This window comes from Candidatus Delongbacteria bacterium, assembly GCA_041675285.1.
Lineage (GTDB): Bacteria > CAIWAD01 > CAIWAD01 > CAIWAD01 > CAIWAD01 > CAIWAD01.
On sequence record JBAYTZ010000001.1, the window covers coordinates 57,672 to 115,342 of the forward strand.

Below are 57,671 nucleotides of genomic sequence, written 5' to 3' on the forward strand. Positions count from 1 at the left end.
TCCGGCCAATTGGGCACCTTGTTCGTCGACAACGTGTTGTTCCACCGGTAGCGGAGAGGGGAGCGGATGGGTTTGATCACCGACGACCGGTTCGGCATCACGCCGAGCGCGCCCAACGGCGGCAGTCCGGGCTCAGCCGCCTCCGCGGCGCGCCCGCTGGCGGCGCCGCTGCTCAAGCTGATCTGGGAGCAGCGGCGGATCTCGCGCGCGGACATCGCCCGGATGACCGGTCTCTCCCGCTCCACGGTGACGGAGGCGGTCAAGGACCTGCTGCGCACCGGGCTGGTCCACGAGACCGGCACCGGCGAGACCAGCGGCGGACGCCGCCCCATCATGCTCGAGTTCCAGGATGACGCCTGCGGCATCCTGGGCGTGGACATCGGCGCCACCCACGTGGGCGTGGCGCTCACCAACCTGCGCGGCCAGGTGGTGGAGTGGCGCATCCAGGGGCATCCCGTCCGCGAGGATCCCAAGGGCACGCGCGCGCTGGCCCTGCGCCTGTGCCGGGAGTGCCGCGCCGCCTGGGCGGACGGCCGCCAGCTGCTGGGCATCGGCGTGGGCATGCCCTGTCCCATCGATCCGCGCCAGCCCTTCCTGGTCTCCGAAGTGGTGATGCCGCGCTGGAAGGGCCGCAACGGACTGGAGGAGTTGCGCGACAAGCTGGGCCTGCCGCTCTTGGTGGACAACGACGCCAATCTGGGCGCCCTGGCCGAGCACTGGTGGGGGGCCGGGCGCGGCGTGGACGACTTCGCCTACATCAAGGTCGCCACGGGCATCGGCCTGGGGCACATCCTGGGCGGACAGATCTACCGCGGCTCCGCCGGCGTGGCCGGCGAGATCGGCCACCTGGCCATCGACCCGCACGGCCGCCCCTGCGTCTGCGGTCTCAAGGGCTGCCTGGCCACCTACGCAGGCACCGCCGCCCTGCTGGACGAAGCCGTTCGGCTGCTGCCCGAGTATCCGGCGAGTGCGCTGCACGGCGGCACGCCGGACCTGGCCCGCATCGCGGACGCGGCCGTGGCGGGCGATCCCCTCGCCCGGCGCGTGGTGCGCGAGGCGGCCGAGTACCTGGGGATTACCGTCGCCGGGCTGCTGAACCTCAACAATCCCAGCGTGGTGGTGCTGGGCGGCGGCCTGACGCGGGTGGAGGAGGTGCTGCTGGAGCCCCTACGCGAGACCGTGCGGCGCCGCACGCTCGTGAGTTCGATCTCCGCCACGCGGATCATCACCAGCCAGCTGGGACCGCGTGCCGTGGCCATCGGCGCCTCCACGCTGATGCTGGACGCCGTCTTCGCCGACCCGACCCTGTTCCACAAGTGGCCGGCCGGGAGGAGCGCATGACCATCACCCGACGCCGGCGATCCGGCCCGCGCCCGGCCCTGGGCGCGCTGGCGCTGCTGGCCACGCTGGCGGGCTGCTCGCGCGAGCACGACCCACCCGCCGTCCTGGACTACCAGCTGGTCTGGCAGGACGAGTTCGAAGGCCCGGTGGGCGAGGCCCCCGACCCGGCCCGCTGGGTCCACGACGTGGGCACCAACTGGGGCAACTCCCAGCTGGAGTACGACACGGAGCGCGTGGAGAACGCCGCCCTGGACGGCGCGGGCCACCTGGCCATCACGGCCCGCCGGGAGAGCTGGCTGGGATCGGACTACACCTCGGCGCGGCTGACCACCCGCGGGCTCTTCGAACCCCGCTACGGACGTTTCGAGGCGCGGCTGCGCCTGCCCTCCGGGCGTGGTCTCTGGCCCGCCTTCTGGCTGCTGGGAGCGAACATCGGCGAGGTGTCCTGGCCGCACTGCGGTGAGATCGACATCATGGAGGCCCGCGGCCAGCTGCCCTCCATCAACCACACCAGCCTGCACGGGCCGGGCTACTCCGGCGGCGGCGCGGTCACCTCCTCCCAGAACCTGTTCCCCCTGCGGCTGGACGAGGACTTCCACGTCTACGCGCTGGAGTGGGAACGCTCCACGGTGCGCTGGCTGCTGGACGACGTCGTCACCTTCGAGGTGGACGCCGGCGACCTGCCCGGCGACTGGGTGTTCGACCACCCCTTCTTTTTGATTCTCAACGTCGCCGTGGGCGGCACCTTCGTCGGGCCTCCCGACGCCGGCACGGTCTTTCCCCAGACCCTGCTGGTGGACTGGGTCCGCGTGTACCAGCAACTTCCCTAAGGCCCGGCGGACCGGGCGCCGCGTTCGCGGACGACACCCGGCGCACCGCCCCCAATCCGGCAGGTGACCCATGCAGGACGCCCCGCACACGCGCACCGCGCCCGAGGATCGCATCAGCGTCCCCCAGCGCCTGATCTACGGTCTGGGCGCCTTCGTCAACAACCTGCTGGCCGCCTCCATCGGTGGCATGATGATCGTGCTCAACCTGGGGCTGGGCATGAACCCGGCCCTGGTGGGCCTGCTGGGGGCGCTGCCGCGGCTCTGGGACGCCTTCACCGATCCGGTGATGGGCTACGTCTCGGATCACACGAAGTCCCGCTGGGGCCGCCGCCGGCCCTACATCTTCCTGGGCGCCGTCGCCACGGGCCTGATCTTCGTTTTGCTCTGGCAGCTGCCGCGTGAGCAGAGCGAGAGCTTCCAGTTCGTCTGGTTCCTGCTGGGCTCCCTGCTCTTCTACACGGGCTACACGATTTTCGCGACCCCCTGGGTGGCCCTGGGCTACGAGCTGACCCCGGACTACCACGAGCGCACGCGCCTGATGGGCACGCAGAACTTCGTCGGCCAGCTGGCCTACGTGGTCTCGCCCTGGTTCCTCTGGATCATGTCCAACAAGCGACTCTTCCAGGACCAGATCAGCGGCGCGGCGGGCCTCTCGGTCATCATCGCCGTGGTGGTGATCGGCGTCGGCATCCTGCCCGCCCTCTTCCTGCGGGAGCGGCTGAAGGACATCGCCCAAAGCGAATTGCAGCAGGGCCAGGCCCCGGGCTTCCGCGGCATCATGCTGGACTTCTTCCGCGGCTTCGGCATCACGCTGCGCTCCAACCCCTTCCGCCGGCTCTGCGTGGCCTCCTTCCTCGTGTTCAACGGCTTCATCCTCATCTCGGCCTTCTCGTCCTACGTGATCATCTACTACGTCTTCGGCGGCGACCAGGAGCTGGGCGCCAAGTACCTGGGCTACGCGGGCTCGCTGGGGGCCGTCTCCACCTTCGTGGTGATCGCCCTGGTGACCTGGCTGGCCACGCGCATCGGCAAGCGCAAAGCCTTCTTCGTGGCCACGGGCATCTCCATGCTGGGCTACGCGCTCAAGTGGCCGTGTTACAATCCGGACCTGCCCTGGCTGATCCTGCTCCCCGCGCCCCTGATGGCCTTCGGCCTGGGCGGGCTCTTCACCCTGATGCCCTCGATGATCCCCGACGTGGTGGACGCCGACGAGCTGGAGACCCACCAGCGCCGCGAGGGCATGTACGGCTCCATCTTCTGGTGGGTGATCAAGCTCGGCATGGCGGCCGCGCTGGCGGGCGGCGGGTTCCTGCTCAACGCCACGGGCTTCGACGTGGCCCTCGGCGGGGCGCAGACGGCCCGGGCCATCACGCTCATGCGGCTTTTCGACGCGCTGATTCCGACCCTCGCCTCGGGCGTGGCCATCTGGCTGATCATCGGCTACCCGATCACGGAGGAGAAGGCCCGCCAGGTGCGCGCGGAGCTGGAGCGGCGGCGGGGCAAGGCGGGCGTGCCGGCGGGGACCGCGGCCTGAGCGTGCGGCCGGCCCGAACAGGCCGGATGGTGTGTCACGCAAACTGGGATGGTGCGGTCGGGCGGCCCGCGCCGGCTCAGGCGAGCTCGAACTCCGCCTCCAGGCCGCCCACGGAGCTACCGCCCACCCAGAGTCGGAAGGCGCCGGGCTCCAGCACCCAGTTCAGCGAGCGGTCCACGAAGGCCAGCTCCCGGGCGGGCAGGACGAAGCGCACTGTGCGGCACTCCCCGGGCGCCAGGACCTCGCGCCGGAAGGCCTTCAACTCGCGCACGGGGCGGGTCACGCTTCCCACCAGATCCCGCACGTAGAGCTGCACGACCTCCGCGCCGGCCCGGCTTCCCGTGTTCCGCAACTCCAGCGTGATCCCCAGGGCGCCGTCGCGGGCCAACCGCGCCGTGTCCAGGCGCAGCCCGGAGTACTCGAAGCTCGTGTAGCTCAGACCGTGGCCGAAGGGGAAGAGCGGCGTGTAGCCCGCGTCCAGGTGGTGGGACGTGTTGCCCACGGAGTGCTGGGTGGCCCCCCGGGGAATCTGGTCGAGGGACAGGAAGGTGGCCGGGTCGGCGGGCCGGCCCGTGTTCTTCTGCGAGTAGTAGATGGGGATCTGGCCGCCCAGTCGTGGGAAGGTGGCGGGCAGGCGGCCTGAGGGCGATTCCAGGCCGAAGAGCAGGTCGCGCAGGGCCGGCCCCGCCAGCGAGCCCGGGTGCCAGGCGCAGAGGATGGCCCCGGGGTGGTCCACCACCTCCTGGAGGGCCAGCGGGCGGCCCGCCAGCAGCACCAGGACGGTGGGCGTGCCCGTGGCCGCCACCTGGCGCACCAGTTCCTCCTGGGCGCCGGGTAGCCGGATGTCCGCCCGGCAGTGGGCCTCGCCGCTCAGGATGGCCTCCTCGCCCAGGAAGAGCAGCGCCACGTCGGCCCGCCGCGCGGCGCGCACGGCCTCGGCCATCCCCGCCCCGCCGCGCTCGCGGCTGGTCTCCAGGCCGCGCGCGTAGTGGACGGTGAAGGACTCCGACTCCCACTGGCGCAGGGCCTGCAGCGGCGTCACGGAGCGCGCCGGATCGCCGTCGAAGACCCAGGTGCCCAGTTGTTCGGCGGGCTCGTCGGCCAGCGGGCCGATCACGGCCAGCCGGCGCACGGCCCCGCGGTGGAGCGGCAGCGTTCCATTGTCGTTCTTGAGCAGCACCGTGCCCTGCACGGCCGCCCGGTAGGCGCAGTCCAGCGCAGCCGGGTCGCTGGCGACGGCAGCCGGTACGGCGTCCCGGCCGTCCAGCAGGCCCAGCCGCAGTTTCACGCCCAGGACGGCGGCCACCATCTCGTCCAGGCGCTCCAAACTCAGCTCACCGGCCTCCAACAGCGCGGCCCCGTGCTCGCGGAGAGTCGTGCTCGCCATCTCCATGTCCAGGCCGGCACCGGCCGCCGCCCGGGCCGCCCCGCGCCCGTCGGCCACCAGACCGTGGACGACGAGCTGGCCGACGGATTCCCAATCGCTCACCACGAAGCCCTCGAAACCCCACTCCCGGCGCAGCACCTGGCGCAGCAGGAATTCGTTGGCGCTGGCGGGCACGCCGTTGAGGTCGCTGAAGGAGGCCATCAGCGTGGCCACGCCCGCCTGGAGGGCCTGCTGGAAGGGCGGGAAGTGCGTGGCGCGCAGCTCGATCTCGGGAATGGAGCAGCTGTTGTAGTCCCGCCCGCTTTCGCTGGCGCCGTAGCCGGCGAAGTGCTTGGCGCAGGCCGCCAGCCGCTCCGGCGCGGCCAGGTCCGCGCCCTGGAAGCCGCGCACCATCGCCGCCCCCAGCGTGCCGGCCAGCAGGGGATCCTCGCCCAGGGTCTCGGCCACGCGCCCCCAGCGGGGATCGCGGCCGATGTCGACCATCGGGGCGAAGGTCCAGTTGACGCCGACGGCCGCCGCTTCGGCGGCGGAGTGACGCGCGCATTCCTCCACCAGCTCCGGATTCCAGCTGGCCGCCTGGCCCAGCGGGATGGGGAAGATCGTGCGGAAGCCGTGGATCACGTCGCGGCCCACCAGCAGCGGCAGGCCCAGCCGGCTCTCCTCCCGCGCGATGCGCTGCAGCTCGCGCACCGTGTCCGGATCCACCTCGTTGAGCACGGCCCCCACGCGGCCGTCCCGGATGTCCCGGCGCAGCTCCTCGGGCACGCGGCCCTCGCCGCCGTTGACCAGCGTCAGCTGGCCCAGCTTCTCGGCCAGGCTCATCGTGGCCAGCAGCGCCCGGATCCGCTCAGCCGGCGGGTGGATGTCCATGCTCGCGTGATCCCCCATCTCGCCCTAGAGGCTGAAGTGCAGGTAGCTCCGGATCTCCCACTCGCGGCCGTCCCGGGCGCCGGGCGTCAGCGGATCGCACACCGGCACCCCCAGCGGGTTGTCGGCCAGCGCCGGGCAGTAGCGCGGCGAGTACTGGTCCAGGCTGCGCCAGGTCAGGCGCAGGCCCAGCCGCGTCTGAGGCAGGTCCCACCAACCGGGCTCGCCCAGCACCAGCGACCCGTCCGCCGACAGCTGCAGCGGGTAGGTCAGGTTGAAGTCGCGATGGTAATCGTAGGGGCCCCAGTCGTTGCCCTTGGCTCCCAGCACGAGCTTGTACCCGTCCCGCAGGATCCGCGCGTCCGCGCCGTAGCGGTGGACCAGGCGCGGGTCGTTGCCGTTGGGCTCGCCGGTGCCCGCGAAGAAGGTGGCAATGATCCCGCGGCCGGGCGTGGCCTTGGAGATCACGCGGCCGTGCACCTCCCAAAGGTCCCGCGCGGGCGGCGCGCCGGGGAAGGCGAAGGTGGTGCGGCCGTCGGACAGGAAGCCGATGGCGGCGTCCTGGCTGGTGGGATGGTGCTTCACCACCAGGCCCACGCTGGCCGCCAGGCCCGCGTCCTCCTGCTCGTCGCTGTCCCAGGAGTACATCCAACTGCCGGGGGTGGGATCCCAGGTGAGCAGCAGCTCGCCGGCCACGGTCTCGCGGTTGGCGCGCACGGCGAAGGGGTCGTCCAGCACGTTGCGCGCGCGGGCCGGCGCCGGGGCGTCGGCGGGCATGGGACCTTCGATGGGCACCTGCCAGAGAAAGGTCGCCGCCAGTTGGGCGTTTCCCGCGTTCCAGGTGAAGCCCGAAATCAAGTTGGCCTGGTTGCCGCTGCCGCTGTCCTTGAGGTGCCAGCCCGTGAAGGTCTGGATCGCCGTGGGGCCGCCGTCGGCCACCAGGCCCAGCAGGGCGCCCTGGGCGTAGCCGTTGAAGCGCCCGCGGCTCCAGGTCACCCGCGCCTTGGCCCCCAGCGCGTCCAGGTCGCGGATCCGGTCCTGGAGCACGCGGTAGGAGCCCGCCTCGCCCTCCACGTACTGGAAGAGCTCGCCCACCTTGTTGGAGCCGGACCAGATCCCGCCCAGCTCGAGGCCCAGCGCGCCCCGGCTGGCCGCCAGATGCAGCGTGGCCTTGCGGGTGGGCGGCAGCGGGATGGCCATGGAGCTGACCGCCGAACCTTGGTCGTCCAGGTCCTCCTGGTAGATCAGCGTGGCCGTCACGGGGCCCGCCTGGCGCCGGAGCTTGAGCAGCACGGCGGGGTTGGCGCCCCACCAGAGCTGCGGCCCCACCGCCAGCTTGACGCCCTCCAGGCCGCGCTTGCCGGTCAGCTCCAGCCCCAGCGGGGCCTCGCCGTTGTAGGTGTCGATGTTGGGGCCGTAGTTCGCCTCGCGGTAGAGGCCGAAGAAGTCGCCCTCGTAGCCCCAGTGGTAGTGCCCGCTGCGGTAGAAGGCGTCCAGGTCGAAGACGTCGTGCGCCCACTGCGCCGAGGCGCTGTGCACCTGGACGCGCTGGAGGCCGGCCAGCTCCTGGGGCGGACCGTCGGCGGCGGGCACTGTGACGGTGCGGCCGCGGTTCTCGTAGAAGATCTCGTCGATGGGATTCTCGGGCACGTGGCCCAGAATGTTCAGCGAGAGCCGGCCCGTCACGTTGCCCGCCGGCCGGGCCTCCACGTCCACGTAGTAGGACTCCAGGTGGTCGTAACCGCGGAAGGTCGGGTAGCCCGTGGCGCCGCTCTCCGGCTGGTCCGGCGTGCTGATCCGCCGCCCGCCCGTGCTGATGCCCTCCAGCTGCAGGCGCAGGCCGCTGATCCGCGCGCGCTGGAGGGTCTGGGTCTGCAGGGCGGCCTGGTCGCCGCGGGCCTGGGTCAGTGCGGCCAGGGCCGGGATGCCCGCGAAGTGCCGGCGGATGGCCGCCAGGTCCGTGCCTGGCGCGTAGGGATCCAGGGCGTTGACGCGGCCCAGGGCGTAGTACGCGGCCCGCGGATAGAGCGTGTAGAGGCCGCGCTCGTCCGTGGGGCCCTTGGCGCAGATCCCCCACCACTCCTCGTTCATGTTGTTGCGACCCTCGCGGTAGTCCTTGGGGTAGCCGCCGTTGGACCAGGAAGCGTTGGTGTCGTGGACGTCCAGGTTGCTCGTCTGGCGGTACTTCCACCAGCCGTCGCTGAACTGGAAGGTCAGCCCGCCGATGGCGTTGCCCGCCCCGCCCTGGCCCGCGGTCTGCTCGTAGATCTCGCGCCACTGGCCCAGCAGGATCTGCGCCTGGGTCAGCTGGTCCTCCTGCAGGGTCACGGCGTCGAAGGCGTCGGAGCCGAACTCCGTGAACAGGATGGGCAGGCCCAGTTCGGCCTTCACCCGGGCGAAGGCGTCCCCGAAGGAGATGCCGCGGTACATGTTGGTGCCCAGCACGTCGAGGCCCTTCACCTCGGCCTTGATCAGGTCCAGGTACTGCAGGTCGCCGTTGGCCAGGGCCACGGGATGGGCCGGATCCAGCCGCTTGAGGGCCTGGACGCCCTCGCCCAGCAGCGAGTACATCACCCGGGCGCGGTAGCTGTCGCGCTCCTCGGCCGGGATGTCCTGGGTCTCCGCCGAGTTCCAGGCCAGACCGTAGTTGTTCTCGTTGCCCAGGAGCCACATCAACAGGCCGGGGACGCCCTGGAACTCCCGCGCCAGGGCCTCCAGCTCCGCCACCAGCGCGCTGCGCGCCCGGGGATCGGAGTAGTCGGTGGGGGAGACCCAGCTGCCCTCCAGCGTCATGCCGTAGCGGCCCATCGGGTGGTTGAGCACGGTGTAGATCCCGTAGCGCTCGTGGATGAAGCGCACCCAGCGGGGCGGGACGCCCGTGTACTGGCGGATGGTGTTCACGCCCATGGCCTGCAAGAGGGGCATCTCCTGCTCCAGGGCCGCCTCGATGACGGCGTCCGGCTGCGCCCACAGGCTGTAGTTGTAGTTGGTGCCGATGGGCGCGTAGTCCCAGTTGACGCCCTTGACCAGGAAGTCGCGGCCGTCCACCTGCAGGCGGAAGCCTCCCCCGTCGGAGACCACCTGCACGCCGCCGGCCCAGGCCAGCGCGTTCCGGCCGGGCAGGGCCGCGAGCAGGAGCGCCAGCGCGCCCGCCAGCTGGACCCAGAACAGGCGGGGGAGCGCGCGACGGGGGCGCGGCGACCGGTTGGTGCAAACTGCTGGCATGAGGTCCTCCAGGCGTCTGGCGCCGCGGGCGCCGCCGGCCGCTCCGCCGCTGCAGGATCAGGGCGGTGGAGACGGGAACGGGCACCGGCCGGCGGCGGTATCCACTCTTTGTTCGAACCGCGAACAAAGTAGCGTCCCGTCCCGGCCCCGGCAAGAACTTTGGTGTCGGGCCGACAATCCGCCGGCAGCGGCCCATTGGAATGAAAGCGGCCGGACCCGCGGGGGTCCGGCCTGTGACACATGGGCTTGGGCGGCGCTCAGCGCAGCAGCAGGATCCGCTGGGCGGCCACCTGGTCGGCGCAGGAGACCAGCACCAGATAAGGTCCGCTGGCCACCTCCCGGCCGGCCTCGTCCCGGCCGTCCCAGACCAGCTCGTAGACGCCGGCGCCCGTGGCCAGCACGGCCAGGGTGCGCACCAGCTGGCCGCGCAGGTTGTAGACGCGCAGCAGCAGCGGCCCGCGCGGCAGGCCCGCCGGGACCGTCACGCGCAGCGTCGTGGAGGGGTTGAAGGGGTTGGGGTGGTTCTCCACCAGCAACAGGCTGGCGGGCCGGGCGGCGGGGTCGTCCGGCGGGACGGCCACGTCGTCGTTGAAGCTCGTGAAGGGCGAGACCACGCCCCAGGTCAGGCTGAGGTCGATGATGTCCTGCTGCAGCTCCAGCGCGGCCGCGGACTCCGGATCCAACTGGGAGTACTGCACCATCAGGGACTCGATCCGGCACTTGGCCCAGACCTTGGGCAGGTAGACGCGGCCGGGATCATAGCTGGCGGACAGGTCCACGGGGTAGCTGTAGTCCACCTGGCGTCCGAAGGCCGTGCCGCTCAGGGTCAGGGTCAGCGGCTGGGCCTGGTTGTAGCGGGCGGCGACGATCAGCTGCTCGCCCAGGTAGAGGTTGGGCAGCGGGGTGGGCGCCAGCTCCAGCAGCTGGGCGGGCTCGGCGCTCACCAGCGGGCCCATCAGCACGGGATTGCGCACCCGCAGGTAGAAGGCGCTGATCCGCGCCTCCAGCTCGTCGTTCGCCAGAAACTCGGCGAAGCCGTTGTTGTGCACGGCCAGCTGCCCCAGCAGGGCGCTGTTCACGTCGTTGCCGATGCCGAAGCAGAAGAGGTTGATGGGCTGGGGCCGCGCATCGAACAGCGCGTCCACGTGCTGGACCAGCTGAGTCATGTTGGTGATGCCCGTGGTGGGCACGCCGTCCGTGAAGAAGAGGATGATGTTGGCCGTGGTGGAGTCCGCGCTGTCGAACTGGGGCACGGCCGTGTCGAAGGCCCCGGAGATGTTGGTGCTGCCGCTGGCCGTGAGGGTGGAGATCCAGCTGAGGGCCTGGCTGGCCGTGCTGGGCGTGTACTCCACGTGCTCCGACTGGAAGGCGGTCACGGCGCTGGCGAAGGAGATCAGGTTGAAGCGGTCGCCCTCGTTCAGGTGATTGACGATGAAGGCGGCGGCGTTGCGGGCCTGGATGATCTTGTTGCCCCCCATGCTGCCCGAGCGATCAATGATCAAGGTGAACACCTTGTCCATCACCTGGCTGGCGTCGTCGGGGTCCGGCTGGGCGCGGAACATCAGGAAGCCCGGCGCGCTGTCCTCGGGCATCAGGCTGTCGGGCAGCATGGTGCTGCTGGCGAAGAGCCCCAGCTCCTGCTGGCTGAGTTGGTAGACGGCGGTGAAATCCTCGTCGGGATAGGTGGCCAGATCCGACCAGGCGATGTGCCAACCGGCGTCGTCCTCGAAGACGCTCTCGCCCGTGTGGCCGCTGGTCAGCGCCAGGCTCTCCACCGTCTGGTCCGACACCAGGGTCAGGTCGTAGGCGGCGCGGATGATCTGCCCGGGCAGGATCGGGATCAGGTTGCCCGGATGGCGCAGGCTCACCTGTCCCCAGGAGTAGGGCAGCAGCTCCACGTAATCCAGTTCCACCACCAGGGTGGAATCCATCAGCAGGTTGTTCTCGAAGTGGAAGATCAGCGGGTTGGGGCCCATGTAGGCCTGCAGCAGGGGATGGATCTCGTCCCCCGGCAGGCCCGGATCCTGCGGCCCGACGCCGATGGGCACCTCGTGCCAGCTGCCGTTCAGGCGGTAGCGCAGGCGCGTGGCGCTGGCGTCCACACCCAGGGGAAAGACCCAGACCGGATCCAGGTTGTGGTTGAGGGGATTGATGAACTCGCTGTGGACGCGGGTGAGCGCCACCTGGTTCTCCACGTGGATCTCATAGGTGGAGGTGGCCGGGGGCAGCAGGCCCAGATTCTCGGCATCCAGCACCACCACTCCGAACCCGTGGGCCTGGCCGCAGAGCAGCAGCCCGAGACAAAGGAGCAGCGTTCGCATAAGGCCTCCTGTTGAAAGGTGCGTGGCAAGCAAGGGGGGGAGGACGCAGCGTGTACTGCAAAGGTGGTGCCAATTGTACAGAGCTTTTCCGGCCCGGGAAGTGGGGAGGAGAGGTCGCCGGGGGCGCCGCTGACCTGACAGGAGACAACTTTCCTGACAACCCGTCAACTCCGCGGGGCTGGTTCAGGCGGCCGGCGGCGCCGGGAAGGGCGGATCGCTCCAGCAGACGCGGGCCAGCTCGGCGGGTTGCCGCAGGTCGCCCGCGTCGATCCACTGCGCCACCCGCCGCGCCACGTGGGGCCAGCGGCGGCCGGCCGGGGCCGGCGACTCCAGCCAGCGCGCGATGATGTCCGCCGTCAGCTCCGGCCGGGCCCAACCCAGCCCCAGCCGCTCCAGGGCCAGGGCGTTGGCGCCCTGCTCCAACTGACCGTGCAGGGGCTTGACCAGCAGGCGCCGGCCCAGGTGGATCACTTCGCTGGGCAACTCGAAGCCCGCGCCGCAAATCACGCCCGCGCAGCGTCCCAGGTCCTCCAGGAAGCCGGCGCGCGAGAAGGGCCGCCAGTCCAGCTGCGCGGGACCGCGCTCCTGGGGCGGACCCGAGGGGTGGCCGTAGATCCGGCAGCGCAGGTGGGTCAGCGGCGCCAGGCAGGCACGGATGGAGTGCCGGGATTCGAAGGGCAGGTAGACCAGCAGCAGGTCGGGCTCGCCGGGTCCGGGCGGGGCGGAGAGCGCGGGCACGATGGGCGGCAGGATGGGCTGGCCGAAGTCGCTCCAGTGCAGGCCCAGCGGATGGTCGCAGGGGGCGAAGCGGCGCAGCACGAGCTTGCCTGCCTGGTTGCCGGCGGGCAGCGGCACGGCGGGGTGGACGAAGGCGTACTGGTGGCCCAGCCCGACGGAGGGCACGCCGCGCGTGCGCGCCCACCAGGCGCTGATGGGCTCGAAGTCCGTGATCACCAGCTCGGGCCGCGGCTGGAGGCGGTCCAGGGCCCGGATGTCCAGCCAGAGGCGGCGCGGGCTGAGCCGCAGGGCCGTGGCCAGCAATTGCACGCGGCCGGCCCGGGTCTGGAAGGTCAGGCCCTCGCGCAGCAGCGGCTGGACGCCAGGCCCCAGCTCCGGGGGCGCCCCGGAACTCCGCCCCGAGACCAGCACGCGCACGTCGTGGCCCAGCGCCAGCAGCTCGGCCAGCACCTCGCGCGAGCGGCTCAGGTGGCCGTTGCCTGTGCCCTGGATGCCGTAGAGAATTCTCATCCCAGCGCCAGGCCGGCCAGCAGCGCGCGCGCGGCCATGCCGCAGCCCAGGCCCATGGCCGCGCCGGCCAGCACGTCGCTGGGGAAGTGCACGCCCAGCACGATGCGGCTGGCGGCCACCAATCCGGCCCAGCCGAAGGCCAACGGCGCCCAGGCCGGCTCGCGCGCCGCCAGCAGGGCGGCGGCCAGGAAGGCGGAGGAGGTGTGGCCCGATGGAAAGGAGAAGGCGTCGCCGGGGATGATCACCTGCTGCAGGCCCCAGGGGCCCTGCACCGGACGCAGGCGCTTCACGCCGTGCTTGGCCGCCTTGAAGGCCGGCACCAGCAGGGCGAAGCCCAGAGCCAGCTCCAGCAGGAGGCGCAGCGCCGCCTGCGGCCCCTGGATCAGGAAGGCCAGCGGCAGCAGGGGATAGAACCAGCCGTCCGCCGAGAAACTGATCCAGCGGAAGCCGCGCATCACGCGCGCCCGGGCGTGCCAGCGGGCCGCCCGGCGGCAGCCGCGCAGGTCGAGGACGATCAGCGTGTCGAGCCAGGCTTGCATGGAGCCCTCCTTTCGCGACACAAGAAGCGGGCGGCGGATTGGGATGCGGTGAGGAACGGGTGAGCGCAGCGTGAGGAGGAGCGCCGGCGGGCCCTGGATAAGTCCGGGCCGCAGGACCTTCCTCACGCAACCATAACCGGAACCTGACACCATGGCGCGAAAACGGGGGACCCATGCGCGCCTTTCGCGCCCTGTTCCTGTCGGACCTGCACCTGGGCACGCGAGCCTGCCAGGCGGAGCGGCTGCTGGCCTTCCTGAAGACCCACAACGCCGACCGCATCTACCTGGTGGGGGACTTGATCGACCTGTGGCGCTTCCGCAGCGCCGGGCTCTGGTTTCCCCAGCAGCATGTGAACATCGTGCGCACCCTGCTGGGCAAGGCCAAGCACGGCAGCGAACTGATCTACATCCCGGGCAACCACGACGACCTGCTGCGCCAGTTCCTCGATCTGCAGGAGCCGCGGCTGGGGCGCATCCAGCTCCTCTCCGAGACCACCCACGACTGCCTGGACGGCCGCCGGCTCTGGGTGACCCACGGCGACCAGCATCACCACTACCTCAAGCTGTTGCAGAACCGGCCCCTGCACTGGCTGATCGACAAGGGCTACGGCCTGCTGACCCTGGCCAGCCTGGCCACCCGGCCGCTCTACGCCGAGGGCGAGAGCCTGAGTCGCAATCTGCGCTCTCGGCTCAAGCGCGTGGGCAGTTACTACGAGCGCTTCGCCGACGACATGCTGGAGCGGGCCGCGGCGGCGGGCTACGACGGCGTGGTCTGCGGACACATCCACCACCCGGAGCTGCGGGAACAGGCCGGCCGGCTCTATCTGAACTGCGGGGACTGGGTGGACAATTGCACGGCCGTGGCGGAGACCCGGGAGGGCCGCTTCCAGCTGCTCCGGACCGACCAGCCGGCGCTGCAGGACTGGCCCGCCGCTGCCGCGGCGCTGGCGGAAGCCGACGGGCGGGTGGCGGCATGAGGACCCTCTCGCCCCAGCGGCTGCGCGCCGCCTTCGGCTATTCCCGGCAGGGCCTGCGGGCCGCCTGGGCCAGCGAACCCTCCTTCCGCGACGAGGTCTGGCTGAGCTGCCTGCTGCTGCCCCTGGCCCTCGGGCTGGGCGAGGGCGGCGCGGAGCGCGCGCTGCTGGCGGGCAGCTGGCTGCTCGTGCCGCTCACCGAGCTGCTCAACACGGCGGTGGAGGTCCTGGTGGAGCGCATCGACCCCTGCCTGCATCCCCTCTCGGGCCGCGCCAAGGACCTGGGCAGCGCGGCCGTCTTCGCGGCCATGGCGCTGGCGGCCCTGGTCTGGCTGCTCGTGCTGCTGGACTAGCTTCCGCCGCCACCGCCCGCGCCCGGATCAGAATGATCGACCGGCCCGCCGTTCTGATGGAGCGTTGCCGCGCCGTGCCCACGAATTCGTCTCAAGTGGATGCTGGACAAGCACAAGGACTTGTGGCGCGATAACTGCTGTGAGTCGCGGCACTGACGGACGCCACACCCGCCCGCCTCACCCGTTCCCCGTGAACCCAACCCTGTCCCCGGACTCCGGGTCGGAGATCTCCGCCCGGCGGTGGACGCGCGGCCCGCGGGGACGGACACCGGCTCCGCCGGCCGGCGCGCGTGAGACACGTCCGCCGCCACATCCACAACCGAGGGGGAGCTCACCATGCTCTACAAGTTGAAGACCATCCGCGGCTACAAGCTGCACAGCCGGGACGGCGACATCGGCAGCGCGGAGGAGTTCTACTTCGACGACCACCACTGGACCGTCCGCTATCTGGTGGCCAACACCGGCGGCTGGCTGACGGGCCGCCAAGTGCTGATCTCGCCCTACGCCCTGATCTCCATCCATCCGGACGCCCAGACCATCGGCGTCAGCCTGACGCGCCGGCAGATCGAGAACAGCCCGGACCTCTCCACCGACAAGCCCATCTCGCGGCAGTTCGAGCTGACCTACTACGACTACTACGGCTGGCCCATGTACTGGAGCGGCCAGCACATGTGGGGCTACTCGCCGGCCTACCCCTTCCTCGAGCGCGACAAGGAGAAGTGGCCCCAGGTGGTGGGCGAGCAGGCCGGCTGGGATCCGCACCTGCGCAGCTCGCGCGACGTGACGGGCCACGTGATCATGGCCAGCGACGGCGAGATCGGCCACGTGGAGGACTTCATCTTGGACGACGAGAGCTGGGCCATCCGCTACCTGGTGGTGGACACGACCAACTGGTGGCCCGGCGGCCGCGTGCTGGTCTCGCCCCAGTGGATCGAGGAGGTGAGCTGGGAGGACCAGACCGTCCACGTGGCCCTGACCCGCGCGACCATCCGGCAGTCGCCGGAGTACAGCGAGCAGTCCCTGCTGAGCCGGGACTACGAGCACAAGCTGCACCACCACTACCAGAGCCGCGACTACTGGACCGACCAGCCGGGTTCCTGATGGACGCCGAGCTCCGGGCCGGTGGCAGACCTCCGCCGGCCGCCCGGGCGGGGCAGCGGCCCTGGCACGTCCTCTCCCTGGCCGAGCTCTGCGCGCGGCTGGAGTCCGCGCCGGAGGGGCTGGGCTCCGCCGAGGCGGCCCGGCGTCTGGCGCGGGACGGTCCCAACCGGCTGACCGCCGCCCGGCGCTTCCGCCCGCTGCGCAGCCTGCTGGGCCAGTTCAAGAGCCTGCTCGTCTGGATCCTGATCGCCGCCGGCCTGCTCTCCCTGCTGTTGGGCCAGGGCCTCGACGCCCTGGCCATCCTGCTCATCGTCGCGCTCAACGCCGCCAGCGGGTTCCGGCAGGAGTACAGCGCGGAGAAGTCCATCGCCGCGCTGGGCAAGCTCACCGCCCCGCTGGCCCGCGTGCAGCGCGACGGCGCGGTGTGCCCGCTGCCCGCCGCGGACGTGGTGGCGGGCGACCTGCTGCTGCTCGAGGCCGGCGACGTGGTGGCGGCGGACGCCCGGCTGCTGGCCAGCGCCTCGCTGCGCTGCGTGGAATCCACCCTGACCGGCGAGTCGGAGGCCGCGGAGAAGCGGCCCGAGCCGCTGGCTGAGCTGGAACTGCCGCTGGGCGAACGCGCCAACCTGGTCTTCATGGGCACGCACGTGGCCGCGGGCACGGGTCGGGCCCTGGTGGTGGGCACGGGCATGGACACCGAACTGGGGTGCATCGCCGGGCTGATCCAGGCGGCGGACGCGGAGCCGGTCAGCTCCCTGCAACGCAAGCTGGAGGTCTTCGGCCGCGTGCTGGTGAAGGTCGCGCTGGGGATCGTGGCCCTGCTCTTCGGGCTGGGCCTCTTGCGCCACGTGCCGCTGCTGGAGCTGGTGATGACCTCCGTCGGCCTGGCCGTGGCCGCAGTGCCCGAGGGCCTGCCGGCCGTGGTCACCGTGGCGCTCTCGCTGGGCGTGCTGCGCATGTCGCGGCGCCGCGCGCTGGTGCGCCGGCTGGCCGCCGTGGAGACGCTGGGCTCCACCAGCGTCATCTGCACGGACAAGACCGGCACGCTGACCCTGGGCGAGATGACCGTGCGCGCCCTCCACACCGTGGGTCAGGACTACGTGGTCACGGGCGCGGGCTACGGGCCGGCGGGCGCGGTCCAGCCGGTGGGGCCGGAGTCCGCGGCGGCCTGGCGGGCGGCGCTGGACGAGTTGGCCGCCGGGCTGGTGGGCGGCAACCAGGCGCAGGTGACGGAAACGGGCGGGGTCTGGAGCTGCGTGGGCGATCCCACCGAGGGCGCCCTCCTGGTGGCGGGCGGCAAGGCCGGCGCCGACCGGGCGCGGCTGGAGGCCCGCTGGCCCGCCGTGCTCGACTTCCCCTTCGATTCCGGCCGCAAGCGCAGCACCACGCTGCGCCGGCTGGAGGCGGGCGGCTTGCGCGCCTTCTGCAACGGGGCGCCGGATCCGCTGCTGGCCCTCTGCACCCACTGCCGCGCGGACGGCGTCGATCGACCCCTCGCCCCGGCGGACCGGGAGCAGATCCAGTCCCGCGTCTCGGAGCTGGCGCGGCAGGGGCTGCGCGTGCTGGGATGCGCCCGGCGCGACCTGGAGTCCGCCGCGCCCGCCGACCTGACGGTGGAGGAGGTGGAGCGCGACCTGGTCTTCCTGGGCCTGGCCGGCCTGCACGATCCTCCGCGCGCCGAGGCCCGGGACGCCCTGGCCGCCTGCCAGGCCGCGGGCATCCGCGTGGTGATGATCACGGGCGACCATCCGGACACGGCCCGGGCCATCGCGCGGGAACTCGGGCTGCCCGCCGCCGCCGGACAGGTCCTCAGCGGCCTGGAGCTGGACCGGCTTTCCGAGGAACAGCTGCAGAAAGCGGTCGCCGACGCCGCCGTCTACGCGCGGGTCAGCGCCGGACACAAGCTGCGGATCGTCCGCGCCCTGCAGGCGGATGGCGCCGTGGTGGCCATGACGGGGGACGGCGTGAACGACGCGCCCGCCCTCAAGGGCGCCGACATCGGCATCGCCATGGGCCGGAGCGGCACGGAGGTCACGCGCCAGGCGGCGGACCTGATCATCACGGACGACAACTTCGCCACCATCGTCCACGCCGTGGCCGAGGGCCGGGGCATCTACGCCAACATCCGCAAGACGCTGCAGTACCTGTTGGCGGGCAACACGGGCGAACTGCTCCTCATGACCGCCTGCATCGTGCCCGGGCTGCCCGTGCCCCTGCTGCCCATCCACCTGCTCTGGATCAACCTGGTCACCGATGGCCTGCCCGCGCTCTGCCTGGCCACCGATCCCGCGGATCCCGACCTGATGCGGAAGGCGCCGCGGCCGCCCGGCGAGCGCCTGGCCGACCGGGACTTCCTGCGCAGCATGCTGCTCACCGGCCTGCTCACGGCGGGCGTGGCCTTCGCCGTCTACCTGCAGACGCTGCGCACGGCCGGACCGGCCGCGGCCCGCAGCTCGGCCTTCGCCGTGCTGGTCTTCGCCGAACTCTGGCGCGCCTTCGGGGCCCGCAGCGCGACCCGCCCCGTCTGGCGTCTCCCGCTGGCGGGCAACCTCAATCTGGTGGGCGTGGTGGCGCTCTCCATCGGGCTCCAGTTCTGGAGCCAGCACAGCGTGCGGCTGGGCGCCTTCCTGCAGACCACGCCCCTGAGCTATCCCCAAGGCCTGCTCCTGCTGGCCCTGGGCACCCTTCCGCTGGCGGTTCTGGAACTGCTGAAAGTGCTGCGCCCGGGGCGCCCGCGCGCCCGCGGCAACCCGCCCGTCGACAGCGGCGGCGAACCCGGCGAACGCGGGCCGGAGACAAGGAAGAGCACGCCATGAACACCCGCACGACGACCTTTCCCGGCCCGGACGAAGGCCGGGACAAGCGGCGGCTGGGGCTGGGAAACCGCTTGCGCCGGCTCTTCCACGGCGCCGGCGAATCCCGCACCATCGGCTTCCCGGACCTGACGCGCTGGGCGGAGGGTCTGTACCGGGCCAGCTCCACCGAACCGCCGCTGCACGGGGCGGTGTTCGCCATCGAGCAGCTGGAGCTCCATGCGCGCGACCTGGCCGCCGGCCACGTGCTGGGCCGCTCCCATGGCGACGATCGCCTGCTGCGGCGGCTGTGGGATTCCGAGCGGGTCATCGAACGCTGCCACCTGCTGCTCTCCCGGGCCCACGCCGCCGGCCGGCGCATGGCGCTGGCCGCCGAGTGGCTGCTGGACAACCGCTGGCTGATCGAGGAGCAGGTCCACCTGGCGCGCCTGCATTTCCCCCGCGGCTACAGCCGCCAGTTGCCGCGTCTGGCGGGGGGCGCGTCCGGCGGCCGGCCGCGCATCTACGACATCATCCTGGAGTTCGTGGCCCACGTGGACGGGCGCGTGGACGAGGAGGCGCTCGCGCGCTACCTGACCGCCTACCAGTCCGTCACGCCCCTGACCCTGGGGGAGATCTGGTCGGTGGCCATCATGCTGCGACTGGCGCTGGTGGAGAGCCTGCGCCGGGTCACCGTCAACATGAGCTGGCAGCGTGCGCACCGGGACAGCGCCCTGGCCTGGGCCCAGCGCTTCGACGCCGTGCCGGACCGCCAGGACAGCGCTTTCCAGGTGCTGGCGGACCTGGTGCACGAGGGTCCGCCCCTCTCCACCACCTTCGTCGCCCAGTTCACCCAGGCCCTGCAGGGTCGCGGAGCCACCACCACGCTGGTGCTGGCCTGGCTGGAGCAGCGGCTGGCGGACCAGGGCCAGACCATCGAGGAGGCCATCCGCGCCGAGAGCCAGGGCCAGGCGGCGGCGCATTCCTCGGTGGCCAACACCATCTCCAGCCTGCGGCTGGTCAACGCGCTGGAGTGGCACGAGTTCGTCGAGTCCCACAGCCGCACGGAGCACATCCTGCGCGGCGAGGCGGCGGGCGTCTACCCGCGGATGGATTTCCCCACGCGCGACTCCTACCGGCACGTGGTGGAGGCCCTGGCCCGGCGCTTCCGGCTGGACGAGAACCAGGTGGCCCGGGCCGCCGTGGAGCTGGCCGACGCGGCGTGCGCCCGGGCTGTCGACGACGTGGCGGCCCACGTGGGCTGGCTGCTGGTGGACGAGGGCCGGCCGCAGCTGGAGCGCGTGCTGCGCGGGCTGCCGGCGCTGGCCGCCGTCCCGCCCTCCCGGCGGCGCGCGGGCAAGCTGATTGCCTACCTGGGGCTGGTGGTCCTGCTGGCCGTCCCGGCCCTGCTGCTGCTGGCCGCCGCCGCGGGCCAGGCGCCTCGCTGGGCCCTGCCGGTGTTGTGCATCGGCGCGGCGCTGGTGGCCTCCCAGTTCGCCCTCGCCGGCGTGAACTGGCTGGCCTCCCACCTGAACCGGCCCCAGGCCATGCCGCGGATGGACTTCGAACACGGCATCCCGGCCGAGTGCCGCACGCTGGTCGTGGTGCCCACCCTGCTGACGGGGCCGGGGCGGATCGCCGCCATGCTGCAGGGCCTGGAGCTGCGCTACCTGGCCAACCGCGACCCCAATCTGTGGTTCGCGCTGCTCACCGACTTCACCGACGCCGACCAGGCCGGGGTCGCGGGCGACGACGAGCTGCTGGACCAGGCCGGCGCGGGCATCGCGGAGCTGAACCTGCGCTACGGCGACGACGCACACGGGCGCTTCCTGCTCTTCCACCGGCCGCGGCTCCACAACCCGCAGGAGGGCTGCTGGATGGGCCGCGAGCGCAAGCGCGGCAAGCTCGAGGACTTCAACGCCCTGTTGTGCGGAAGCGACCGGGACGCCTTCTGCCGCATCGTGGGCGACGTCTCGCAACTGACCAGCATCCGCTACGTGATCACGCTGGACACGGACACGGATCTGCCCTGGGGCGCGGGCTGGCGCCTGGTGGGCGCCGCGGCCCATCCGCTCAACCGGCCGCTGTTGGACGCCGCGGGACGCCGCCTGCTGCGCGGCTACGCCATCCTCCAGCCGCGGGTCAGCATCTCCTGGCGCAGCGCCACCCAGAGCCGCTACGCGCGGCTGATGGCCGGCCAGGTGGGCTTCGACCCCTACACGCACCTGGTCTCGGACCTCTACCAGGACCTCTTCCAGGAGACCTCGTTCATCGGCAAGGGCCTCTACGACGTGGGAGCCTTCCGCCGGTTGCTGGACGGGCGCTTCCCGGACAACGCCGTGCTCAGCCACGACCTGCTGGAGTCCTGCTACGCGCGCTCGGGCCAGTGCAGCGACGTGGAGTTGCTGGAGGACTCGCCCGCGGGCTACCTGGCCGACCTGAGCCGGCGCCACCGCTGGATGCGCGGCGACTGGCAGATCGCGCCCTGGCTGGGCCTGCGGGTCGGGGACGCCGCCGGGCGGCGGATCCGGCCGGACATCGCCCTGCTGGGCTGGTGGAAGATCTTCGACAACCTGCGCCGCGCGCTGGTGGCGCCGGCCTACGCCGTGCTACTGGGGCTGGGCTGGTTCGTGCTGCCCACGCCCGGCGCCTGGACCCTGGCCGTGCTGGGCCTGCTCTTCCTGCCCGAGCTGCTTCCCGGCCTGGCCGAGCTGGTGCGCGTCCCGCCCCGCCTGCCCCTGGCCGTGCACGTGGCCACGGTGGCCCGCGCCGCCGCGCAACGGCTGGCCCGCACGGCGCTCTGGCTGGTCTTCCTGCCGCTGGAGGCGGGCGTCGCCCTGGACGCCGCCGCGCGTTCGCTCTGGCGTGTGGGCCTCAGCCGCCAGCACCTGCTCGAGTGGCAGACCGCCGCCGCAGTGGAGCGGCACGCCGGGACTGGCCTGGCGAGCGTGCTGGGACGGCTCTGGGCGGTTCCGCTGCTGGTGTTGGCGCTGGCCGCCGGGCTCGGATTCTCCGGATTCTCCGGATCCGCCCTCGCCGCAGCCGCCCCGCTCCTGCTGCTCTGGTTCGGCTCGCCGCTGCTGGCGTGGTGGATCAGCCGGCCGCTGCCCGCCGCCGCCGCGCGGCTGGGCGAGGCGGACCTGCGCTTCCTGAGCCGGGTGGCCCGCCTGACCTGGCGCTACTTCGAGGTCTTCGTCGGCCCGCAGGAGAACTGGCTGCCCCCGGACAACTTCCAGCAGGAGCCCGGCCCGCGGGTGGCCCACCGCACCAGCCCGACGGACATGGGTCTCTCGCTGCTCGCCAACCTCTGCGCCCACGACCTGGGCTACCTGAGCGCCGGGCAGCTGCTGGAGCGCACGGCCCGCACCCTGGACTCCATGGAGCAGCTCGAGCGCCACCGTGGCCACTTCTACAACTGGTACGACACCGTCACGCGCCGGGCCCTGCGGCCGCTCTACGTCTCCACCGTGGACAGCGGCAACCTGACGGGCCACGTCCGCGTGCTGCGCAGCGGGCTGCTGGAGCTGGCCGGCGCGCCCCTGCTCCCGGACGGCCTCCAGGCCGGACTGCGCGACACCCTGGAACCGCTGGCCGGACCGGCGGGGGCCGGCCCGCCGCTGGATGCGCTGCGGGACCGGCTGCGCGCCTGCCCACCGGGCCTGTCGTTCCGGCGGGAGTGGCTGGCCGGACTGGGCGCGGAGGCCGCCCGGCTGGTGGAATCCTGCGGGGTGGAGGCGGGCCCGGAGGCGGCCTGGTGGGCCACGGCCTTCGAGCGTCAGGTGCGCGCGTTGCGGGCCGACCTGAGCGAGCTGGCCCCCTGGCTGGAGTCCGGGGAGGCGCTGCCCGGGCGAGTGGCGCCCGAGCTCTGGGCCGCCCTCGAGCAGGCGGAGAACCTGGCCGGGCTGGCCGATCTGGCGCGCCAGGCGGCCGCTGGGCTGGCCCTGCCGCCCTTCGGCGAGCCGGAGCTGCGGCTGGCCCGGGCCTTCACGCTGGGCGCGGAGCGCATCGCCGCGCGTCTGGAGCAGATCGGAGCCCTGGCCGCGCGCTGCCTGGGCCTGGCCGGCGCCGAGTTCGCATTCCTCTACGATCCGCGCCGCAAGTTGCTGGCCATCGGCTATCAGGTGGCGGAGCGCCGGCTGGACACCAGCGTCTACGACCTGCTGGCCTCGGAGGCCCGCCTGGCCAGCTACGTGGCCATCGCCTCCGGCCAGCTGCCCTTCGACCACTGGTTCGCCCTCGGGCGGCGGCTGACCACGGCCCACGGCCGGCAGGTGCTGCTCAGCTGGAGCGGATCCATGTTCGAATACCTGATGCCGCGCCTGGTGATGCCGCACTTCGCGGGCACCCTGCTGGACCAGACCTGCACGGGCGCCGTGGCCCGCCAGATCGAGTACGGCCGGCAGCGCGGCGTGCCCTGGGGGATCTCGGAGTCCTGCTACAACGTCCAGGACGGCGAGGGCACCTGGCAGTACCGGGCCTTCGGGGTGCCGGGACTGGGCCTGCAGCGCGGGCTGGGCGACGAGGTGGTGGTGGCGCCCTATGCCACGCTGCTGGCCCTGCTGGTGGATCCCCGCCGCGCCGTGGCCAACCTGCGCCAGATGGCCGCGCGCTCCTGGCTGGGCGTCTACGGCTTCTTCGAGGCCGTCGACTTCACCCCCGCGCGCCTGGACGAGGGCGAGAGCGAGGTGCGGATCCAGTCCTTCTTCGCCCACCACCACGGGATGGGCCTGCTGGCCCTCGGGCAGGCCCTGCTGGGGCCGCTGATGCAGCGCCGCTTCCTCAGCATCCCCGAGTTCCACGCGGCGGCCCTGCTGCTGCTGGAGCGCGTGCCCCGCACCGGCGTGCTGATGTACCCGCACGCCCGGGAAGCCCGGGCCTCGGGGCGGGTCGCGCTCCCTGCGGCCCCGTCCGCGCTGCGCACCTTCACCAATCCCAACACGCCGCTGCCCGACGTGCAGCTGCTCTCCAACGGGCGCTACCACGTGATGGTCTCCGCCGCCGGCGCGGGCTACAGCCGCTTCGGCGAGCTGGCCGTCACCCGCTGGCGCGAGGATCCCACCGTCGAGGCGCACGGGGTCTTCGGTTACGTGCGCGACCTGCAGAGCGGGCACGGCTGGTCCACCACCTTTCAGCCCACGCTGCGCGCCGGCCAGAAGTACGAGGCCGTCTTCTCGCCGGGCCGGGCGGAGTTCCGCCGCCAGGACGACCAGGTGGAGACCCACACCGAGGTCGCCGTCTCCATCGAGGACGACCTGGAGATCCGCCGCATCCGGCTCACCAACCGCTCGCCGCACGAGCGCCGGCTCTCGCTGACCGTCTACGCCGAGATCGTGCTGGCCCCCGGCGCGGCGGACGAGCTGCACCGCGTCTTCAGCAACCTCTTCGTGCAGAGCGAGCTCTGCCCCGAGCTGGGCACCGTGCTCCTGACGCGCCGGCCGCGCTCGGCGGACGAGCGGCCGCCCTGGCTCTTCTGCCTGCTGCCCCTGGGCGGCGGGGATCCGGCGGCCTGCAGTTTCGAGACCGACCGGGCGCGCTTCATCGGCCGGGGCCGCAGCCTGCGCAATCCGCTGGCGCAGGAGTCGGACGGCCCGCTCTCCGGGACGGCGGGGGCCGTGCTGGATCCCTGCGCCGCGCTGCGCCGCGAGCTCGTCCTGGCGCCCGACGCCACCGCCCGCTTCGACCTGATCCTCGGGGTGGCTCCCACGCGCGAGGCCGCGCTGCGGCTCAGCGCCAAGTATCAGGACCACCGCACCGTGGACCGCGTGCTGGACGCCGCCCCCACCCACAGCCGGACCGCCCTGGCCCAACTGGGGGCCAGCGAGGCCGACGTCCAGCGCTACGCCGAGCTGGCCGCCGCGGTGATCTTCGCCCACCGCAGTTTCCGGGCGCCGGGCAGCATCCTGCGCCGCAACCGCAAGGGCCAGGCCGGACTCTGGCGCTTCGGCATCCCGGGCGACCTGCCCATCGTGCTGCTGCGCGTGGGGGAGGCCGACAAGCTCCAGCTGGTGCAGGATCTGCTCAAGGCCCACGCCTGGTGGCGCACGCGCGGGCTGGCCACCGATCTGGTGATCTGGAACGAGGACGCCTCGAGTTACCGGCGCGAGTTGGGCGACCAGCTGCTGGACCTCATCGCCGCCGGGCCCGAGGCCCACCTGCTGGACAAGCCGGGCGGCGTCTTCGTGCGGCAGATCGAGAGCTTCTCCGAAGAGGACCGCGTGCTGCTGCAGGCCGTGGCCCGGGTGGTGATCCGCGACGCCGACGGCTCGCTGGGCGGACAGCTGGAGCGCTGGCGGCGGACCCGGGAACCCGGGCGGGCGCTGATGCTTCCCCCCGTGCGCCGCGCCGCGCCCGGCCCGGCCCCCGCCCCCGCCGCCCCGCGGGACGACCTGCTGTTTTCCAACGGCACGGGCGGCTTCACGCGCGACGGGCGCGAGTACATCATCGACCTTCCGCCCGGCACGCACACGCCGGCGCCCTGGGTGAACGTCCTGGCCAACCCGCGGCTGGGCACCGTGGTCAGCGAGAGCGGCAGCGCCTACACCTGGTTCGGCAACGCCCAGCAGGGCCGCCTGACGCCGTGGAGCAACGATCCCGTCAGCGATCCCGCGGGCGAGGTGCTCTACCTGCGCGACGAGGAGAGCGGGCGCTTCCAGAGCCCCATGCCCTGGCCGCGGATGGGGGAGAGCGCCTACGCCTGCCGCCACGGCTTCGGCTACAGCGTGTTCGAGCACGCCGAGGACGGGCTGGTGACAGAACTCAAGACCTACGTGGCCGTGGACGCGCCGGTGAAGTTCCTGGCGCTGAAGATCCGCAACGCGGGCCGGCGCCCGCGCACGCTCAGCGTGTTCGGTTCCGTGGACTGGGTGCTGGGCGACCTGCGCAGCCGGCACGCGCCCCACGTGGTGACCGAGCGCGAGCCGCTCACCGGGGCGATCCTGGCGCGCAACGCCTACAGCGAGGAGTTCTCGGGCTTCGTGGCCTTCTTCGACTGCAGCGAGCCCCTGCGCAGCGTCAGCGGCGACCGCGCCGAGTGTCTGGGCCGCAACGGCGATCCGTCCGGCCCGGCGGCCGTCCGGCTGCGCGAGCTGAGCGGACGGCTGGGGGCGGGCCTGGACCCCTGCGCGGCCATCCTGACCCGCGTGGTGCTGGAGCCCGGCGCCGAGCGCGAGGTGGTCTTCATCCTCGGGGCCGGCAGCAGCAGCGCGGAAGCCACGGCCCTGGTCCAGCGCCACCGGGGCGTCGGGCCCGCGCACCTGGCGCTGGAGGAGGTCTGGCGCTTCTGGCGGAGCACCCTGGGCGTGCTCCAGGCCGAGACGCCGGACGCCGGTCTGAACGTGCTGTTCAACGGCTGGCTGCCCTACCAGGTCCTGGCCTGCCGCCTCTGGGGCCGCAGCGGCTTCAGCCAGTCGGGCGGAGCCTACGGCTTCCGCGACCAGCTCCAGGACTGCCTGGCCCTGCTCCACCAGCTGCCCGGGGTGACCCGCGAGCAGCTCCTGCGCTGCGCCGGCCGCCAGTTCGCGGAGGGCGACGTGCAGCACTGGTGGCACCCGCCCGGCGGGCGGGGCATCCGCACCCGCTGCTCGGACGACTTCCTCTGGCTGCCCTACGCCGTCGCGCGCTACGTGGCCTTCACCGGGGACACGGGCGTGCTGGACGAGGTCGTGCCCTACCTGGCCAGCCGGACGCTGGGCCCCGGCGAGGAGAGCTACTACGACCTGCCGGGCCGCTCCGACCAGGCCGGCCCCCTCTACGAGCACTGCGTGCGGGCCCTGCGCCACGGCCTGGCCCTGGGCGCGCACGGCCTGCCCCTGATGGGCGGCGGCGACTGGAACGACGGCATGAACCTGGTGGGCCAGGCGGGGCGCGGCGAGAGCGTCTGGCTGGGCTTCTTCCTGCATCAGGTGTTGAGCCGCTTCATCCCGCTGGCCGAAGCACGCGCCGACGCGGGGCTGGTCGACGAGTGCCGGACGGCGGCCGCCGGTCTGGCCCGCCAGCTGGATCTCGAAGCCTGGGACGGCCGGTGGTACAAGCGCGCCTGGTTCGACGACGGCCAGCCCCTGGGCTCGGCCGCCGGCGCGGAGTGCCGCATCGACCTGCTGCCCCAGGCCTGGGCGACCCTGGCCGGCGTGGGCGATCCCGGCCGGCGCCGGCTGGCCCTGGACGCGGTCTGGGAGCAGTTGGTGCGGCAGGATCTGCAGCTGGTCCAGCTGCTGGATCCGCCCTTCGACCAGGCCCCGCTGGAGCCGGGCTACATCAAGGCCTATCCGCCCGGCGTGCGCGAGAACGGCGGCCAGTACACGCACGCCGCCATCTGGGCGGCCCAGGCCTTCGCGCTGGCCGGCCGCGTGGAGCAGGCCGCGACGTTGGTCGCCCTGCTCAATCCCATCCAACACACGCTGGACCCGGCGGCCGTGGAGCGCTACCGGGTGGAGCCCTACGTGCTGGCGGCGGACGTCTACAGCCAGCCGCCGCACGCGGGCCGGGGTGGCTGGACCTGGTACACGGGGGCGGCGGGCTGGTACTACCAGCTGCTGCACGAGGTCGTGCTGGGGCTGGAGCGCCGGGTGGACACGCTGCACATCCAGCCCCGGGTGCCGGCCGGCTGGACGGCCTTCCGCGTGCACTACCGCTACTGCCGGACGCTCTACGTGCTCGAGTACGTCCAGGACCCGGCGCAGCAGGGGCCGGTGCGGCTGACCCTGGACGGCCGGCCGCTGGCCGGGGCGGGGCTGGACCTCCAGGACGATGCCCGCGAGCACCGAGTCGAGGTGCGCTTCGGACCCTGCGAAGGGCGCGCGTGAGCCTGATCCGCCCCGCGTCCGCCGGCGGGGTGGCATCCGGTCGAATTGATGGGCGGGCTCCCTCAAACTGATGGACTGAGGTCGGCGTCCGCCCATTTTCACTTTGAAACACGATGACAGACAATGTGTAACGAGTTGGCACGGATCCTGCAGTACTCATTCTGTCGCGCCGGGACCCCCGTGCCGACACGTGTGTGAGTCGTGGTCCCACCGCTTCCGGGCATGTCGGCCTGGAGACTCCGGAGGCGGTGGGGCACCACGCGCGCCACGACCCAAGCGGATCCGGCCCCCGTCTGACGCCCCAGACCGCGCCAGCTCCGTCATCCGCTCCCCACGAGTGCAGAACCACGTTCCCACAGGCCTGGGTCGGGAATGCCCGGCCCCGGCAGACGGCATGTCCATGCCACAATCAGAGAGGTCGATCATGAGACGTATCACAAGCATTCACCTGGCCCTGGCAGCCACGTGCGCCTTGGCCCTGCCCGGCCAGGCCATTTCCCTGCTGGACTACACCTTCCCCACCAGCACCACCCAGCAGGCCTACCTGAACGGCACCTTCAACGCGGTGGGCAACTCCAGCGACACCACCCAGGTGGGCTACAACGTGGGCGGCTCCGGCACCTACTGGCTGGCTCTGCGTTCCCTGCCCTTCAGCTACAACATCTCCGGGGCGGCCAGCGCCAGCAACAGCCGCGGCACGGCGGACGGCGCAGAGACGGAGAACTCCTTCGACGTCAACGCCGCCACCAACCTGGACAAGTACCTGAGCAACGCGGTCAAGGTCTTCGTCTACGGCGGCGCCAGCGTGGACTACCGCAAGTTGGCCTTCCAGGACAGCGCGGACGATCCCCGCGTGGACGTGGAGGCCGGCATGGGCTACGGGCGCACCATCAACGCCACCGTGCTCAAGCAGGCCGTGCGGATGGACGAGGACTTCCAGAAGTACGGCGTGACCACGGCCGGGCTGTCCGACGACGCCCTGCTGCAGCTGGCCGCCATCATCGACCGCGAGTCCGAGTTCCGCAGCACCTACGGCAACGTGGAATACCGCAAGTACTGGTACGGCGAGATGGAGAAGGTCCTGGCCGCCGGCGGCGTGCTGGCCCGTGAGACGCTGGGCGCCATGGGCGTGCTGCGCATCCAGGAGGTGATCGACGAGCCCACGGCCCAGCGCTGGCACGGCTGGTCGGCCCGCGTGGGCGTGGGCGCCCGGCTGTCCGACTACAACGGCGAGAGCGGCGATCCCAACCTGGTGGCGCGGCTGGAGAACCACCTGCCCATCGGCATGGTGCTGCAGCTCAGCAACCGGCTCTCGCTCTCCACGGTCTTCGCCGACGACATGGTCTACAACCTGCAGGAGAACCTGCGCGTGGACTATGAGATCTCCAACCGCGTGGACTGGTACAACGGCCTGACGGTCAACTACGACATGGTCACCGCCACCGGCGCGGAGGACCTGATGGGCGCGATCTTCAACAGCACGTTCATCTACTACCTGGAAAACCGCCTCTCCTTCAGCCCCGAGCTGCAGGTCAGGTACACGGACAACAACGTCGTCGATCCCGAGTGGGATTGGGCGATCCTGGGCGGCATCAGCTACCGGTTGAAATAGCGGCAGAGCCGGTGGCCGACGCGTCGCGGTTTCCCTGTGGGAGCCGCGGCGCAGCCGGCCCGGCTGACAAGCGGAAATGCTCCCCATGCTGAACCCCGGAACCCGGCGCCGCGGCGCACCCATCGTGGACGACCGCCGCCTGAGCGGCAGCGTGCAGACGCCCGTGCTGATCGCCGCGACGATCCTGGGCCTCTGGATCTGCTGGCAGCTGACCCTGCCCTTCCTCTCGGTGCTGGTCTGGGCCCTGACCCTGGCCGTGCTGTTCGCGCCCCTCCAGCTCTGGCTGGAGGCCCGGCTGGGACGTCCCGGACTGGCCGCCGCCCTCTGCGTGCTGGTCGTGGCGCTGCTGGTGGCCCTGCCCGTGGTCTTCGTGGGCCAGCGGCTGATCCAGGAGTCCATCCTGGGGGCCGAGCTGGTGCGGGGCAAGGTGGAATCCGGCGAGTGGCTGCGCGCCCTCGAGGCCCGGCCGCGGCTGGCGCCCGTGGCCCAGTGGGTCCGGCAGAGCATCGACCTGCCGGGCACCATCCAGGCCTTCGTGGGCTGGATGAGCGCGGCGGCGGGCTCCGTCCTGCGCGGCTCCGCGATCCAGTTGGCGGCGGTGGGGCTGACCTTCTACCTGTTCTATTACCTGCTGCGCGACCGCGTCGCGGCGCTGCAGGTCCTGCGCTCCGCCTCGCCCCTGTCCCGCGTGGACATGGACCGGCTGCTGGAGCGCCTGGGGGACACCATCTCCGCCACGGTCTACGGCACCCTGGCGGTGGCCCTGATCCAGGGCCTGCTGGGCGGCCTGATGTTCTGGTGGCTGGGGCTGCCCGCCCCGCTCTTCTGGGGCGTGGTGATGGCCCTGCTCTCGGTGATCCCCGTGCTGGGCGCTTTTATCATCTGGGTGCCCGCCGCGCTCTTCCTGCTGCTGGCGGGCCAGTGGGGCCGCGCCCTGATCCTGGCCCTCTGGGGCGGGATCGTGGTGGGCGGCGTGGACAACCTGCTGCGGCCGATGCTGGTGGGCCGGCGTCTGCACCAGCACACCCTGGTGGCCTTCATCTCGGTGGTGGGCGGCCTGCTGCTCTTCGGCGCCTCCGGCCTGATCCTGGGGCCGCTGACCTTCACCCTGACGGCCGTCCTGCTGGAGAGCTGGCGCAAGCCGCCGGAGGATCCGCCGCGCCTGTCGCCGGATGGCCCCTGGCCACCCAAATCGGATCGCTGAGGAGACTCATCCGTCAAGAAGTGGACCACAGGTGCCGTCGCGAGTGGGTGCATGCTCTCGGGCTCTCGCCCCCATCCCGGCCTTCCCCCGCCTTGCGGGGGAAGGGGTCGCGCAGGTCGTGTTTCCTGGCACCGATGGGCGGTCCGGCTGGAATCGGGGGGTCGACACCTTCCCCCGCAAGGCGGGGGAAGGCCGGGATGGGGGTGTCTCCCGCGTCGAGCGTAGACAAGAGGACGTCCGCAAAAAGAGTGGTGACCCGGATCCCCTGGCGCATTCACTCGCTTGAGGTTGACGGATCCGCTCCATCCTGGAGTCTGAAAGCGCAGATCATGTTCACCGAGTTCGTCGTCAAGGCGCTGATCAACGTTGCGTTTGAAAGGTTCGGCAAGATGCTGAAGCTGGAAATCGACTCCCAAGCCAAGACCATTCTGCTGGACCTATTGCCCGCCGGCGAGACGACGCCGATCCAGGTACGCATCGGCCACTACGAGGTGCTGAGTGGTCCGCCGGCGGGCATCCGCCTGAGCCAGATCGAGACCTCGCGCGAGTGGCTGAGCGTGTTGATCCGCGAATTCTACCCGGAACCCGTGCTGACCGGTGGTCCGGTCCAGCTGTGGAAGTTGCTGTTGTAGGAGACTGTGGGGGGGACTGTGGGGCAATGGTTCGCACCGAGGGCACCCGTCGGCCTGGCCGGCAGCCGCCGGCCACGTCGCCAGGTCCGCCGTCCGCGGGATTCCGACGTGAACCGCGGAGAGTGGCGCCCCGGGACGAACCATTGAGCCCCGGGCGTGAGTGTCGGGACCTGCGTTGGGTGCTGTGTCCACCCGGCCGCAAGGCGCGCATCATCCCGCTGCTTTCAGTGGACGGGTCCATGACCGGTCCGCCCGTCGCGCCACCGGATTGCGGTGGCGCGGCGGAACCCGGGGCGGGTGCCGTGTTCCTCCAGGTGAGGGGATCGGGTGGAGCCCGTCGGCTTGAACGACGGATCGGCTGAGCGCGGCGGACCGCTCGCGGGCAGCGGTCCACTAACCAGGAGATGACTCATGGATGAATTTGATGGGCAGAAGGACCCCGTCCGCGAGCGCAAACTGCTGCTGACGGTGGGTCCCGTGACGGTGGCCGTGGCGGGAGCCAGCGCGCTGGTGGTCTCCACCGCCAGCCTGCTGATGGCGGCGGGCGTGGCGGTGGCCGTGATCTCCACCGGCTACGGCGCCTACAAGTGGCTGGCGGCCCGGACTCCGGGAAGCCGACACCACGTGTCCAAAGACTGAGACCCCGAATCAAAGCCGGGAGACGGATCCTGGCGGCGGCCGCTCCCGGAACACCCGAGACCGACCGCCCCACTTGCGCTGACGCGTAGGTTCAGACGGCCCGCGGATCCGGGCCCAGATCGAGCAGCAGGATCTCCGACTCCAGCCGGGCGGTGAACGAGACCGCGGCTTCCGCCGTGACCCCCACCCCGTCGCCGCTGGTGAGCACCAGGTCGCCGATGGCGATCTCCCCCTCCACCACGTGCAGCCAGGCCATCCGGCCCGGCGGCAGCTGGTGGACCAGGTGCTGGCCCAGATCCATCAACGTCGAGTAGAGCTGAACGTCCGGGTGCACGAGCAGCGAGCCCAGCCGACCGTTCGGCGAGGCCACCACGCAGAGCCAGCCCCGGCGGTCCGCGCTGGGAAAGTGCTTTTGCTCGCAGGTCGGGGTGCGGCCGGCGCGCGACGGCCGCAGGGTCAGGCGGAAGGCGTGGGCCCAGCGGGAGGCGGAGGCGTTGCGCTCGCGCAGCCGGCTGCCGCGCCGGTGCACGCGGCACTGGAATTCGCCGGCCAGCAGCAAGCCTGTCTTTCCCGAGGACTCGTCCTGGGCCAGCACGCCCTCCCGCACGTAGGTCAGGATCTCCATGTCGAGCACCGGCCGGGCCCCCACCAGGGCGCCGGGGGGCAGGCGGTTCTCTTCCAGCGACGAGAGGAATCCGAATCCCCCCGCCGAGGGATCGGCGGGATCCGGCGGACGGAAGGATTGCCACAGATCCTGGCCCTGGCGCCCGTCGTGGTGGCGTGCCGTGGCGCGACTGAGGGACATCATGGCGCTCCTTTGCGAACCGTGCGGCGGGCGCTGCTGCGCCGACCTGTCCACGGGATTGGGTTCACCTGACCGGACACGCGGATGGCCCGGCGGGCGCCGGGCCTCTCCCCACATCCCCACAATTCCGATCGGTCGGGCCGGACGGGATGCGCCGGCCCTGACCTCGATTCCACTATGGTTCGATCTTGTCGGCCAGCCACTGGCGCATGGTCTCGATGGAGCGCTTCAGCTCCCCGTGGGACTTCCGGAAGCCGCTCTGCATCCGGTCCCAGTCCGCCTCCTGGGCGTCCTCGGCCTGCTCCAGCTCGCTCTTGGCCGTCTTCCACTGGGCGCGCACGGCGACCAGCTGTCTCTCGGCCTCGGCCTTGCCCGCGCCGCTGGAGCGCTCGATCTTGCCGGAGAGCCGGTCCACTTCGTCCTGGAGCAGGGCCAGGTCCTCTTTCATGCTCTTGATGAACTCGGACTTGTGGGCATAGGTGTAGTCCACCCCTTTCAAATCACGCGGCGGCCCTGGATGACCCGCACGAGGACGACCACGATGGCCAGCACGAGCAGGATGTGGATCAGCCCGCCCATGGTGTACGAGGTCACCAGTCCCAGGGCCCACAGCACGACGAGGATGACGGCGATGGTGAACAGCATGTCTCGACCCTTCCCTTCCAGCGGCGCAGGCGCGCCGCCCCTTATGAGGTGTGCATCAGTTTGAGAATCAGCAGGACGAGCAGCACGGCAACCAGAATGGTCAACATGGTGGGTCTCCCTTCGGCTGGACGTGGGGACGCCGCGCCGCTGGCGCCGCGTCCCGCGCCGGTTAGTGTTTGCGGGCCTTGTCGAGCTTGGCTTTGATGGTCTCCCGATCGTCGCCAAACTTCTCCTGGATGACTCCGAACAGCTTGTCCGCGGAGCCCTCCGCCTTCGTGAAATCGTCGTCGGTGAGTTCGCCCCAGGCCATCTTGGCCCGACCCTTGAGCTGTTCCCACTTGCCGGCCGCTTGATCCAGGTTCATCTCGCTCTCCTTCGCCTGTGGCTCCGGGCCGGGCCCGGAGCCGGTCTGTCCGGCCGGTCTACTGCGTGGACGTGCGCTGGCTCTGCTCGATGATGATCTCCACGCGCCGGTTGTTGGCCCGGCCTTCGGCGTTGGCGTTGTCCGCCACGGGCCGCACCTCGCCGATCCCGTTGGACTGGATGCGGCTGGCCTGATAGCCCTTGCCCACCAGGAAGTCGCGGATCTGGTCCGCCCGGGCCTGGGAGAGCGTCAGGTTGTGGCTGTTGGTGCCCTGGGAGTCCGTGTGGCCCTCGATGATCAGGTTGCGGCCGTCCTCGGCCAGCAGGGCCTTGGCCACCTGATCCAGGCGCTCCCGCGCCGAGGGCAGCAGGACGGACTGGTTGGAGGCGAACAGCACGCTGCCGGAGATGGTGATCACCATGCCGCGCGGCTCGTTCTTCACCGCGGCCAGTTTGGCCAGTTCGGCCATGGCCGTGGCGGCCCGCAGCTCGGCGGCGGCCCGCGCCAGTTGCGCGCTGTCCAACTTGTTCTCGGCCAGCTCGCCCTTGCGTTCGGCGGCGGCCAGCTCCACCTGGGACTTGTCCAGGTCCTGCTGGGTCTCGCGGACGAGTTCGCCCTGGGTCCGGGCCAGATCGGCCTGGGCCTGGGCCGTGCGCTCGCGCTCGTCGTCCAGGGAGACGGTGGCCGCAGCGATCTCGGCCTTGCGCTGGGCCACGTAGGCCAGGTTGCGCGTGGTCTCGGAGCGCGGGTGCAGCATGAAGGAGTTCTCCGCCACGGCCAGGGCTTCCTTGGCCTTCTGCAGCTGCACGGGGGCCAGCTCGGCGGTCTCGGGCGTGTTGATGCGCTGATAGGTCAGGCGCGCCGAGGAGAGCTCCTGGGGAATGGTGGCCGCGCAGCCGGCCAGCAGGGCGGCGCAGGCGGCCAGCGAGAGCATCTGGGAAAGTTTCATCTGAGGATTCCTTTGGTTGACGGCCAGGTCGGCCGGGGTCTAGCGGTTGCTCAGGCGGAGGTGGCGCACCTGTTCGATGGCGTCCATGGCTTCTATCTTCACCGCGTCTTCGCGGGACAGCAGCACGGCCAGCTCGGCGTCGGCCTCGGCCCGCAGCAGCATGGAATTGGCGGCCGCGTGGTCGTTCTTCTGGGACAGGCCCTTGGCGCGGGACAGCTCCTCGCGGGCCAGCTGGAGGTAGCGCAGGGCCTCGGGCACGTCCGCCGCGCCCAGGGATTCGGCGGCCCGGATGCCGGAGGTGGAGGCTTCGGTGTGCAGCGGCGTGCTGGCGCAGCCGACGGCCAGGAGGGCGACGGTCGCCACCAGAGCCACGGCCCGGAGCTTGCTGAGGGATGGGATTCGCATGGGGATTCTCCTTCAATGCGGTTATGGTGCGGTCCTGTGTTGCGTGCGGCGCGGGGTCGTTCAAGTCCAGCGGAGCCACGGGCGGTCAGGACGGTCCGCCGGGGCCGGACGCTGGAGGGCGTTGCGAAGTCGGGACGGACCCGGGGTTGGCCGGTCGTCCGGAAGGGGGAAGGGGCGGGCGCCTGGGCGACGCGGCGGGCCTGGTCGGCCGGCCGGCCGTGTCGGCCGCCCCCGGCCCCTCGTTCCTGGAGGGCTTCCTTGCACTATTCGGGCCAAAGAATAATCACAAAGCGGATCATGCACTTACAAAGATTTATTTCACAGCGAGAAGCCCTGTTCCATCAAATTGAGGTAGCTTGTCCTCCAATTCGATGCGACGGAGGACATCATGCGGGTGGAGGATCTACATCACCGCGAGCTGCTGGAGCTGGACCCGGAGGGCGGCCTGATCCGCTTCGCCGGCCAGCGCGCGCTCATCGTGGACGCCATGGCCATGGGCATCCTGCGCAAGTACCTGGTGGAGAATTTCGGCCTGACTGCGGCGCGCACCGTGCTGACCCAGTTCGGCTTCGCCCAGGGCTGGCGCATGGCCGAGGCGCTGAAAGGCGGCTACAACTGGCCGCACAAGAATGACTGGCGGCGGGCGGGCTCGCGGCTCAACAATCTGGCGGGGCTGTTCCGTTCCGAACCCGAGTGCGAGGATCCACTCAGCCGCAAGGGCGTGATGCTGCTGGCCTCCTACGAGGCCGAGCAGCACCTGCTGCACTTCGGCCGCTCCGAGAGCGCCGTCTGCTGGACCATCTGCGGCCTGATGAGCGGCTACCACAGCTTCGTCGCCGGGGAGGAGATCTTCGTCCTGGAGGACCGCTGCATGGGCAAGGGCCAGGTGGGCTGCCACCTGCAGGGGCGCACCCGGGCCGAGTGGGGCGCCGAACGCGCCGAGGAGATGGTCTTCTACGAACCCCTGCGCTTGGTGGAGAGCCTGGACGTCTCCCTGCACCGGGTCACCGAGACCCTCAAGGCCGCGGAGCACAAGCTGCGCCTGCACAGCCGCGTGTTGAAGAAGGTCGTGCGCGACCACACGGAGCCGGCGGGCATGGTCACGCGCAGCCGGCCCATGCAGGTGCTGGTGGAGCTGGCGCGCCGGGTGGCCAAAGTGGACGCCACTGTGCTGGTCAGCGGTGAGAGCGGGACGGGCAAGGAGCGCATCGCGCGCTTCCTGCACGAGGAGTCCACCCGCGCTGCCGGCCCCTTCATCGCCATCAACTGCGGCGCCATTCCCGAGGCCCTGCTGGAGAGCGAGCTCTTCGGCCACGTGCGCGGCGCCTTCACCGGCGCGAACACGGACCGGCCCGGCCTCTTCGAGGCGGCCGGCCACGGGACCCTGCTGCTGGACGAGGTGGGCGAGGTCTCGCCGGGCATGCAGGTCAAACTGCTGCGCGTGCTCCAGGAGCGCGAGGTCCGCCGGGTGGGGGAGAACAAGAGCACGTCCATCGACGTGCGCATCGTGGCCGCCACCAACCGCGACCTGGCCGGCGAAGTGGCGCTGGGCAACTTCCGGCAGGACCTCTACTTCCGGCTGAAGGTGGTGGAGCTGCTGGTGCCGCCGCTGCGCGAGCGCCGGGAGGACATCCTGCCGCTGGCCCGCGTGCTGCTGGTGGAGTCGGCAGAGCGGATGGGACGCAAGATCGCCGGCCTGAGCCCGGCGGCCGCCGACCAGCTGTTGCGCTACAGCTGGCCGGGCAACGTGCGCGAGCTGGAGAACGCCATGGAGCGCGCCGTGGCCCTGGCCAGTGGCACGCGCATTGGGCTCCAGGACCTGCCGGAGGAGGTCCGCCAGGCCTTCAGCGCGCCCGTGGCCAGCAAGGGGGCCGTGCGCTCATTGGAAGAGGTGGAGAAGGACTACATCCTGGCGGCGCTGGAGGTCAACGGCGGCAACCAGACCCGCACGGCCGAGCAGCTGCACATCGGCTCCGCCACCCTCTATCGCAAGCTCAAGAGCTACGGTGCCATCCGCGACCGGGCCGTCGCGCAGCGGGACACCTCAGGCGGGCTCGAGGCCGGGGCCTGACCGACACGCGCTGAGGTCACGATCCCGGCGGAACACAGGGCCCGCCGCGGCCCGGGGAGAAGCCTGCGCTCCCCCGCGGGCCGCCGGCCGCGCTCAGCGGAACCAGAAGCGCACGCCGATCCCGCCTTCCACGTCCAGGTCCGTATCCGGCACCAGATTCACCACGGGCGCCACTTCCAGAAAGAAATCCACCGGTGCGCGCGGCAGGACCCAGTCGAGGCCCAGCGGGATCCGCACGCCCAGCTCGTCCTCGCCGTCGTAGTCGTGGTCGTTGCCGTGGTTGTCGTGGTACTCGTCGCGCACCTGCAGGCGTCCACCCAGGCCCCAGTAGAGCGCGAGCTTGCCGTCCAGGCCGCTGCCCTTGAGCGCCGCGAAGTTGTGGAACAGGTAGTCGATGTGCAGGTGCAGGCGCTCGTGGTCGTTCAGGGACCAGGCCACCCCGAAGTCCAGCGCGTGGCTGTTGTCCAGCCAGGCCTTGGCGTTCAGACCGGTGGGTTCGCCCACCATCACGCCCACCCCCAGTTTGCCGGCCCAGGCCGGGCCGCTCAGGCCGACCAGGACGGTCAGCAGCAGTAGTGCAGAAAATCGCATGATCCATTCCTCTTGTATCTGGTTGCGGCAGATCAGTTGACGGGTTCTGTCTTGAGACTCCACGGGCACGCAGTCGGTAGCCGGCTTGGCAGCGCAGCCAGCGCTCTGGCGAGTCTTCCACCCGATCGGAACAAGTGTAAGATGGTCAATCACTTGGCTGTCATGCAAGCGATTGTCTTAGACTAAAACCGAATGAACGTTCCGTGAATTCGCATAGAATAAAGTATCATATATCAACACAAATAAATAATTAAGAGCATAAAAAATAAGCTAAGTTTTCTGGCGTACTGGAGCGCAATGCTCCCGTCGCGCTCCGGCTGAGGCGCCGCCCTGCCCGACGGCCACAACCTTGAGAGGATCCTCATGAACACCTGGACCGGACGCTGGCTGCTGGCCGGCCTGTTGGCCGCCCTGCTGGCCTGGACACCCGCCCCCGCCCGGGCGGCGGAACTCGCCTGGGCCGCCCAATTCAACCTCAGCGCGTCGTCGGATCCCGGGGCCTTCCGGACCCGGCTGGGCTCACGCTTCGGCGTGGACGAGCTGCAGGTCCAGTTCGTGCTGGGCCGGGTGGCGCAGCCCGCCGACGCCTACCTCGTGTTCTATCTGGGGGAGGTCAGCCACCATCCGCCGCTCTACATCATCGAGCAGTACGAGGCGCGCGGGCGGCGCGGCTGGGGCGAACTGGCCCACCACCTGGGCATCAAGCCGGGTTCTGCCGCGTTCCACGAACTCAAGCGCGGCAAGCATGTCTATGATCACCACGGCAAGGGCAAGTCCGGCGGCCCGGGCAGGTCCAAGTCGTCGGGCAAGAAGGGCAAGGCCAATGGCAAGGGCGGCGGCAAGGGCCGCAAGTAGGCGCCGGCCCGGGCGCTACTCGTCCGCGACCGCTTCGTCGGCCTCGTCCTCGCCCAGCCGGTCGGGTCGGGACTCGCAGAGGCTGGCGTAGGCCTGCCAGCAGCCCATCTGCTCGGCCAGGGCCGTGCCGTACTGGACCTTGCGCCACTCCGGGTGGGCGTCGCCGTACTCGGACTGGACCAGCGCGGCGGCGGCCTCGCGGGAGACCACGTCCTCGCTGTCCGCCGCGGCGAAGATCCGCCGGGCCAGCTCCTTCTGCTCCTCGGCCCAGGGATCCGCCTCCACCACCGCCAGCACGCGCCCGTCCGGGTGCAGGATCTCCACGCTCTCATAGTCGAAGTAGACGCTGATGTAGCCGCCCCGCGCGCTCAGGCGCCGGGCCTGGGCCTGCAGGTCGTCCAGCAGGGCCCGCCCCGCGGCCTCCGGGTCGTGGTCGAAGAGCGTGGCCTGGGCCGGGCTCAAGGTGATCTGCATGGCGGGGTCCTCGCTTGGGTTTGGGGTCCGTCGGTCCTGGACCAGGGCCGGGGTTCGCGTTCCCGTCGGAGCCGGCGCAGCTGGGAGCCCGCACCGCCACCCGGGGCCGCGGGCCAGACTAAGGATTTCGGCGGAGTTCTCCACGCCCGGCCTTCCCGCACCGTGGAGTGGAACCGGCCCCGCCGCTGGCCGATCATGCTGGGGACAGCCGCCCCCCCCAGACTCGCGACCCGACCGCCCTGCCGGGTCGGAGCGCTGGATTCCGGGCGACGACAGGCCGCGTTCTTCCACCGGGGTTCGGGAATGAGTGCTTGGTTCCGCTTCTACGACCGCGTCCGCACCCACCGGCTCTGGCTGGTGGGCGTGCTGGGCACCCTGCTCGGCCTGGCCGGGCTGTTCAGCGGGTGGGCCGCGCGCCAGGCGGACCGCGAGATGCGCGAGGCGCTGCTCCAGCAGGCGCGGCTGATGGCCCAGGCCATCGACCTGGCCCAGGTGCAGACCCTTTCGGGCGGCCCGGCCGATCAGGACGCTCCCGTGTATCACCAGCTCAAGCAGCAGCTGGCCGGCCTGCGCCAGGCCAGCCCGCAGTGCCGCTTCCTTTACCTGCTGGCGCGCCGTCCGGACGGCAGGCTGATCTTCCTGGTCGACAGCGAGCCCGCCGGCTCCGAGGACTGCTCGCTCCCGGGCGAGGTCTACCCGGAAGCCTCCGCCGAGCTGCGCGCACTGTTCGACAACGGGGTCGGGCGGGTGGAAGGCCCGGTTCAGGACCGCTGGGGCCGCTGGGTCTCGGCCCTGATTCCGCTGCTGGATCCCGTCAGCGGCCGGCCGGTCGCCGTGCTGGGCCAGGACGTGGACGCGGGCGCGTGGAGCTGGGAGGTGGCCTCGCGCGCGGCCCTGCCCGTGGGCCTGCTGCTCACCCTCTGCGGCGTGGTGGCCGTGGTGCTGGTCTCCCTGCGGCGTGCGCCCGTGACGCCCAAACCCGTGTTGCGGCGCCTGCTGCTGCCGCTGGCCGGCGTGCTGCTGCTGCTGCTGGCGGGGATGGGCGCGCTGCTTTCCCTGCAGCAGGACAGCCGGCTGCGGGAGTCCGGGCGGCGCGTGTTGCAGGACGCCTCCAGCGAACTCTCCCGCGCCTTGGCCGAACAAACCCGCAGCCTGCTGGCGCTGGAGGGCGTGCTGGTTCTGGATGCCGACCTGCGGCAGGCACTGGCGGAGCGGGACTGGCAGTGCCTGCTGGAGCACTCCGCGCCCGTGTTCGCCGGCCTGAAGGCCGAACACGCGCTCACCCACTTCTCCTTCATCAGCCCGGATCTGGAGTGCCTGCTGCGTGTCCACCATCCGGACGAGCGCGGGGACCGGCTGGAGCGCTTCACGGCCCGCGAGGCCCGGCGCACGGGTCGGATGGTGGCGGGCCTGGAGGTGGGCCCCCTGGGCACCTACACCCTGCGCGTGGTGCGGCCGGTCTTTGAAGGCCGGCGCTTGATCGGCTTCCTGGAGCTGGGCAAGGAGATCGAGGACGTCCTGGCGGGCATCCACCGGCAGCCGGGGCTGGAACTGGCCGTGCTGATCCGCAAGGACGCGCTGGAACGCGCCGGCTGGGAGGCCGGCATGCGCCAGCTCGGCCGGCCGGCGGACTGGGAGCAGTTTCCCGCCGACGTGCTGGTCTACACCTCAGGCCGGAATCTGCCGGCGCAGGCCGCGCAGCGGATCAACGCCGGAATGGACCCCAGCGGAGCGGAGCGGACCCGCGGCGTGCTGCGCTTTCTCTCGGTGCCGCTTCGGGACGCCTCCGGGCGCGAGACCGGCCACCTGCTGGCCATGCTGGACCTGTCCCCCAGCCAGGCCGAGCACCGCCGCCTGCTGCTCTTCGCCGCCGGCGCCGGACTGGCCCTGCTCAGCGGCCTGTTCGGCTTCCTCTACGTCCTGCTGCGGCGCACGGACGCGGGCATCCGGGCCCAGCAGGCGGATCTGGGCAAGAGCCGCGAATTGCTCTCCGCCACCCTGGCCTCCATGGGGGACGGCGTCATCGCCTGCGACCGGCGGGGCGACGTGGTCCTGCTCAACGCCGCGGCCGAGCGCCTGACCGGCTGGTCCGCCGCCGAGGCCCTGGGTCAGCCCGGCCGCGCGGTCTACCGGATCATCGACAGCCGCAGCGGCGAGTCGGCCGAGCCGCCTCTGGAGCGCTCCCTGCGCGAGGGCGCGGTGGTGGAGGGCAGCGGGCACGCCGTGCTGGTGGACCGGGACGGCGGCGAGCGCCGGGTGGCCGACAGCTGCGCGCCCATCCGCGACGCGGCGGGGGAGGTCATCGGCGCCGTGCTGGTCTTCCGCGACGTCAGCCTGGACCACCAGCGGCGCGCGGCCCTGAGCGAGAGCGAGGCGCGCTACAACCAGCTGGCCAGCCAGAGCCGGACCTGCGCCTGGGAAGTGGACCTGACAGGCCGCTTCACCTACGTCAGCCCGGTGGCCGCCGAGCTGCTGGGCTACCAGCCCGGCGAGCTGCTGGCGGACTGGCACCGCCACGAGCTGTGTCCGGCGGAGCAGCGCGCGGAGTTCCTGGCCCGGGTCCAGGAGGTGGCGGAGCGCCGCGAGGCCTTCGTCAACCTGCTGAACCTCGTGGAAACCCGGGACGGCGCGCGGCTCTGGGTCTCCACCAACGGCATTCCCCTCTTCGATCCCGACGGCAGCCTGCGCGGCTATCGGGGCTCGGACACGGACGTCAGCGAGCGCGTCCAGGCCGAGGAGGCCCTGCGCGAGAGCGAGGCCAACTTCCGCGCCTTCTTCCGCTCCATGAGCGACATGGTCCTGGTGGGCACGCCGGACGGGCGGATCCTGTTCGCCAACGAGGCCGTGACCCAGAAACTGGGCTACGGGCCGGACGAACTGCAGACCATGCAGATGCTGGACCTGCACCCCGCCGAGCGGCGAGCGGAGGCCGCGGAGATCTTCACCGCCATGTTCCGGGGCGAGCGGAGCAGCTGCCCGCTGCCGCTCTCCACCCGGAAAGGCGTCCTGCTGCCCGTGGAGACCCGTATCTGGGCCGGCAAGTGGAACGGCGTGGACTGTGTGTTCGGGGTCAGCAAGGACCTGAGCGTGGAGGAGGAGGGCCGTCAGCGTTTCGAGCGCCTGTTCCGCAGCAATCCCGCCTTGATGGCGCTGACGTCCCTGCCCGAGCGGCGCTTCACCGACGTCAACGACGCCTTCCTGGCCAAGACCGGCTACCGGCGCGAGGAGGTGCTGGGGCGGACGGTGGCCGAGCTGGGCCTCTTCGTTGAGCCCGAGAGCGCGGCGCCCGTGGCCGCCCAGCTCCGGACGGAGGGTCGCATCGCCGACGTGGAGCTGCAGGTCCGCTGCAAGGACGGCTCTATCCTGGACGGCCTGTTCTCGGGCGAACTGATCACCAGCCAGGGCCGGCAGTACAACCTGACCGTGATGCTGGACCTGACGGAGCGCAAGCGCGCGGAGGCGGAGCTGACCCGCCGCAACTCGGCCCTCCACGCGATCATTGAGAACCAGCCCGGCCTGGTCTGGCTGAAGGACCGCGCGGGCCGCTTCCTGGCCGTGAACACGGCCTTCGCCAAGGCCTGCGGCAAGGAGAGCGCCGAGCAGGTGGTGGGGCTGACGGACGAACAGGTCTGGCCGCCCGAGCTGGCCGAGCGCTACACGGCCGACGACGCGCGCGTGATGCAGTGGGAGGCCGGGATCCACGTCGAGGAGCCGGTCTTCCGCCACGGCCAGACCAGCTGGTTCGAGACCTTCAAGACGCCCGTGACCAACGGGGCGGGCGTGATCGTCGGCACCACGGGCTACGCCCACGAGATCACCGAGCGCAAGCAGGCGGAGGCCGAACTCAAGCGCCAGGCCGCCCTGATCACCTCGCTGCTGGATTCCATGCCCGACCTGGTCTTCTTCAAGAGCGTGAACGGCGTCTACCTGGGTTGCAACCCGCGCTTCGCCGAATTCGCCGGCCGCCCGCGCGAGGAGATCGTCGGCCGCACCGACGTCGAATTGTTCGGGGTCCAGGTGGCCGAGTCCTTCCTGGAGTACGACCGCCGGATCCTCACGAGCCGCGAGCCCCACCGCAACGACGAGTGGATCACCTTCCCGGACGGCCGGCGGATCCTGGTGGACACGCTCAAAACGCCCTTCTGGGGACCCGACGGCGCCCTGGTGGGCCTGCTGGGGATCAGCCGGGACATCACCGAGCGCAAGCGCGACGAGGAGGCCCTGCGCGTGCTCAACTCGCGGATGGAGTCCCAGTACCTCTTCGCCACGGAGCTGGCCATCCAGGCGGAGATGGCCAGTTCGGCCAAGAGCCAGTTCCTGGCCAACATGAGCCACGAGATACGCACGCCCATGAACGGCGTGATCGGGATGACCGGCCTGCTGCTGGATACGGAGCTCAGCGCCGAGCAGCGCGGCTACGCCGAGATCGTGCGCCGCAGCGGCGAGGCGCTGCTGGTTTTGATCAACGACATCCTGGACTTCTCCAAGATCGAGGCCGGCCGGCTGGAGCTGGAGCGGCTGGACTTCGACCTGCAGGATCTGCTGGACGACTTCGCCGCCACCCTGGCCGTGCGCGTGCAGGAGCAGGGCCTGGAACTGCGCTGCAGCGTGGATCCGGCGGTGCCCGTCCGGCTCTGCGGCGACCCCGGCCGTCTGCGCCAGATCCTCACCAACCTGGTGGGCAACGCCGTCAAGTTCACGCCGGCCGGCTCGGTGACGGTGCGGGTCCTGCTGGAGGAGGAGCTGCCCACGGACGACGCCGGGCCGGCGGACGTGCGCCTGCGCTTCGTCGTGCGCGACACGGGCATCGGCATTCCGGCGGACAAGCTGGACCAGCTCTTCGACAAGTTCACCCAGGTGGACGCCTCCACCACGCGCCGCTACGGCGGGACGGGCCTGGGGCTGGCCATCTCCAAGCAGCTGTCCGAGTTGATGGGCGGAAGCATCGGCGTGGAGAGCGCGCCGGGCCAGGGCTCCGAGTTCTGGTTCACCGTCCGGCTGGGCCGGCTGGCCGGGGAGGCGGGTCCGCCGCGGGCGGCCGCCGGGCCGCCGATCCGCCCGCTGCCGGGGCTGCTGGCCGGTCGGCCGGCCCGGATCCTGCTGGCGGAGGACAATCCCACCAACCAACAGGTGGCCCAGGGCATCCTGGCGAAACTGGGTCTGCGCGCCGACGCGGTGGCCACCGGCGAAGAGGTGCTGCGCGCGCTGGCGGACATCCCCTACGACCTGGTGCTGATGGACGTCCAGATGCCCCAGATGGACGGACTGGAGGCCACGGCCCTGATCCGCGCCGGCCAGTCCGGCGTCCGCGATCCGGCGGTTCCCATCATCGCCATGACCGCCCACGCCATGCAGGGCGACCGCGAGCGCTGCCTGGAGGCGGGGATGAACGACTACGTCACCAAGCCCGTGGATCCCCGGGCGCTGGCCATGGCGCTGGAGCGCTGGCTGCCCCGGGGCCGGGGCGAGGGCGGTCCCCGGCCGGAAGCCGCGGGCGCGCCAGAGCGCGACGAAACTGCACCGGGCGCCACCCCGCCGGACCGGCTGCTCTGGAACCGCGCCGCCCTGCTGGAGCGCCTGCTGCAGGACGGCGAGCTGGCCGCGGTCATCATGACGGCCTTCCTGGGGGACATTCCCCAGCAGCTGCAGGCCCTGCGCGGCTACGTGGAGGAGGGCGACGCGGCGGGCGCGGAACGCCAGGCCCACACCATCAAGGGCGCGGCGGCCAACGTGGGCGCCGAGGGCCTGCAGGGCGCCGCCCACGGGCTGGAGCGCGCGGCGCGCGACGGCGACCTGGCGACCGTGCGGGCGGGCCTGGCCGGGCTGGAGGACGCTTTCGAGGCCCTGCGCCGGGTGGCCACAGCCGAGTCGGCGCCGCTCAAGGAGTGACCGCGCGGATGTCGATAACTACCCGAGACCCAGTGATTCATCAGTGAGGATCGTGTCATGAAAACCCTGATCGTGGAAGACGACTTCACCAGCCGGCTGCTGCTGCAGGAACTGCTCAAGGGCTATGGAGCCACGCACATCGCCGTCAACGGGCGCGAGGCCGTGGAGGCTGTGCGCATCGCGCTGGTCACCAGCCAGCCCTACGACCTGATCTGCCTGGACATCATGATGCCCGAAATGGACGGCCAGCAGGCGCTGAAGGAGATCCGCAAGCTGGAGGAGAGCCGGGGCATCCAGCCTGGCCAGGGCGCGAAAATCATGATGACCACGGCCCTGGGCGACATCAAGAACGTGGGCGAGGCCTACCGCAACCTCTGCGATTCCTACCTGGGCAAGCCCGTCCACAAGGCCGAGCTGCTGGGCGAGCTGCGCAAGCTCAACCTGGTGGCCTGAGCGGGGACCCCAGCGTGCGCATCCTGATCGCCGAAGACGATCTCACCTCGCGGGTCATGCTGGCGGCCGTGCTGCGATCCCAGGGCCACGAGGTGCTGGAGACCGCCGACGGAGCGGCCGCCTGGGACGAGCTGCAGAAGCCGGACGCCCCCGCGCTGGCCGTGCTGGACTGGATGATGCCGCGGATGGACGGGCTGGAAGTGGTGCGGCGCGTCCGGCAGCGGAGCGCCACGCGGCCCTTCTACCTCATCATGCTGACCACCCGGGCGGACACGCCCGACATCATCGCCGGGCTGGACGCCGGGGCCGACGACTATCTGGTCAAGCCCTTCGATCCGGGCGAACTGCGCGCCCGGCTGGAGGTGGGCCGGCGGATGATCGAGCTGCAGCTGGCCCTGACCGCCAAGCTCGCCGAGCTGGGCCAGGCCGTCGAGGAGATCAAGACCCTGAGCGGCATCCTGCCCATCTGCGCCGGCTGCAAGCGGATCCGCGATGATTCGGGCTACTGGCAGCAGGTGGAGATCTACGTCCGCGACCACTCCGAGGCCGAGTTCAGCCACGGGCTCTGCCCGACCTGCGTGGAGCGGCTCTATCCCGACCTGCCGGCCGCGGACCCCGAGTAGCCCGCCGCCCAGTTCCTCAGGGGGTGCGCAGGGTCAGTCCGGCCGCCAGACTGCGCGTGATGGCCCCATAATAGGTCAGACTGGAGTCCGTCCGGCGCCAGGTGCCCTCCAGCGAGGCCTGCAGCTGCCACCCTTTTGTTCCCACGGACCAGATCCGCGAGCAGGCCAGCGCCGTCTGCAGGCTCTCGTCGCGCCGCGCCGAGCGGCCCGGTTCCGCGGCGTAGTCCGCCGCCAGCCACCCCACGGTCAGGCTGGAGCGCCAGCGCCGGCCCAGCCGCTGCAGACCGGCTTCCACCTGCCAGCCGTCCCACAACAGCTCGCCCGGATCCAGCCCGCTCTCGGTCAGGCTCAGCAGGTCATCAGCGCCCGGCGCCAGCTGCCAGCGCCGGCTGGTCAGCAGGCGCAGGCCCGTGCGCTCGCCCAGCGGACGGGAGAGTCGCAGGCTGGTCCAGAGCCAGGGCGTGTCCACCGGCGGGTCCAGCTCCCGGTAGCGCCGCAGCTGCACGCCGCTCTCCAGGTCCAGGGCCAGGGGCAGATCCAGGGCCAGATTGGCGCCCAGCGCCAGCGAGAGGTCGCGGTAGTCGGCGTCCAGGCTGTCCGGGACGGAGGGGAAGCGGGTGGCCGAGGCCAGGAACTGGCCGCGCAGAAGCAGGCGGCCGCCCTGCCGTCGGCGTGCACCCAGGACCACGAAGAGGCGGTCGCGGTCGTAGAGATCGTAGTCGTCCTGGTAGTGCTGGCGGAACCAGCCCGCCTGGGCCCACAGGCTCTCGAAGAGCGGCCCGCCCGCGCCCAGGTTGAGTTGCAGGGTGTGGTTGGCCTCGCCCAGTTCGCCGTGGTCGCTGAGCCGCGTGAGACGCCCGCCCGCCTCCAGCCCCAGCAGCGGGCTCAGGGGCTGGTTCAGGCGCAGGGAGAGGGTCCCGCCCAGATCGGCCAGCGCCAGGCTGTCGCCCAGCAGGTTGTCCGTCCAGCTGGACTGCAGGCCGAGCTGGAGGGCCGGGACCGGCAGCCCGTGGGCCGCCAGGGGCGCCAGCAGGGCCAGCAGACGGAGCCCTTGGCGGAGCAGGCCCGGCGCTTTCATGCTCAGTGGCCGCCCGGGCCGTGACCGCCGCCGTTGCCGCCGCCGTTGCCACCGCCAGAGCCGTTGCGTCCGTTGGGGTCGTTAAGGAAGCGTCCGCCCTGGGGACAGGGCGCCAGCGGATCCTGCCAGCCCGCCCCGCCCTGGCCGGCGTGCTGCCACTGCCAGGCCGGGCCCCAGCCCTGACGGGCGCGGGAGTCGTACCAACCACGATAGAGCAGGCTGTCCCGGGCCAGGCTGTCCGGGCGGACCGCGCCAGCGCGCCAAGGTGTGCCCTGGCCGCCCGGCCCGCGCCGCGGCGTGCCCACCCGCAGGCGGGTCTGATCCGGATCCACGCAATCGGGGATGCCGTCGCGGTCCGTGTCCGGGGCCAGGTCGTTGAAGCCGTCCCCGTCCTGATCGACGAAGGCCGGTCCGCGCCGGCCCCCGGCGCCGAGGGAGACCAGCGCGACCAGGCAGAGGGTCAGCAGGCTGAGCAGGCGGCGGGGGAGTTTCATGGCGGGACTCCTGTTTGGCCGTTGCAGAGCAAGCTCCATGCCAGCCCGGCGGCGCGTTCACGGATTGACCGGCAAGCACATCCCGCCACAGTCGGGCCGCGCGTCGCCCCCAGGCCGACCGCGGGGTCGGCCACCCGACCTCTTCGTCGGGTCAGCCGCCCCAGCGCTTCAGGCGGTCGCGGATGTTCTTGTCGGACATCTGCAGCTGCCGGGCGGCCTCGGTCTTGTTGCCGCCGGCCTCTTCCAGGGCCTTGAGGACGAAGTGGCGCTCGAAGCGCTCCACGCGCTCGCCCAGCGGCAGGGCCGGGTCGTCTCCGGGAAAGCACTGGCCGGCGTCCGGCGTGACCAGGCCGCGCACGCGGTCGGGCAGGTCGCGCTCGCCGATCAGGCTGCCGCGGGCCAGCACCACGGCGCTCTCCACGGCGTTCTCCAGCTCGCGCACGTTGCCCGGCCAGTTGTGGCGCATCAGCCGGTCCAGGGCCGCGGGTTCCACCCCGCGCACGTCCTTGTCGTTCAGGCGGGCGGCGCGCTCCAGGAAGAGGTCGATCAGGGGCGGCAGGTCGGCCTTGCGCTCGCGCAGCGGCGGCAGGGTGATGCGCACCACGTTGAGCCGGTAGAAGAGGTCCTCGCGGAAGTGCCCGGCGCGGATCTCCGCGTCCAGATCGCGGTGGGTGGCGGCGATGACGCGCACGTCGGCCTTGAGCGGCGCGTTGCCCCCCACTCGTTCGTAGGTCCCCTCCTGCAGCACGCGCAGCAGCTTGACCTGTCCGTGCAGGGGCATGTCGCCGATCTCGTCGATGAACAGCGTGCCGCCGGCGGCGCGCTCGAAGCGGCCCGCGTGGGCGGCCACGGCCCCCGTGAAGGAGCCCTTCTCGTGGCCGAAGAGCTCGCTCTCCACCAGGGTGTCGGGGATGGCCGCGATGTTGACGGCCACGAAGGCCTGCTCGCGGCGCGGGCTGGCCTGGTGCAGGGCGCGGGCGATCACCTCCTTGCCCGTGCCGGATTCGCCCAGGATCAGCACCGAGGCCCGGGAGGGCGCCGCCCGGGCCACCAGGCTCAGCACCTCGCGCATCTCGGGGGACTGGGCCACCACGCCGGGCAGCAGGTCCTCCCCCAGCCGCGTGCGCAGCTCGCGCAGCTCCTCGCGCAGCTGGCGGACCTCCAGGGCGCGCTCCAGCAGCAGGAACAACGCGGGCAGTTCCACGGGCTTGGTGATGAAGGTGAAGGCGCCCGCCTGCATGGCGGCCACCGCGTCCTCCACGCTGCCGAAGGCCGTCATCACGATGACGGGAATCAGCGGATTGAGCTTGCGCGCGGCGCGCAGCAGCTCGAGCCCGTCCAGCTCGGGCATGCGCAGGTCGCTGAGCAGCAGGTCGACGGACTCGGCCTGCAGCAGCTCCAGGGCCTGGCGGCCGTTCTCCGCCTGCAGGACCCGGTGGCCGTTCATCTCCAGCGAGCCGGCCAGCATCTCGCGCTGGGGGCGGTCGTCGTCGGCCAGCAACAGGGTGAAGGGGCTCATGCGGGGATCTCCAGGAAAAACGTGAAGGTGGCGCCGCCGCCGGGCGTGTCCGAGACGTCCACGTGGCCGTCGTGCTGGGCCGCGCAGCGCTGGACCAGGGGCAGGCCAAGGCCCGTGCCGCTGGCCCGGGTGGTGTAGTACAGGTCGAAGATCTTGCGGCGCTGTTCCTCGGGCACGCCCGGCCCGTTGTCCGCCACGGAGAACCAGGCCCAGCCTTCGCGGGTGCCGCTGGCCAGGATCACGCGCCCGCCTGTCTCGGGCAGGGCCTGCAGGGCGTTGAGCAGCAGGTTGAGCACGGCCTGGCGGAAGGCGTCGGCGTCCAGCCGCAGCGGCGGCAGCTCGGCCAGCTCCGCCCGGAACTCCACGCCGCGGCTCTGGGCCAGGCTGGCGAAGGTCTCCACCACTTGCTGCAAGACGGCCGCGGAATCCTGCGGCTGCCGGTTGATGGCGGGCGGGCGGGCGAACTGCAGGAAGTCGCCGACGATCCGCTCGATGCGCTGGGCCTCCCGGCGGATGGACTGGACGATCTCTCCATAGAGCTGGGCGTGGCGGACGGGATCCAGCTGGAACTCCAGCCGCTGGGCGGCCATGGCGATGGTGTTGAGCGGGTTGCGGATCTCGTGGGCCACCCCGCCGGCCAGCGAGCCCATCGCCGCCAGCCGCTCGCGCAGGCTGCGCTCCGCCTCCAGCCGCCGCACCTCACCTTCGATGCGCCGCTTCTCGCCCGAGAGCAGGCGGACGGACTGCCGGGAGAGGATGAAGGCCAGCAGCACGCCGGCCAGGGCCAGCACCAGCAGCGTGCGCAGTCCGATGGCCCAGCGCGCGCGGGCCAGGATCTGGCGCAGCCCGGGATTGACGATTCCCAGCCGCAGCACCACGCCGGGCTGGCTGCCGAAGGGCGTGCGGGCCTCGAAGATCGCCCCCTCCGGGCTGTCCAGGGTCACGGTCTCGAAGGCCGTCACCTCAAGCGCCTGGTCATGCTCAGGGTCGCCGGGCCGCTCCACCCAGTCGGGCAGGCGGGGCGTGGCGGCGATGAGCTGCTCGCGCGAGTCCAGGGTGGCGTAGCGCACCTCGGGGTGGCTCGCCAGGTCCTCCAGCAGCGCGCTGATGCCCACCGTGCGCCGGATGGCCAGCAGCTGACGCGAGTCCACGGCCACGCGCAGCCGCTGCCCGCGGGGCAGGCGGCGCACCACGCCGAAGTAGCGCTGGCCGCTCAGCGAATCCGTGAACAGGCCGCCGGCGCGGGTCAGGGAGTCCGGCGCTCCCGCGCCCTGGAAGTCCTCATCCAGGCGGCCCGGACCCCGGTTGCCCGCGCGCCAGCGGCCCTCGGCATCGAAGAGGTCCAGCCGGTCCACTTCCGCCCGTCGGGCCAGCCCACTCCAGTCGATGCCGGCCGATCCGCCCGTCGTCAACTCCTCCAACAGATTGGAGACGGCGAAGAGCTGGTCGCTGAGGGCGTCCTTCACATACTGCTCGGCCAGCGCCGCCCGGGCCGTGGAGCGCTCCACGTGCCGCACCAGCACCTGGGCCTGGTCGGAGGCCAACCGCAGGGTCAGCCGCCGCACGCGCAGGTAGTCCAGCAGGCCCACTCCCAGCAGAATCACGGTCAGCAGACCGATCACCGCCGGCAGGGCCGTCCGGGAGCCGCGCAGGGGATTCAACCGGCGGATGAGCGGGAAAGGCGGCATGGGCGCGCGTCCTCGTGTCGGGGGTCCGCAGTCAGTGGGGCCGGCCCCAACATAACACACGGCCTGTCTGGGGACGGCCGGCCGCGCCGCCCATCCGGCCGACCCGGGGGTTGGATGGGGCGACCGGGAAGTCGGACCCGGGCCCGGCGCTTGGGTGCAGGCGGCAAACGGGCAGGGGCGGTGCGCTGGCCATGTGTCCGCCGCTCATGGAGTTTGGATTGTATCACGCCGGACAACGGCAATTGGCACGCGGCTTGCCAAAACCCTTTTCAACGACGACGTGACACGAGGTCGCGCCTTCACAACATCCAATTGGTGAGGGACATCATGAATCGGCAACTCCAGCTCCTGCTCGCCGCGCTCGTGCTCGGCACCCTGGCGACGGCGGTCTCGGCTCAGCCCAACGGCAACGGTGGATTCAACCAGCAGGGGTCGGGCTTCATCGACCTGAACGGCGACGGCTACAACGACAACGCGCCGGACGCGGACGGCGACGGGATTCCCAACGGCCTCGATCCCGACTACCTGCCGCCCCAGGACGGCGGCGGCAACGGTGGCGGCGGCTTCGTGGACGAGAACGGCGACGGCTACAACGACAACGCGCCGGACGCCGATGGCGACGGGATTCCCAACGGCCAGGATCCCGACTACCTGCCGCCCCAGGACGGCAGCGGCAACGGCAACGGCGGCTTCGTGGACGAGGACGGCGACGGCTTCAACGACAACGCGCCGGACGCCGATGGCGACGGGATTCCCAACGGCCAGGATCCCGACTACGTTCCGGCCCATGACGGCAGCGGCGGCAAGGGCTTCGGGCAGATGGGCGGCGGCGACTGCGACCTGACGGGCCCGCATGGCGGCGGCTTCCACGTCCTGCGGCCCGGCACCCGCGGAGCGGCGGCGAGCCAGCCGGTCCGCCAGGCTGGCGCGAACAACTAGCCTCGTCGACCTTCCCGATCTGTCTGCACCTCCACGCGCCCGGCTTCGGCCGGGCGCGTTTGCCTGTTCCCCGCACCCGCCCTTGGCCGGACGCCCGGCCTTCCTTTCCTTGTGCCAGCCGATCCGCGGCGAATCCCGCCCGGCCCCGGGGGCGGGAGCGGCCGCATTCCAGTCATCAATCAGCTCTTGCTCGAGGAGGCGCCCGTGGAGCGGATGGAAAGCCTGTTGTCACAGCTCGGCAATCTCGTCTGGGGTCCGCCGCTCCTGATTCTGCTCTTGGGCACGCACCTGCTGCTCACCGTCCGCCTGCGCTTCATCCAGCGCCACGTGTTCACGGGCATCCGCCTCAGCCTGCAGCGCCGGCACGACGGCGCGGGGGAGATCTCGCCCTTCGGCGCGCTGACCACGGCGCTGGCGGCCACCATCGGGACGGGCAACATCGTCGGCGTGGCCACGGCCGTGGTGGCGGGCGGGCCGGGCGCCGTGCTCTGGATGTGGCTCACCGGCGTGTTCGGCATCGCCACCAAGTACGCCGAGGCCCTGCTGGCCGTGAAGTACCGCGTGCGCGTCCCCGGCGGGGGCTTCGCCGGCGGGCCCATGTACGTGCTGGAGCGGGGACTCAAGTGGAAGTGGCTGGGTCTGGTCTTCGCCGCGCTCACCGCCGTCTCGGCCTTCGGCATCGGCAACATGGTCCAGGCGAACAGCATCGCCGGGTTGGCCCGGGAAAGCTTCGGCCTCTCCGCCCCGCTCACCGGCGTCGTGCTGGCCTTGCTCACCGGCGTGGTGATCCTGGGGGGCATCCGCAGCATCGCCCGAGCCTGCGAGTGGCTGGTGCCTTTCATGACCGTCTTCTACGTGCTGGGCTGCGCCTACCTGCTGGTGCTGCACCGCGCGAGCCTGCCGGAGACCGTGCAGCTCATCCTGGGCACGGCCTTCAGCGGGCAGGCGGCCCTGGGCGGCTTCGTGGGGGCGGGCATCCGCGAGGCCATCCGCTTCGGCGTGGCCCGCGGGCTGTTCTCCAACGAGTCCGGCCTGGGCAGCGCGCCCATCGTCGCCGCGGCGGCCCAGACCCGCAATCCCGTCCGCCAGGCCCTGGTCTCGTCCACGGGCACCTTTTGGGACACGGTGGTGGTCTGCGCCATGACCGGCCTGGTGGTGGTCAACTCGGGGCACTGGACCCAGGGCCTCGACGGCGCCAGCCTGACCCGCGCGGCCTTCGCGGACATCCCCGTGGTGGGGCCCTTCATCCTCACGCTGGGCCTGCTGACTTTTGTCTTCTCCACCATCCTGGGCTGGTCCTACTACGGCGAGAAGGCCGCCGAGTACCTGGGCGGGCCGCGCGTGGTCATGCCTTATCGCATCCTCTGGACCGGGGCCGTGTTCGCGGGTTCCGTGCTCTCGCTGCCTGTGGTGTGGAACCTGGCGGACATCACCAATGGCCTGATGGCCATTCCCAACCTGGTCTCGCTGGTGCTGCTGCAGGGCGTGATCGTCGCGGAGACCCGCACATACCTCTGGCAGGGCCGGCTGGAGCAGACGGACGGCGACTCCGCCTGAGACGGTGCGGTCGGAGAAAGGCCACCGCGTCGCTTGTCTCCCGGCAGCTGGAATGCCAAGCTCCCGCGCCGCCCGCCCCCGCGGCGCCAATTTGCACAGGCAGCATCGTGATGATGGAACTCCGCCGGGTCCTCAGCCCTATCCGCGGCCCACTGGTGGGCCTGCTCTTCCTGCTGGCCGGAGTTCGACCTCTCTCGGCTGAAATTCTGATGGAGACCGGCACCCTGCGCGGCTTCCTGGCCGGCGAGGCAACCGGCTGCGCCTACGATAACTGGATCAGCCACGTCAGCGAGAACGTGGCCCGGCCGGGCTACAACGCCTACGCGCCGCCCCAGCTGGATCCACAGTTGAACGGCTTCGGCGGCTTCCAGCTGGTGCCCGCGGACGCCGGCGGCGACAGCCTGCTGGCCCTGTTCGGCGAACTCACCGGGCTGCTGCTGGACGACCAGGGCGCGGCCGCGGCGCTGCGCCTGGAGGAGAGCCCGGGCTGCGGCTACCAGCTGGCCCAGCTCAGCGACAGCAGCCTGGGCCGCGACTTCTGGCTGCTCCGCGAAGCGCTGGATTCCACCCATGTGGATCCGGGCCTGTCCCCCGGTCCCCAGGACGACGTGGTGGGTGGCTTCGTCAAGGGCTGGGGCGTCTTCGTCTTCAACCCGGCGGCCACGCGGCCCGAACTCTGCGTGGAGATGCCCCATCCCTGCGACGATTTCCCCACGCCCTATCTGGGGCTGGAAGCCTTCTTGGCGCTGGACGCCGGCCTGCTGCTGATCCACGGCGCCGGGCGCGAGGTCGCCTACACGGGCAGCGCCGCGGCCTACACCAACAGCGCCTCGCTCTCGGATCCGTCGCGCAACTGCCGCCTGCCCTTTGCCGCCGCGCACACGGCCTTCCTGGCTTATCAGCGCGCGCTGGGCCGCCAGGAGCTGGTGCTGCAGCTGCACAGCTACGACGACCTGAGCCACCGCAACCTCACCAGTTGCGTGCTGACGGCGGGACCGTCCAACCGCATCCACCTGCCCGTGCTCTTCGATCCGGGCGGCGGCTCCAAGGGTCTGCTGGGCAACCTGGGGCAGCCGGTCTTCGCCGCCGACAGCCTGGGCTGGACCCACGGCGAGTGGCGCCTGCAGGACTATGTCTCCAGCAATTCGCTCTACCCCGTGCTGGTGGAGGGCGGTGCGCCGGACTCGCTCGTGCAGATCCCCGCCGCCGGCAGCCTGCCGGGCTACGGGGCCAACTGCCAGCTCACGGCCAGTTACGGGGCGGGCTACGCTGAGTGCGACAACCTGGAGCGCATCCTGCACCTGGAGGTGGACGAGCTGCCTGCGCCCGCCCACGGGCTGGGGGCGGCGGCCTACTATGGCTGCGGACCGGACACCGTGGTGGCCGCGTTGGGGAATTTCGCCGCGGCCTGGGCCTTCCAGCAGCCCTGGGTGCGGGCGCTGCGCCAAGCCCGGGACAGTCTGGCGGTCTTCGATGATTCCCTGCCGCCCACGGCGCCGGCGCAGCTGACGGCCCTGCAGCTGGGCCCCACGGGCGCGCGGCTGAGCTGGCAGCCCAGCCGCTCGGTGTTCTTCGACACCTATGAAGTCCACGTGGACACGGCGCTGGTGATCGGCCCCGGCGCCCGGGTGGTGACCCGTTCCAACAGCGCCGGCCTGTGCTGGCCGGGTCTGCGCGGCGTGGACCTGACGGGCCTGACGCCGGGGCTGGACTACAGCCTTGTCCTGCGGGCGCGCGACGCCCAGGGCCGCGTCTCGGGCTTTTCCAACAGCGTGCGCCTGCACGTGGTGGACCAGCTGGCGCCCGTGGTGGAGCTGGAGGAGCGCCGCCTGCTACGCCCGGGCGAGGCCACGCTCATCCGGGCGCGGGTGACGGACCACTCGCCCCTGGCCGCCGTCACGCTGCGCAGCAGCGCGGACAGCCTGGAGTGGACCGAGACGCCCATGACGGCCCTGGGAGACGGCTGGTACGAGGGTCTGCTGGCGCCGGGCGCCGCGGGGGAGAGCCGCTGGTACCAGGTGCGGGCCGAGGACCAGCCCGCCGACCGCTCCAGCACGCTGACTCCGCTGCTCACGGCCCTGGTGCGCGAACCCGTGGCGCGGCTGGATTTCGACGACGCGGAGCAGGCCGTCCACGCGGCCTTCGGGGGCGGGAGCGACCAGTGGCGCCGCGAGGCCTGCCTGGCTCGCGCCGGCCTGGGCTGGCGCTTCGGCGGCGCCGCTTGCACGGTCTACGCGCCGAGCGGCGCGGCCTGGCTGGAACTCGAGCCGCTGACCATCCCTGACGGCCTGCTCGCGCCCGTGCTGGCCTTTTGGAGCCGGCTGGAGGCGGAAGTCTCCAGCCAGGCGCCGGACTCGTGTTACGACGGCGGACTGGTCCAGTGGCGGACGGCGGACGGGCAGTGGCAGGACGCGACCCTCGTCCCCGCCGCCGCCCATTTCCTCAAGTCCACGCACCACGTCCCGCTGGTCTGGCCCCAGCGCCTGCTCAGCGGCACCCACGGCTGGCGCCAGCACCTGCTCCAGCTGCCGGAGGGGCTGGAGTCCCTGGAGCTGCGGTTGGGCTTCGTCTGCGACGCCAACACGCACAAACTGGGCTGGGCCGTGGACGAGCTCGAGCTCGGTGGCCTTCTGCCCGCGCTGCCGCCTGCCCCGCGGTTGGAACTGGTCCTGACGGGGGCCGGCCTGCGCCTGGACTGGCGGCCCGTGGCCGGCGCCGGGGCCTATCGTGTGGAGCAGGCCGCCCTGAGCGGGGACCCGCTCTGGACCCTGTTGGCCACCACCACGGACTGTGGCCTGGATGTGGCGCTGGCGAGCGCCACGGACGCGCGCCGCTTCCGGGTGACCGCCCTGGCGGGCGAGCCGGTCCGGCCCTGAGACGGCCTGCGCAGGCCCCGCCGGGTGGGGGCGGAGCGTCGCTCGCCTGATTAATTGCTACTCTGAAGCATCGACAAAGGGACCCGGCCGCAACCGGGTCCGGCGAGCCGCAACTCTTCTGGAAGGACCGTTCCATGTCCCAGGACAAGATCATCTATACCTACACCGACGAAGCTCCCATGCTGGCCACCTACTCGCTGCTCCCGGTGGTGAACGCCTTCACCCGAGCCGCCGACGTGGTGGTGGAGACCCGCGACATCTCCGTCGCCGGGCGGATCCTGGCCTCCTTCCCGGAGCGCCTGCGGCCGGAGCAGCGCCAGGCCGACGACCTGGCCGAGTTGGGCGCCCTGGCCCAGCGGCCGGAGGCCAACATCATCAAGCTGCCCAACGTGAGCGCGTCCATCCCCCAGCTCAAGGAGGCCATCCGCGAGCTGCAGTCCCAGGGCTTCGCCGTGCCCGACTATCCGGAGACCCCGGCCACGGCTGAGGAGCAGGAGGTCAAGGCCCGCTACGCCAAGGTGCTGGGCAGCGCCGTCAACCCCGTGCTGCGCGAGGGCAACAGCGACCGCCGGGTGGCCCGGGTGGTCAAGGAGTACGCCCAGAAGAACCCGCACAAGCTCAGCCCCTGGAGCGCCGACTCCCAGACCCACGTGGCCCACATGGAGAGCGGGGATTTCTACGGCAACGAGCAGTCGGTCGTGCTGCCCGCGGCGGACACGGTGCGCATCGAGCACGTGGCCGCGGACGGGCGGGTCACGGTGCTCAAGGAGAAGCTGCCCCTCCTGGAAGGCGAGGTGCTGGACGCCACGCTGATGAGCCGGCGCGCGCTCTGCGCCTTCTACGCGGCGCAGATCGAGGACGCCAAGCGCCAGGGCGTGCTGCTCTCGCTGCACCTCAAGGCCACGATGATGAAGATCTCCGATCCCATCATGTTCGGCTACTGCGTGGAGGAGTACTACAAGCCCGTCTTCGAGCAGCACGCGGTGGTCTTCGCCGACCTGGGCGTGGACGCGGGCTACGGCCTGGGCGACGTCTACGCCAAGCTGCAGAAGCTGCCCGAGGCCCAACGCGCGGCCATCGAGGCGGACATCCAGGCCGTCTACGCCACGCGCCCGCCGCTGGCCATGGTGGACTCGGACAAGGGCATCACCAACCTGCACGTGCCCAGCGACATCATCATCGACGCCTCCATGCCCCCGGTGATCCGCGACAGCGGCCGGATGTGGGGGCCCGACGGCCAGCTCCACGACACCAAGTGCCTGATTCCCGACCGCTGCTACGCCACCATCTACCAGGCGGTGATCGAGGACTGCAAGGCCCACGGCGCCTTCGACGTCAGCACCATGGGCAACGTCTGCAACGTGGGCCTGATGGCGCAGAAGGCCGAGGAGTACGGCAGCCACGACAAGACTTTCCGCATCGCCGCCCCGGGCCGCGTGCGGGTGGTGAACGCCGCCGGCGCCACGCTGCTCGAGCACGCCGTGGAGGCAGGGGACATCTGGCGCGCCTGCCAGGCCAAGGACGCGCCCATCCGCGACTGGGTGCGGCTGGCGGTCTCGCGCGCCCGCGCGACGGGTTCGCCGGCCATCTTCTGGCTGGACGAGCGGCGCGCCCACGACGCCAACCTGATCGCCAAGGTTCAGGCCTACCTGCCCCTGCACGACACCACGGGCCTGGACATCCGCATCCTGCCGCCCGTGGCGGCCATCCAATTCTCCATGGAGCGCGCCCGCGCCGGTCAGGACACCATCAGCGTCACGGGCAACGTGCTGCGCGACTACTTGACGGACCTGTTCCCGATCCTCGAGCTGGGCACCAGTGCCAAGATGCTCTCCATCGTCCCGCTGCTGGCGGGGGGCGGACTCTACGAGACCGGCGCCGGGGGCAGCGCGCCCAAGCACGTGCAGCAATTCGTCAAGGAGGGTCACCTGCGCTGGGACAGCCTGGGCGAGTTCCTGGCCCTGGCAGTCTCGCTGGAGGACATCGCGGGCAAGTC

General features: G+C 71.5%; 39 protein-coding genes (2 of these 39 cut by a window edge). 22 read left to right on the forward strand and 17 right to left on the reverse strand.

From position 1 onward, the window contains the following. The 4 genes from WC326_00145 to WC326_00160 form a co-directional block, all read left to right on the forward strand. A protein-coding gene (locus WC326_00145; protein ID MFA7329459.1) for a hypothetical protein crosses the window boundary here: on the forward strand, positions 1-51 show its final stretch. It extends 1,851 nt beyond the left edge of the window; 51 of the gene's 1,902 nt are visible here — the last part of the coding sequence; its start codon lies off the left edge, out of view; its stop codon occupies positions 49-51. 15 nt (positions 52-66) lie between these two features. Then, positions 67-1,341 carry an ROK family transcriptional regulator gene (locus WC326_00150; protein ID MFA7329460.1) on the forward strand — a complete coding sequence of 425 codons (1,275 nt, stop codon included), beginning with the start codon at positions 67-69 and terminating at the stop codon, positions 1,339-1,341. Next, positions 1,338-2,171: a glycoside hydrolase family 16 protein gene (locus tag WC326_00155; GenBank protein MFA7329461.1), complete on the forward strand. Its 834-nt coding sequence runs from the start codon at positions 1,338-1,340 to the stop codon at positions 2,169-2,171. Before WC326_00150 ends, WC326_00155 begins: the two co-directional genes overlap by 4 nt. Positions 2,172-2,241: 70 nt before the next feature. Continuing rightward, complete coding sequence (locus WC326_00160) at positions 2,242-3,705, forward strand: MFS transporter (GenBank protein ID MFA7329462.1); 1,464 nt, start codon at positions 2,242-2,244, stop codon at positions 3,703-3,705. A gap of 76 nt (positions 3,706-3,781) precedes the next feature. Here WC326_00160 and WC326_00165 read toward each other — a convergent pair whose 3' ends face one another. From WC326_00165 to WC326_00185, 5 genes are all read right to left on the reverse strand, one after another. Beyond that, a complete protein-coding gene (locus WC326_00165) occupies positions 3,782-5,962 on the reverse strand; it encodes a glycoside hydrolase family 3 N-terminal domain-containing protein (GenBank protein MFA7329463.1) in 2,181 nt (726 codons plus the stop codon). Positions 5,963-5,986: 24 nt separating this feature from the next. Further along, positions 5,987-9,184: a glycosidase gene (locus WC326_00170; GenBank protein ID MFA7329464.1), complete on the reverse strand. Its 3,198-nt coding sequence runs from the start codon at positions 9,182-9,184 to the stop codon at positions 5,987-5,989. A 257-nt stretch (positions 9,185-9,441) separates the two neighbouring features. Further along, positions 9,442-11,505 (reverse strand): VWA domain-containing protein, encoded by a 2,064-nt coding sequence (locus tag WC326_00175; GenBank protein ID MFA7329465.1) that lies wholly within the window; start codon positions 11,503-11,505, stop codon positions 9,442-9,444. 183 nt (positions 11,506-11,688) lie between these two features. Next, positions 11,689-12,753 carry a glycosyltransferase family protein gene (locus tag WC326_00180; GenBank protein ID MFA7329466.1) on the reverse strand — a complete coding sequence of 355 codons (1,065 nt, stop codon included), beginning with the start codon at positions 12,751-12,753 and terminating at the stop codon, positions 11,689-11,691. Then, complete coding sequence (locus tag WC326_00185; protein MFA7329467.1) at positions 12,750-13,292, reverse strand: phosphatase PAP2 family protein; 543 nt, start codon at positions 13,290-13,292, stop codon at positions 12,750-12,752. The genes WC326_00180 and WC326_00185 overlap by 4 nt, the downstream gene beginning before the upstream one ends. A gap of 173 nt (positions 13,293-13,465) precedes the next feature. Between WC326_00185 and WC326_00190 the strand changes: the two genes are divergently transcribed. From WC326_00190 to WC326_00230, 9 genes are all read left to right on the forward strand, one after another. Further along, on the forward strand, positions 13,466-14,269 hold the full coding sequence (locus tag WC326_00190; GenBank protein MFA7329468.1) for a UDP-2,3-diacylglucosamine diphosphatase: 804 nt from the start codon (positions 13,466-13,468) through the stop codon (positions 14,267-14,269). Beyond that, positions 14,266-14,619: a diacylglycerol kinase gene (locus tag WC326_00195; protein ID MFA7329469.1), complete on the forward strand. Its 354-nt coding sequence runs from the start codon at positions 14,266-14,268 to the stop codon at positions 14,617-14,619. Before WC326_00190 ends, WC326_00195 begins: the two co-directional genes overlap by 4 nt. A gap of 336 nt (positions 14,620-14,955) precedes the next feature. Further along, positions 14,956-15,720, forward strand: a complete 765-nt coding sequence (locus tag WC326_00200; GenBank protein MFA7329470.1) for a PRC-barrel domain-containing protein — start codon at positions 14,956-14,958, stop codon at positions 15,718-15,720. Continuing rightward, on the forward strand, positions 15,720-18,536 hold the full coding sequence (locus WC326_00205) for a cation-translocating P-type ATPase (GenBank protein ID MFA7329471.1): 2,817 nt from the start codon (positions 15,720-15,722) through the stop codon (positions 18,534-18,536). Before WC326_00200 ends, WC326_00205 begins: the two co-directional genes overlap by 1 nt. Continuing rightward, a complete protein-coding gene (locus WC326_00210; GenBank protein MFA7329472.1) occupies positions 18,533-27,313 on the forward strand; it encodes a glucoamylase family protein in 8,781 nt (2,926 codons plus the stop codon). Before WC326_00205 ends, WC326_00210 begins: the two co-directional genes overlap by 4 nt. A gap of 424 nt (positions 27,314-27,737) precedes the next feature. Further along, positions 27,738-28,925 (forward strand): hypothetical protein, encoded by a 1,188-nt coding sequence (locus tag WC326_00215; protein ID MFA7329473.1) that lies wholly within the window; start codon positions 27,738-27,740, stop codon positions 28,923-28,925. 85 nt (positions 28,926-29,010) lie between these two features. After that, complete coding sequence (locus tag WC326_00220) at positions 29,011-30,129, forward strand: AI-2E family transporter (GenBank protein ID MFA7329474.1); 1,119 nt, start codon at positions 29,011-29,013, stop codon at positions 30,127-30,129. A 329-nt stretch (positions 30,130-30,458) separates the two neighbouring features. Continuing rightward, positions 30,459-30,761, forward strand: a complete 303-nt coding sequence (locus WC326_00225) for a hypothetical protein (GenBank protein ID MFA7329475.1) — start codon at positions 30,459-30,461, stop codon at positions 30,759-30,761. 411 nt (positions 30,762-31,172) lie between these two features. Next, a complete protein-coding gene (locus WC326_00230; protein ID MFA7329476.1) occupies positions 31,173-31,400 on the forward strand; it encodes a hypothetical protein in 228 nt (75 codons plus the stop codon). 91 nt (positions 31,401-31,491) lie between these two features. Here the strand turns inward: WC326_00230 and WC326_00235 are convergent, their stop codons facing one another. The 6 genes from WC326_00235 to WC326_00260 form a co-directional block, all read right to left on the reverse strand. Next, positions 31,492-32,205 carry a pirin family protein gene (locus tag WC326_00235; GenBank protein ID MFA7329477.1) on the reverse strand — a complete coding sequence of 238 codons (714 nt, stop codon included), beginning with the start codon at positions 32,203-32,205 and terminating at the stop codon, positions 31,492-31,494. A 175-nt stretch (positions 32,206-32,380) separates the two neighbouring features. Beyond that, positions 32,381-32,695, reverse strand: coding sequence for a hypothetical protein (locus tag WC326_00240; GenBank protein ID MFA7329478.1), 315 nt, complete (start codon positions 32,693-32,695; stop codon positions 32,381-32,383). A gap of 5 nt (positions 32,696-32,700) precedes the next feature. Beyond that, entirely contained in the window at positions 32,701-32,850 is a 150-nt protein-coding gene (locus WC326_00245) for a lmo0937 family membrane protein (GenBank protein MFA7329479.1), read from the reverse strand. Positions 32,851-33,019: 169 nt separating this feature from the next. After that, positions 33,020-33,214, reverse strand: a complete 195-nt coding sequence (locus WC326_00250; GenBank protein MFA7329480.1) for a CsbD family protein — start codon at positions 33,212-33,214, stop codon at positions 33,020-33,022. 58 nt (positions 33,215-33,272) lie between these two features. Then, the gene (locus WC326_00255) at positions 33,273-34,163 is read right to left on the reverse strand and encodes an OmpA family protein (GenBank protein MFA7329481.1); all 891 of its coding nucleotides are present in this window, start codon (positions 34,161-34,163) and stop codon (positions 33,273-33,275) included. Between the two features lie 39 nt (positions 34,164-34,202). After that, positions 34,203-34,568: a DUF4398 domain-containing protein gene (locus tag WC326_00260; protein MFA7329482.1), complete on the reverse strand. Its 366-nt coding sequence runs from the start codon at positions 34,566-34,568 to the stop codon at positions 34,203-34,205. A gap of 388 nt (positions 34,569-34,956) precedes the next feature. Here WC326_00260 and WC326_00265 point away from each other — a divergent pair, with 388 nt between their 5' ends. Then, positions 34,957-36,639, forward strand: a complete 1,683-nt coding sequence (locus WC326_00265; protein ID MFA7329483.1) for a sigma-54-dependent Fis family transcriptional regulator — start codon at positions 34,957-34,959, stop codon at positions 36,637-36,639. Positions 36,640-36,732: 93 nt separating this feature from the next. On the opposite strand, the gene WC326_00270 is transcribed toward WC326_00265, so the two are convergent. Beyond that, positions 36,733-37,230: a hypothetical protein gene (locus WC326_00270; GenBank protein ID MFA7329484.1), complete on the reverse strand. Its 498-nt coding sequence runs from the start codon at positions 37,228-37,230 to the stop codon at positions 36,733-36,735. Between the two features lie 363 nt (positions 37,231-37,593). Between WC326_00270 and WC326_00275 the strand changes: the two genes are divergently transcribed. Continuing rightward, a complete protein-coding gene (locus WC326_00275; GenBank protein MFA7329485.1) occupies positions 37,594-38,085 on the forward strand; it encodes a hypothetical protein in 492 nt (163 codons plus the stop codon). Between the two features lie 15 nt (positions 38,086-38,100). On the opposite strand, the gene WC326_00280 is transcribed toward WC326_00275, so the two are convergent. Continuing rightward, a complete protein-coding gene (locus tag WC326_00280; protein MFA7329486.1) occupies positions 38,101-38,559 on the reverse strand; it encodes a hypothetical protein in 459 nt (152 codons plus the stop codon). Between the two features lie 303 nt (positions 38,560-38,862). On the opposite strand from WC326_00280, the gene WC326_00285 reads away from it, so the two are divergent. The 3 genes from WC326_00285 to WC326_00295 are packed head-to-tail and all read left to right on the forward strand — an operon-like array spanning position 38,863 to position 45,524. Then, positions 38,863-44,448: a PAS domain S-box protein gene (locus WC326_00285; protein ID MFA7329487.1), complete on the forward strand. Its 5,586-nt coding sequence runs from the start codon at positions 38,863-38,865 to the stop codon at positions 44,446-44,448. A 57-nt stretch (positions 44,449-44,505) separates the two neighbouring features. After that, a complete protein-coding gene (locus tag WC326_00290) occupies positions 44,506-44,901 on the forward strand; it encodes a response regulator (GenBank protein MFA7329488.1) in 396 nt (131 codons plus the stop codon). A 14-nt stretch (positions 44,902-44,915) separates the two neighbouring features. After that, on the forward strand, positions 44,916-45,524 hold the full coding sequence (locus WC326_00295; protein MFA7329489.1) for a response regulator transcription factor: 609 nt from the start codon (positions 44,916-44,918) through the stop codon (positions 45,522-45,524). 16 nt (positions 45,525-45,540) lie between these two features. Here WC326_00295 and WC326_00300 read toward each other — a convergent pair whose 3' ends face one another. The 4 genes from WC326_00300 to WC326_00315 all read right to left on the reverse strand — a co-directional run bounded on the left by WC326_00300 (position 45,541) and on the right by WC326_00315 (position 50,303). Then, positions 45,541-46,602 carry a hypothetical protein gene (locus tag WC326_00300; GenBank protein ID MFA7329490.1) on the reverse strand — a complete coding sequence of 354 codons (1,062 nt, stop codon included), beginning with the start codon at positions 46,600-46,602 and terminating at the stop codon, positions 45,541-45,543. A 2-nt stretch (positions 46,603-46,604) separates the two neighbouring features. After that, positions 46,605-47,096, reverse strand: coding sequence for a hypothetical protein (locus tag WC326_00305; protein ID MFA7329491.1), 492 nt, complete (start codon positions 47,094-47,096; stop codon positions 46,605-46,607). A gap of 151 nt (positions 47,097-47,247) precedes the next feature. Beyond that, positions 47,248-48,615, reverse strand: coding sequence for a sigma-54 dependent transcriptional regulator (locus WC326_00310; GenBank protein MFA7329492.1), 1,368 nt, complete (start codon positions 48,613-48,615; stop codon positions 47,248-47,250). Further along, complete coding sequence (locus tag WC326_00315; protein ID MFA7329493.1) at positions 48,612-50,303, reverse strand: HAMP domain-containing sensor histidine kinase; 1,692 nt, start codon at positions 50,301-50,303, stop codon at positions 48,612-48,614. Before WC326_00315 ends, WC326_00310 begins: the two co-directional genes overlap by 4 nt. 327 nt (positions 50,304-50,630) lie before the next feature. On the opposite strand from WC326_00315, the gene WC326_00320 reads away from it, so the two are divergent. From WC326_00320 to WC326_00335, 4 genes are all read left to right on the forward strand, one after another. Further along, positions 50,631-51,242, forward strand: coding sequence for a hypothetical protein (locus WC326_00320; GenBank protein MFA7329494.1), 612 nt, complete (start codon positions 50,631-50,633; stop codon positions 51,240-51,242). Positions 51,243-51,446: 204 nt separating this feature from the next. Then, positions 51,447-52,799, forward strand: a complete 1,353-nt coding sequence (locus tag WC326_00325) for a sodium:alanine symporter family protein (protein MFA7329495.1) — start codon at positions 51,447-51,449, stop codon at positions 52,797-52,799. A gap of 107 nt (positions 52,800-52,906) precedes the next feature. After that, a complete protein-coding gene (locus WC326_00330) occupies positions 52,907-55,675 on the forward strand; it encodes a fibronectin type III domain-containing protein (GenBank protein ID MFA7329496.1) in 2,769 nt (922 codons plus the stop codon). A gap of 134 nt (positions 55,676-55,809) precedes the next feature. Continuing rightward, a protein-coding gene (locus WC326_00335) for an NADP-dependent isocitrate dehydrogenase (protein ID MFA7329497.1) crosses the window boundary here: on the forward strand, positions 55,810-57,671 show its 5' portion. It continues 367 nt past the right edge of the window; 1,862 of the gene's 2,229 nt are visible here — the first part of the coding sequence; the start codon lies at positions 55,810-55,812; the stop codon falls past the right edge of the window.

Coding starts and splice junctions, on each gene's coding strand:
- WC326_00150 (MFA7329460.1), top strand. CDS start 67: ATGGGTTTGATCACCGACGACCGGTTCGGCATCACGCCGAGCGCGCCC.
- WC326_00155 (MFA7329461.1), top strand. CDS start 1,338: ATGACCATCACCCGACGCCGGCGATCCGGCCCGCGCCCGGCCCTGGGC.
- WC326_00160 (MFA7329462.1), top strand. CDS start 2,242: ATGCAGGACGCCCCGCACACGCGCACCGCGCCCGAGGATCGCATCAGC.
- WC326_00165 (MFA7329463.1), bottom strand. CDS start 5,962: ATGGACATCCACCCGCCGGCTGAGCGGATCCGGGCGCTGCTGGCCACG.
- WC326_00170 (MFA7329464.1), bottom strand. CDS start 9,184: ATGCCAGCAGTTTGCACCAACCGGTCGCCGCGCCCCCGTCGCGCGCTC.
- WC326_00175 (MFA7329465.1), bottom strand. CDS start 11,505: ATGCGAACGCTGCTCCTTTGTCTCGGGCTGCTGCTCTGCGGCCAGGCC.
- WC326_00180 (MFA7329466.1), bottom strand. CDS start 12,753: ATGAGAATTCTCTACGGCATCCAGGGCACAGGCAACGGCCACCTGAGC.
- WC326_00185 (MFA7329467.1), bottom strand. CDS start 13,292: ATGCAAGCCTGGCTCGACACGCTGATCGTCCTCGACCTGCGCGGCTGC.
- WC326_00190 (MFA7329468.1), top strand. CDS start 13,466: ATGCGCGCCTTTCGCGCCCTGTTCCTGTCGGACCTGCACCTGGGCACG.
- WC326_00195 (MFA7329469.1), top strand. CDS start 14,266: ATGAGGACCCTCTCGCCCCAGCGGCTGCGCGCCGCCTTCGGCTATTCC.
- WC326_00200 (MFA7329470.1), top strand. CDS start 14,956: ATGCTCTACAAGTTGAAGACCATCCGCGGCTACAAGCTGCACAGCCGG.
- WC326_00205 (MFA7329471.1), top strand. CDS start 15,720: ATGGACGCCGAGCTCCGGGCCGGTGGCAGACCTCCGCCGGCCGCCCGG.
- WC326_00210 (MFA7329472.1), top strand. CDS start 18,533: ATGAACACCCGCACGACGACCTTTCCCGGCCCGGACGAAGGCCGGGAC.
- WC326_00215 (MFA7329473.1), top strand. CDS start 27,738: ATGAGACGTATCACAAGCATTCACCTGGCCCTGGCAGCCACGTGCGCC.
- WC326_00220 (MFA7329474.1), top strand. CDS start 29,011: ATGCTGAACCCCGGAACCCGGCGCCGCGGCGCACCCATCGTGGACGAC.
- WC326_00225 (MFA7329475.1), top strand. CDS start 30,459: ATGTTCACCGAGTTCGTCGTCAAGGCGCTGATCAACGTTGCGTTTGAA.
- WC326_00230 (MFA7329476.1), top strand. CDS start 31,173: ATGGATGAATTTGATGGGCAGAAGGACCCCGTCCGCGAGCGCAAACTG.
- WC326_00235 (MFA7329477.1), bottom strand. CDS start 32,205: ATGTCCCTCAGTCGCGCCACGGCACGCCACCACGACGGGCGCCAGGGC.
- WC326_00245 (MFA7329479.1), bottom strand. CDS start 32,850: ATGCTGTTCACCATCGCCGTCATCCTCGTCGTGCTGTGGGCCCTGGGA.
- WC326_00250 (MFA7329480.1), bottom strand. CDS start 33,214: ATGAACCTGGATCAAGCGGCCGGCAAGTGGGAACAGCTCAAGGGTCGG.
- WC326_00255 (MFA7329481.1), bottom strand. CDS start 34,163: ATGAAACTTTCCCAGATGCTCTCGCTGGCCGCCTGCGCCGCCCTGCTG.
- WC326_00260 (MFA7329482.1), bottom strand. CDS start 34,568: ATGCGAATCCCATCCCTCAGCAAGCTCCGGGCCGTGGCTCTGGTGGCG.
- WC326_00265 (MFA7329483.1), top strand. CDS start 34,957: ATGCGGGTGGAGGATCTACATCACCGCGAGCTGCTGGAGCTGGACCCG.
- WC326_00270 (MFA7329484.1), bottom strand. CDS start 37,230: ATGCGATTTTCTGCACTACTGCTGCTGACCGTCCTGGTCGGCCTGAGC.
- WC326_00275 (MFA7329485.1), top strand. CDS start 37,594: ATGAACACCTGGACCGGACGCTGGCTGCTGGCCGGCCTGTTGGCCGCC.
- WC326_00280 (MFA7329486.1), bottom strand. CDS start 38,559: ATGCAGATCACCTTGAGCCCGGCCCAGGCCACGCTCTTCGACCACGAC.
- WC326_00285 (MFA7329487.1), top strand. CDS start 38,863: ATGAGTGCTTGGTTCCGCTTCTACGACCGCGTCCGCACCCACCGGCTC.
- WC326_00290 (MFA7329488.1), top strand. CDS start 44,506: ATGAAAACCCTGATCGTGGAAGACGACTTCACCAGCCGGCTGCTGCTG.
- WC326_00300 (MFA7329490.1), bottom strand. CDS start 46,602: ATGAAAGCGCCGGGCCTGCTCCGCCAAGGGCTCCGTCTGCTGGCCCTG.
- WC326_00305 (MFA7329491.1), bottom strand. CDS start 47,096: ATGAAACTCCCCCGCCGCCTGCTCAGCCTGCTGACCCTCTGCCTGGTC.
- WC326_00310 (MFA7329492.1), bottom strand. CDS start 48,615: ATGAGCCCCTTCACCCTGTTGCTGGCCGACGACGACCGCCCCCAGCGC.
- WC326_00315 (MFA7329493.1), bottom strand. CDS start 50,303: ATGCCGCCTTTCCCGCTCATCCGCCGGTTGAATCCCCTGCGCGGCTCC.
- WC326_00320 (MFA7329494.1), top strand. CDS start 50,631: ATGAATCGGCAACTCCAGCTCCTGCTCGCCGCGCTCGTGCTCGGCACC.